At 58.2% G+C, this 57,671-nt stretch carries 47 protein-coding genes (2 of these 47 cut by a window edge); 22 read left to right on the top strand and 25 right to left on the bottom strand.

Features of this window, described 5'->3' with window-relative positions; all coding sequences use genetic code 11:
* The 4 genes from BW956_RS14425 to BW956_RS14410 form a co-directional block, all read left to right on the top strand.
* Positions 1 to 34: the 3' end of a coniferyl aldehyde dehydrogenase gene (locus tag BW956_RS14425; protein ID WP_076463479.1), read on the top strand. Its footprint begins 1,397 nt before the window's first position; only the last 34 of its 1,431 coding nucleotides appear in the window; the start codon falls outside the window, past its left edge; the stop codon is at positions 32 to 34.
* A 145-nt stretch (positions 35 to 179) separates the two neighbouring features.
* The gene (locus BW956_RS14420) at positions 180 to 1,343 is read left to right on the top strand and encodes a glycerol dehydrogenase (RefSeq protein WP_076463477.1); all 1,164 of its coding nucleotides are present in this window, start codon (positions 180 to 182) and stop codon (positions 1,341 to 1,343) included.
* A gap of 130 nt (positions 1,344 to 1,473) precedes the next feature.
* On the top strand, positions 1,474 to 2,061 hold the full coding sequence (locus BW956_RS14415; RefSeq protein ID WP_076463474.1) for a HupE/UreJ family protein: 588 nt from the start codon (positions 1,474 to 1,476) through the stop codon (positions 2,059 to 2,061).
* Positions 2,061 to 2,660, top strand: coding sequence for a HupE/UreJ family protein (locus tag BW956_RS14410; RefSeq protein WP_076463471.1), 600 nt, complete (start codon positions 2,061 to 2,063; stop codon positions 2,658 to 2,660). The genes BW956_RS14415 and BW956_RS14410 overlap by 1 nt, the downstream gene beginning before the upstream one ends.
* 66 nt (positions 2,661 to 2,726) lie before the next feature.
* Here BW956_RS14410 and ilvD read toward each other — a convergent pair whose 3' ends face one another.
* The 11 genes from ilvD to BW956_RS14355 all read right to left on the bottom strand — a co-directional run bounded on the left by ilvD (position 2,727) and on the right by BW956_RS14355 (position 17,409).
* Positions 2,727 to 4,583, bottom strand: coding sequence for a dihydroxy-acid dehydratase (ilvD, locus tag BW956_RS14405; protein ID WP_076463469.1), 1,857 nt, complete (start codon positions 4,581 to 4,583; stop codon positions 2,727 to 2,729).
* A gap of 7 nt (positions 4,584 to 4,590) precedes the next feature.
* On the bottom strand, positions 4,591 to 5,382 hold the full coding sequence (locus BW956_RS14400; protein ID WP_076463467.1) for a 2-keto-4-pentenoate hydratase: 792 nt from the start codon (positions 5,380 to 5,382) through the stop codon (positions 4,591 to 4,593).
* A gap of 65 nt (positions 5,383 to 5,447) precedes the next feature.
* A complete protein-coding gene (locus tag BW956_RS14395; protein ID WP_076463464.1) occupies positions 5,448 to 6,989 on the bottom strand; it encodes a GMC family oxidoreductase N-terminal domain-containing protein in 1,542 nt (513 codons plus the stop codon).
* A gap of 1 nt (position 6,990) precedes the next feature.
* A complete protein-coding gene (locus BW956_RS14390) occupies positions 6,991 to 7,563 on the bottom strand; it encodes a gluconate 2-dehydrogenase subunit 3 family protein (protein WP_076463461.1) in 573 nt (190 codons plus the stop codon).
* A gap of 329 nt (positions 7,564 to 7,892) precedes the next feature.
* Positions 7,893 to 9,266, bottom strand: a complete 1,374-nt coding sequence (locus BW956_RS14385) for an FAD-binding oxidoreductase (RefSeq protein ID WP_139327198.1) — start codon at positions 9,264 to 9,266, stop codon at positions 7,893 to 7,895.
* A 267-nt stretch (positions 9,267 to 9,533) separates the two neighbouring features.
* Positions 9,534 to 10,604: an AraC family transcriptional regulator gene (locus BW956_RS14380; protein ID WP_076463458.1), complete on the bottom strand. Its 1,071-nt coding sequence runs from the start codon at positions 10,602 to 10,604 to the stop codon at positions 9,534 to 9,536.
* A gap of 183 nt (positions 10,605 to 10,787) precedes the next feature.
* On the bottom strand, positions 10,788 to 11,867 hold the full coding sequence (locus tag BW956_RS14375; RefSeq protein ID WP_139327197.1) for an AraC family transcriptional regulator: 1,080 nt from the start codon (positions 11,865 to 11,867) through the stop codon (positions 10,788 to 10,790).
* 2 nt (positions 11,868 to 11,869) lie between these two features.
* Positions 11,870 to 12,841 (bottom strand): HupE/UreJ family protein, encoded by a 972-nt coding sequence (locus BW956_RS14370; protein WP_076463452.1) that lies wholly within the window; start codon positions 12,839 to 12,841, stop codon positions 11,870 to 11,872.
* A complete protein-coding gene (locus BW956_RS14365; protein WP_076463449.1) occupies positions 12,822 to 13,685 on the bottom strand; it encodes a peptidyl-prolyl cis-trans isomerase in 864 nt (287 codons plus the stop codon). The genes BW956_RS14370 and BW956_RS14365 overlap by 20 nt, the downstream gene beginning before the upstream one ends.
* Positions 13,686 to 13,687: 2 nt before the next feature.
* Positions 13,688 to 15,574 carry a DUF3604 domain-containing protein gene (locus tag BW956_RS14360; protein ID WP_083703086.1) on the bottom strand — a complete coding sequence of 629 codons (1,887 nt, stop codon included), beginning with the start codon at positions 15,572 to 15,574 and terminating at the stop codon, positions 13,688 to 13,690.
* 29 nt (positions 15,575 to 15,603) lie between these two features.
* Complete coding sequence (locus tag BW956_RS14355; protein ID WP_076463443.1) at positions 15,604 to 17,409, bottom strand: DUF3604 domain-containing protein; 1,806 nt, start codon at positions 17,407 to 17,409, stop codon at positions 15,604 to 15,606.
* Between the two features lie 206 nt (positions 17,410 to 17,615).
* Here BW956_RS14355 and BW956_RS14350 point away from each other — a divergent pair, with 206 nt between their 5' ends.
* Entirely contained in the window at positions 17,616 to 18,308 is a 693-nt protein-coding gene (locus BW956_RS14350; protein WP_139327196.1) for a Crp/Fnr family transcriptional regulator, read from the top strand.
* Positions 18,309 to 18,396: 88 nt separating this feature from the next.
* Here BW956_RS14350 and BW956_RS14345 read toward each other — a convergent pair whose 3' ends face one another.
* From BW956_RS14345 to BW956_RS14320, 6 genes are all read right to left on the bottom strand, one after another.
* Positions 18,397 to 21,906 carry an indolepyruvate ferredoxin oxidoreductase family protein gene (locus tag BW956_RS14345; protein WP_076463437.1) on the bottom strand — a complete coding sequence of 1,170 codons (3,510 nt, stop codon included), beginning with the start codon at positions 21,904 to 21,906 and terminating at the stop codon, positions 18,397 to 18,399.
* Positions 21,907 to 22,167: 261 nt separating this feature from the next.
* A complete protein-coding gene (locus BW956_RS14340; RefSeq protein ID WP_076463434.1) occupies positions 22,168 to 23,010 on the bottom strand; it encodes a universal stress protein in 843 nt (280 codons plus the stop codon).
* Positions 23,003 to 25,435 (bottom strand): efflux RND transporter permease subunit, encoded by a 2,433-nt coding sequence (locus BW956_RS14335; RefSeq protein WP_083703085.1) that lies wholly within the window; start codon positions 25,433 to 25,435, stop codon positions 23,003 to 23,005. The genes BW956_RS14340 and BW956_RS14335 overlap by 8 nt, the downstream gene beginning before the upstream one ends.
* On the bottom strand, positions 25,435 to 26,589 hold the full coding sequence (locus BW956_RS14330; protein ID WP_076463431.1) for a WD40/YVTN/BNR-like repeat-containing protein: 1,155 nt from the start codon (positions 26,587 to 26,589) through the stop codon (positions 25,435 to 25,437). Before BW956_RS14330 ends, BW956_RS14335 begins: the two co-directional genes overlap by 1 nt.
* A gap of 167 nt (positions 26,590 to 26,756) precedes the next feature.
* Positions 26,757 to 28,118 carry a DUF1329 domain-containing protein gene (locus BW956_RS14325; RefSeq protein ID WP_076463428.1) on the bottom strand — a complete coding sequence of 454 codons (1,362 nt, stop codon included), beginning with the start codon at positions 28,116 to 28,118 and terminating at the stop codon, positions 26,757 to 26,759.
* Between the two features lie 48 nt (positions 28,119 to 28,166).
* On the bottom strand, positions 28,167 to 29,801 hold the full coding sequence (locus tag BW956_RS14320) for a DUF1302 domain-containing protein (protein WP_076463425.1): 1,635 nt from the start codon (positions 29,799 to 29,801) through the stop codon (positions 28,167 to 28,169).
* 620 nt (positions 29,802 to 30,421) lie between these two features.
* Between BW956_RS14320 and BW956_RS14315 the strand changes: the two genes are divergently transcribed.
* The 3 genes from BW956_RS14315 to BW956_RS14305 all read left to right on the top strand — a co-directional run bounded on the left by BW956_RS14315 (position 30,422) and on the right by BW956_RS14305 (position 32,523).
* Positions 30,422 to 31,042 (top strand): TetR/AcrR family transcriptional regulator, encoded by a 621-nt coding sequence (locus BW956_RS14315; protein ID WP_076463423.1) that lies wholly within the window; start codon positions 30,422 to 30,424, stop codon positions 31,040 to 31,042.
* Between the two features lie 155 nt (positions 31,043 to 31,197).
* Entirely contained in the window at positions 31,198 to 31,737 is a 540-nt protein-coding gene (locus BW956_RS14310) for a DUF2889 domain-containing protein (RefSeq protein WP_076463420.1), read from the top strand.
* A gap of 33 nt (positions 31,738 to 31,770) precedes the next feature.
* Positions 31,771 to 32,523, top strand: a complete 753-nt coding sequence (locus BW956_RS14305) for an enoyl-CoA hydratase-related protein (protein WP_076463417.1) — start codon at positions 31,771 to 31,773, stop codon at positions 32,521 to 32,523.
* Positions 32,524 to 32,554: 31 nt separating this feature from the next.
* Here the strand turns inward: BW956_RS14305 and BW956_RS14300 are convergent, their stop codons facing one another.
* Complete coding sequence (locus BW956_RS14300; RefSeq protein ID WP_076463414.1) at positions 32,555 to 33,559, bottom strand: AraC family transcriptional regulator; 1,005 nt, start codon at positions 33,557 to 33,559, stop codon at positions 32,555 to 32,557.
* Positions 33,560 to 33,794: 235 nt separating this feature from the next.
* On the opposite strand from BW956_RS14300, the gene BW956_RS14295 reads away from it, so the two are divergent.
* From BW956_RS14295 to BW956_RS14270, 6 genes are all read left to right on the top strand, one after another.
* On the top strand, positions 33,795 to 34,979 hold the full coding sequence (locus BW956_RS14295) for an acetyl-CoA C-acyltransferase family protein (protein ID WP_076463411.1): 1,185 nt from the start codon (positions 33,795 to 33,797) through the stop codon (positions 34,977 to 34,979).
* A gap of 187 nt (positions 34,980 to 35,166) precedes the next feature.
* Positions 35,167 to 37,293 (top strand): fatty acid oxidation complex subunit alpha FadB, encoded by a 2,127-nt coding sequence (gene fadB, locus BW956_RS14290; protein WP_076463409.1) that lies wholly within the window; start codon positions 35,167 to 35,169, stop codon positions 37,291 to 37,293.
* Positions 37,294 to 37,383: 90 nt separating this feature from the next.
* On the top strand, positions 37,384 to 39,162 hold the full coding sequence (locus BW956_RS14285; RefSeq protein ID WP_076463403.1) for an acyl-CoA dehydrogenase family protein: 1,779 nt from the start codon (positions 37,384 to 37,386) through the stop codon (positions 39,160 to 39,162).
* 136 nt (positions 39,163 to 39,298) lie between these two features.
* Entirely contained in the window at positions 39,299 to 40,048 is a 750-nt protein-coding gene (locus tag BW956_RS14280; protein ID WP_076463401.1) for an electron transfer flavoprotein subunit beta/FixA family protein, read from the top strand.
* A 12-nt stretch (positions 40,049 to 40,060) separates the two neighbouring features.
* Entirely contained in the window at positions 40,061 to 40,990 is a 930-nt protein-coding gene (locus tag BW956_RS14275) for an electron transfer flavoprotein subunit alpha/FixB family protein (protein WP_076463398.1), read from the top strand.
* 118 nt (positions 40,991 to 41,108) lie between these two features.
* Complete coding sequence (locus tag BW956_RS14270) at positions 41,109 to 42,755, top strand: electron transfer flavoprotein-ubiquinone oxidoreductase (RefSeq protein ID WP_076463396.1); 1,647 nt, start codon at positions 41,109 to 41,111, stop codon at positions 42,753 to 42,755.
* Between the two features lie 184 nt (positions 42,756 to 42,939).
* Here the strand turns inward: BW956_RS14270 and BW956_RS14265 are convergent, their stop codons facing one another.
* The gene (locus BW956_RS14265) at positions 42,940 to 43,743 is read right to left on the bottom strand and encodes a YbaY family lipoprotein (protein ID WP_076463393.1); all 804 of its coding nucleotides are present in this window, start codon (positions 43,741 to 43,743) and stop codon (positions 42,940 to 42,942) included.
* Between the two features lie 73 nt (positions 43,744 to 43,816).
* Here BW956_RS14265 and BW956_RS14260 point away from each other — a divergent pair, with 73 nt between their 5' ends.
* Both BW956_RS14260 and BW956_RS14255 read left to right on the top strand, forming a co-directional pair.
* Entirely contained in the window at positions 43,817 to 44,764 is a 948-nt protein-coding gene (locus tag BW956_RS14260; protein ID WP_010322646.1) for a diacylglycerol/lipid kinase family protein, read from the top strand.
* Positions 44,755 to 45,552: a metallophosphoesterase family protein gene (locus tag BW956_RS14255; RefSeq protein WP_076463391.1), complete on the top strand. Its 798-nt coding sequence runs from the start codon at positions 44,755 to 44,757 to the stop codon at positions 45,550 to 45,552. Before BW956_RS14260 ends, BW956_RS14255 begins: the two co-directional genes overlap by 10 nt.
* On the opposite strand, the gene BW956_RS14250 is transcribed toward BW956_RS14255, so the two are convergent.
* From BW956_RS14250 to BW956_RS14225, 6 genes are read right to left on the bottom strand one after another with little or no spacing between them, the layout of a single operon-like run.
* On the bottom strand, positions 45,531 to 47,066 hold the full coding sequence (locus BW956_RS14250) for an MFS transporter (RefSeq protein ID WP_076463388.1): 1,536 nt from the start codon (positions 47,064 to 47,066) through the stop codon (positions 45,531 to 45,533). The genes BW956_RS14255 and BW956_RS14250 overlap by 22 nt on opposite strands.
* Before the next feature lie 29 nt (positions 47,067 to 47,095).
* The gene (locus BW956_RS14245) at positions 47,096 to 47,797 is read right to left on the bottom strand and encodes an ABC transporter ATP-binding protein (RefSeq protein ID WP_010322643.1); all 702 of its coding nucleotides are present in this window, start codon (positions 47,795 to 47,797) and stop codon (positions 47,096 to 47,098) included.
* Positions 47,797 to 48,564, bottom strand: coding sequence for a high-affinity branched-chain amino acid ABC transporter ATP-binding protein LivG (gene livG, locus BW956_RS14240; RefSeq protein WP_076463386.1), 768 nt, complete (start codon positions 48,562 to 48,564; stop codon positions 47,797 to 47,799). Before livG ends, BW956_RS14245 begins: the two co-directional genes overlap by 1 nt.
* Positions 48,561 to 49,817 carry a high-affinity branched-chain amino acid ABC transporter permease LivM gene (locus BW956_RS14235; RefSeq protein ID WP_076463384.1) on the bottom strand — a complete coding sequence of 419 codons (1,257 nt, stop codon included), beginning with the start codon at positions 49,815 to 49,817 and terminating at the stop codon, positions 48,561 to 48,563. Before BW956_RS14235 ends, livG begins: the two co-directional genes overlap by 4 nt.
* A 12-nt stretch (positions 49,818 to 49,829) precedes the next feature.
* Entirely contained in the window at positions 49,830 to 50,756 is a 927-nt protein-coding gene (livH, locus tag BW956_RS14230; RefSeq protein WP_010322640.1) for a high-affinity branched-chain amino acid ABC transporter permease LivH, read from the bottom strand.
* 57 nt (positions 50,757 to 50,813) lie between these two features.
* Positions 50,814 to 51,935 (bottom strand): branched-chain amino acid ABC transporter substrate-binding protein, encoded by a 1,122-nt coding sequence (locus BW956_RS14225; protein WP_010322639.1) that lies wholly within the window; start codon positions 51,933 to 51,935, stop codon positions 50,814 to 50,816.
* A gap of 176 nt (positions 51,936 to 52,111) precedes the next feature.
* Between BW956_RS14225 and BW956_RS14220 the strand changes: the two genes are divergently transcribed.
* The 6 genes from BW956_RS14220 to nifJ form a co-directional block, all read left to right on the top strand.
* Positions 52,112 to 52,666: a hypothetical protein gene (locus BW956_RS14220; RefSeq protein ID WP_010322638.1), complete on the top strand. Its 555-nt coding sequence runs from the start codon at positions 52,112 to 52,114 to the stop codon at positions 52,664 to 52,666.
* A 35-nt stretch (positions 52,667 to 52,701) separates the two neighbouring features.
* Positions 52,702 to 53,052 (top strand): putative quinol monooxygenase, encoded by a 351-nt coding sequence (locus tag BW956_RS14215; protein WP_010322637.1) that lies wholly within the window; start codon positions 52,702 to 52,704, stop codon positions 53,050 to 53,052.
* 143 nt (positions 53,053 to 53,195) lie between these two features.
* A complete protein-coding gene (locus BW956_RS14210) occupies positions 53,196 to 53,618 on the top strand; it encodes a hypothetical protein (protein WP_076463383.1) in 423 nt (140 codons plus the stop codon).
* A gap of 19 nt (positions 53,619 to 53,637) precedes the next feature.
* Complete coding sequence (locus tag BW956_RS14205; RefSeq protein ID WP_076463381.1) at positions 53,638 to 54,027, top strand: hypothetical protein; 390 nt, start codon at positions 53,638 to 53,640, stop codon at positions 54,025 to 54,027.
* A gap of 68 nt (positions 54,028 to 54,095) precedes the next feature.
* Positions 54,096 to 54,686: a CBS domain-containing protein gene (locus tag BW956_RS14200; protein WP_076463379.1), complete on the top strand. Its 591-nt coding sequence runs from the start codon at positions 54,096 to 54,098 to the stop codon at positions 54,684 to 54,686.
* 126 nt (positions 54,687 to 54,812) lie between these two features.
* Positions 54,813 to 57,671, top strand: partial view of a pyruvate:ferredoxin (flavodoxin) oxidoreductase gene (gene nifJ / locus BW956_RS14195; protein WP_076463377.1) — the 5' portion only. The gene runs 756 nt beyond the window's last position; the window shows 2,859 of its 3,615 coding nt (coding positions 1-2,859); it begins with the start codon at positions 54,813 to 54,815; the stop codon falls past the right edge of the window.

The raw sequence follows: 57,671 nt of genomic DNA, 5'->3' as shown, positions 1-57,671 counted from the left end.
GATGATGAAGCTGATGCTGAAATTCCGTCTCTGATCCGATGACGGACAGTCAGTCGCATTTCTGCCACTGACTTTATCCGGCAGATCCGCATCCCTGCGGGCTGCCGCTATCCAGATGATCTTTTCGGCTGGTCACTACCGCTATTCCTGGACCAGCCGAACCTGCCAGGAGTGATCCCATGTCAGATCAGCAGACGCCAGCGGTGCTGCCGCGCGCCTTTCGCACCACTCCGCGTTACATCCAGGCTGCCGGCCTGGTTGATAATGCGGCTGAGCCCTTGGCTCAAATGCAGATCAAGCGTTGCGCCATTTTGTGTACGCCCCGAAGCCAGCGAGGTGAAGCCAAGCGACTGATCGCGTCTCTCGACCGTGCGGGCATTGAAGCCTATGTCACCACTTTCGGTGGCGAGTGTTCCTTTGAGGAAATTGATGCCCGTGTGGCCGAACTGAATGAGCAGGGCCGCTTTGATGCCTTGATCGCACTGGGTGGCGGCAAACCCCTGGACGCAGGCAAGAGCATTTCGTCGCGCCTGGAGGTGCCGGTGGTGATCATGCCGACTCTGGCGTCAAACGATGCTCCCTGCTCAGCTATTTCCGTGATTTACACACCTGAAGGTGCGACCGAGACCTTCGAGGTGATGAAAGATAATCCGGCTCTGGTCATGGTGGACACCGAGATAGCAGCCAAGGCGCCGCCCCGTTACCTGGTGGCCGGCATGGCCGATGCCATGGCGACCTGGTATGAAGCCCGCGCCTGCCAGAAGAACCCGATGGGCGTATCACCCTATGGCACACGTCCCACCCTGGCGGGTATGGCGTTGTCAGAAAGCTGTGCCGATATTCTCTATGCACAGGGGGCTGCTGCCTTGGCGGCTGTTAAAGACCAGCAGGTGAACGAGGCGGTTGAGGATATCGTTGAAGCCAACACGCTGCTCAGTGGCGCCGGTTTTGAATGCACCGGCGTGGCCGGTGCCCATGCGCTGGCTCAGGCGCTGACGCTGCTGCCGCATGTGGACCACAACTACCTGCATGGTGAAATGGTCGCCATCGGCATTCTGGCCCAGCTGATGCTGGAGAATGATCAGGCAGAAGCCGAGCGTTGTGCGCGCTTCTTTGCCGAGGTGGGCCTGCCGGTGAGCTTTGCCCAGATCGGCTTTTCACTGGAGGATGAAGCTTCGGTCGCGACCGCCATCGAAGGTACCCTGGGCTTCCCGTTTATCGCCAACATGCAGGAAGAGGTATCGGATGCCAGCCTGCGCAAGGCGTTTGCCGAGGTTGAGCAACTGGGCAGCACTTTGATCAGCGAGTTGGGCGATCAGCCCTACCGTGATCTGCATGGTTGATGCCGCAGTCAGAACGAACTAAAACTGATTTTTATACACAGGCTCGGTGGTATATCGAGCCTTCTTCTATGGGGTTGCTGGCGCTTGCATCCGGCAGCTGTCTGGCCCCTGGCGAATAAGGATATTGGCAATGAAATCCCTTTCTACACTTATGCTGGCGACCGCGTTTATGGCCCTGGCCGGTCCTGCCTATGCACACTCTGAAGCTGGGCTTGCAGGTGGCTTTCTCAGTGGCTTGATGCATCCGGTCTTCGGTTGGGATCATGTGGCTGCCATGGTGGCGGTCGGCCTATGGGGCGCGTTTCTGGGCAGTCCGTCGATCTGGTTGTTACCGATTGTCTTTCCGCTGGTGATGGCGATGGGCGGTGCATTGGGCGTACTGGGTGTGCCTCTTCCTGCGGTGGAAACCGGCATTGCACTCTCGGCACTGGTGCTGGGTGCCATGGTGGCCCTGGCCGTTCGGCCTCCCATCGTTGTGGCTGCGGTGATTGTGGGGGCCTTTGCCATTTTTCATGGTCATGCCCATGGCACCGAACTGCCGCACTCTGCAAACGCGCTGACTTATAGCATCGGCTTTGTGCTCTCCACCGGTCTGTTGCACCTGTCCGGCATTTTGTTCGGCTTGTTGATCCGCATCCCTGGAGGCAAGCTGGCGGTACAGACCGGCGGTGGCCTTATTGCGCTGTCCGGTGTCGGTTTCCTGACCGGCATGCTCTGATGCCCCTAAGGCTACTTGCGACTGCAGCGACTCTGTTGCTGGCGCCAGGGACGGCGCAGGCACACAGCGCCATCCAGGGAATAGGGACCTTCTACAACGGCATTTTGCACCCTCTGGTCGTACCGGCACATTTGCTGTTGCTGTTGGCGCTGGGCCTGTTGTTGGCCCAGCAAGGTAGCCGTGACAGTCAGAAGGGGCTGCTGGCGGCCGTTGTAGCGGTTTGGGTCGGCCTGATGCTGTCGCACCTCGCCAAAGCGGATTATCTGACCCCCTTTATTCTCTCCGCGGCTGCTTTGGCTGCCGTACTGGTGGCCATCAGTCGCCCTTTGCCGTTGCCTGTGACCCTGCTGTTTGCCCTTGGTAGTGCCCTGCTGGTGGGTCTGGATTCAGGACAGGATGAACTACAGGGGCGTGAGCAACTCACCATGATGTTCGGCACCGGTGTAGGGGTTACGCTTTTACTGCTCTACTCCACTGCGCTTGGCCATTTGTTCAGCAAGAGGGCCTGGCAACGTATCGGGGTGAGGGTGGTCGGCTCCTGGATTGCGGCCAGTTCACTTATGGTACTGGCGTTGTCCTTGGCTACGTCCACAGTTTGAATACCCCGTAACGCAAAACCGGCCCAGTTGGGCCGGTTGGTCAGTGTATGACGCCTGTTCAGGGCGTTAGAAATTCTCCAGAATTTCCCGGTTACGCACACCACCCTTGTCGGCGCTGGTTGCCAGCATGCCAAAGGCTTTCAGTGACAGGCTGACCTTGCGTGCTCGTGGTGCGCAAGGCTTCCAGGCCTTGAGTCCGCGTGCTTCCATCTGCTGACGTCGCTCAGCCAATACCTCATCGGATACATCCACCCGAATACTGCGGTTGGGAATATCCAGCTTGATGATATCGCCATCTTCGACCAAACCAATCGCACCGCCATTGGCGGCTTCCGGTGAGGTGTGGCCGATCGATAGACCGGAGGTCGCGCCGGAGAAGCGGCCGTCGGTGAGCAGGGCACAGGAGTCAGCCAGACCCTTGGCCTTGATCAGGCTGGTGGGCAGCAACATCTCCTGCATGCCGGGGCCGCCTTTGGGGCCTTCATAGCGAATAATGACACAGGTGCCGGGCTGGATCTCGTCGGCTTTGAGTGCATCCAGTGCCTTGTCCTGGTCGTCAAACACGCGTGCCACGCCTTCGAACTCAAGCATATGCGGCAGTACGCTGGCGGTTTTCACGATACAGCCGTCCTCTGCCAGATTGCCGAAGAGTACGGCCAGGCCGCCTTCCGTGCTGTAGGCATTATCGAGACTGCGTACACAGCCGTTCTCGCGATCACGGTCCAGGCTGTCCCAGCGACAATCCTGACTGAAGGCTTCAGTGGTACGGATACCGGCAGGACCGGCACGGAAAAACTCTTCTACCGCAGCATCTTCGGTGCGGCAGATGTCCCACTGATCCAGAGCGTCGCCAAGGGTGGCGCTGTGTACGGTGCTGACTTGGGTGTTGAGCAGCTTGGCTCGGTCCAGTTCACCCAGAATGGCAAACACGCCGCCGGCGCGATGTACGTCTTCCATGTAGTACTGGTTGGTGGCCGGAGACACCTTGCACAGATGCGGGACTTCTCGGGACAGGCGGTCGATATCGGCCATGGTGAAGTCGATCTCACCTTCCTGCGCGGCTGCCAGCAGGTGCAGGATGGTGTTGGTGGAGCCGCCCATGGCGATATCCATGGTCATGGCGTTGTGGAAAGCATCACGGTTGGCGATATTGCGCGGCAATACGCTCTCATCGCCCTGCTCATAATGACGTCGGGTGATCTCGACGATACGCCGGCTGGCGTCCAGGAACAGCTCACGACGGTCAGCATGGGTCGCCAGCATACTGCCGTTACCGGGCAGGGCAAGACCCAGGGCTTCGTTAAGGCAGTTCATGGAGTTGGCTGTGAACATGCCGGAGCAGGAACCGCAGGTGGGGCAGGCGCTCTGCTCGACTTTGAGCGCCTCGTCCGGGTCAGTGGCGGGGTTAACACCCGCAACGTAGGCATCGACCGGGTCGATACGCAGTACCTGTTCTTTCAACTGAACGCGCCCGGCTTCCATGGGGCCGCCGGAGACAAAGATCGTGGGGATGTTGAGACGCATGGCAGCCATCAGCATTCCCGGTGTGATCTTGTCGCAGTTGGAGATACAGATCAGTGCGTCGGCACAGTGACCGTTAACCATGTATTCCACGGAATCGGCGATAATATCGCGGCTGGGCAGCGAGTAGAGCATGCCGTCGTGGCCCTGGGCGATACCATCATCGATGGCGATGGTGTTGAATTCCTTGGCGATGCCACCGGCTTTCTCGATCTCGCGGCATACCATCTGGCCGATATCCTTCAGGTGGACGTGGCCGGGCACGAACTGGGTGAAGGAGTTTGCGACCGCGATGATCGGCTTGCCGAAATCCTCATCGCACACGCCCGTAGCGCGCCAGAGCGCACGCGCACCCGCGGCCTGGCGACCTTCTGTGGTGGTCTTGGAGCGATAATTAGACATGCCTACCTCACTTGAAGCTCAGGTTTACGTCACCCAGGCCCTTATCGAAACGGGCTGTAACGCTGTCACCGGCCTGAACGGGCTGGGCGCGGACACAGGAGCCAGAGAAAATCACATCGCCCGGCTCAAAGGCCACGCCAAATTCAGACAGTTTGTTCACCAGCCAAACCACTGCGGTCACCGGGTTACCCAGCACGGCGGCTGAGCTGCCGGATTCACGGGTTTCACCGTTGATGATCAGTTCAGCGTTGATATCGCGTACGTCGATGTCCTCCAGGCGCACGGGATTGCCGCCCAGAGCAACCTTGCCGATGGCCGCCAGGTCCGGGATGGTGTCGCGCACGTTAATGCCCGGTGCCGGGGCGACGCGAAAATCGACGATTTCAATCGAGGGCAGGATAAAGTCGGTTGCCTGGATTACTTCGGCGGCGTTGACGAAGGGCCCCTGCAGGCGCTTTTTCATTACAAACGCCAGTTCAATCTCAACCATGGGCGTGGCGAAGTCTTCGCGCGGAAGCTCAGCACTCTCGTCAACGAACATGTCATCCAGGATGGAGCTGTAATCCGGCTCGGTGGCGCCGATCATGTCTTGCATTGCTTTGGAGGTCAGGCCGATTTTATAGCCTTTAACCTTGCGGCCTTGATCTACGAATTTGCTGACGACTTTTTCCTGGATGCGATAAGCATCTTCCATCTCCAGTTCGGGATGGGATTTGGTCAGCAGGGGCAGCTGTTCCTTGGTGGCGAAGCAGGAAAAGATCTGTTCGGCAATGGATTCGCGGGTGGTATCGTTCAGCATCTGTCTATCCTTTTTATTTTGTGGCGGAGCCTTGTCGGCGCTCCCGTTATGCAGCTGTTAAGCGCTCAGGCGCCCTGGGCCAGTTTGTGCATGGCGCGGTCGGCCATCACCATGATGGGGACCATGGTGTGGGTGGAGGCGGTCGTCGGCATGACGGAACCATCGACCACGAAGATATTGTCCAGGTTGTGCAGCTGCAGGTTCTGGTCCACAACGCCCACGTCGGCGTTGAGTCCAATACGGCAGCTACCCTGAACATGGGCCGAGGTCAGAGCGACCATGCCCGGCTCCAGGGGAAATTCATCAATGCGGGAAAGCTGGTCAGGACTGGTGATCGGCCCGAACACCGGGCTGTTGCAGTTGATCTCGCGGGCACCGGCTTCAAACAGGAATTCGGCAGCGGTCTTGTAGCCGCGCTTGAAGCGCTGCTTCCACTCTTCGGTCAGCTTGTACTGGATCTTGGGTTTAACCTTGCCGTCCGGTCCCCATTCCCAGTCCAGGGTGCCGCTGGGCTGGTCAGGCACCAGCAGTGCAGAAAAGTGGGTGTTGGGGTACTCCGCCATCAAACGCTTGTGGTCGTGGCCGATGGTGTTACCAAAGTGGGAGAAGATCCCGACCATGCCGCCAACACCTTCCATGCGGAAGCCGCCCAGGCCATGCTCGGCATGGTTGTCGTCAAACTCACTCATGTAGATGGACTGAGGTGCGCCGCGCCAGGAGGTCATTTTCTGGCTGTCCGGCATTACGGCGGAGAGGCCGATCTGCGGCTGCAGGGAGATGTTTTTGCCCAGTTGCGGCAGGCCCTTGTCAAAGCCGGAACGCTTCAGAATTGCCGGTGTATGCACGGTACCTGCGGCCATGATGATACGTTCGCAATCGATCTCGACAGGGTGACGTGCCTTGCGACTGCCACGGGCAACTACTGTCGCGTGCACACGATATTTGCCGCCGAACAGGCGCTCGATACGGTCGACACGGACATCGGTATAGATGCGGGCACCTAGCTCAGAGGCTTTGGGCAAGTAGGTCAGGTTAGTGCCCTGCTTGGCATCATAGGCGCAACCCTGGAAGCAGTAGCCGCTGCCGACGCAGTTCTTGCGGTTGGATTCGAATACGCCCGCCTTGTAACCCAGACGATTCGCAGTCTCCAACAACAGCTTATTATTCGCATTCAGGATCTGGTCTTCCAGACGGTGTACATTGAGCATTTTGTACACTCGCTTATAGGAGGCGGCCAGGTTGTCTTCGGTGAGTTCGCTCAAGCCGAATTTCTGTTGCCAGTGGTGCAGTACTTCAGCTTCGATGGGCGTTGCATCGGCCGTATTGATAACGGTGGAGCCGCCAAAGGTTGAGCCCTGCCAGACATAGATCATGCCATCGGTGGTGGTCTGCTGGCCTTTGCTGCGGTACAGCGCTGGCATCATGTCTTCTTCGCGCTGGTTAAAGTCCTTGGCCTGAAAGTAGCCACCTTCTTCCAGCACCACGGTTTCAAGACCGGCTGCAGCCATGTGGTAAGCCGCGACACCGCCGCCGGCACCTGAGCCAACGACCACCGAGTGGGTTTTCAGCTTCAGCGGTGCAAAAATTTCGTGACCTTGAATAATCATGTTAAGCCTCCACCTGGGGGTATACCGGTCGACCACGTTTTACCAGCGGGCCGTCATAGCCAACGCCCGGCCAGGCGTGCTCATGGGTGTAGAAATAGAAGGTGCACAGCCCGCGCAGGGCGGCGTAGACAGCCGTAGCGTCACCACCGGTATCCCTCAGGGCCAGCAACAGCCCTTCACGCTGCGGGGCGGGCAAGGCGGAAAAGGTGCCTTCCATCTTGGCCAGTGCCGGTGCCTTGTGTTCGAGGAACATCAGAGCGCCTCGAAGGCCTTGCAGCATGGGCGCGTCATCAGGGTCCAGGTAGCTGTCGATGCGTGTCGCCAGGTCGATATCCAGTGCGCCCAGATTGAAAGCGCCTCCGCGTGGCACAACGGTATCGCCCACCACTGTCAGAATGCGGTATTCCTCCTGACTGAGGACACTCAGAGAGGACAGTGCGCTGGCACTGTCGGCGGTTTTGGCAATGGCCTGAGTAGTCATGGCGGGTGCAGCGGCGATAGCACCCAGCGCCAGCAGGGAGCGGCGCAGGAACAGTCGGCGCGTTGCCGACGGCAGGTTGGTCTTGTTACCCATTTTGCTTAGCCTTGTTTTAATTATGGTCTAAGGGCAGTGTCGTCTGGGCAGCCGGGTTGAGGCTGCCGGTACGCTGTTATGTGCTAGAGGCTTGCCTCTTCCGCGGCGGTCTGCCGAGCCGGGGAGCATTAAGCGGAGCAAGTCATACTCTGATTGACATGCTAAGTGCGGGAGGGGTGGCTATCTTGACAATAGGTGTCTCGGCATTGACACAAGACGACAAAGCGCGGGGCGGGTAGTTGCTTGTGTAAATGGCCCGCCTGAAACCTGAAACGGGCAGCCGAAGCTGCCCGTTGTCGGGGATGTGTCAGGTGTCAGTGCGAGCTGAATCAGTCGAAAATCTTGCCTCGGTTCAGCAGCTGTTTGGGGTCCAGTGCCAGCTTGAGTGTTTTCATCAGACTGAGCTCGTTCTCGGAGCGGCTGTACTGCAGATAGGGTTTCTTTTCGTGCCCGATCCCGTGCTCCGCCGAGATTGAGCCGCCAAGCGGAGACAGACCGCGATACACCACTTCATCCAGCCGTTTTTTATCCTCCATGGGCACCTGGCCAATAATGACATGCAGGTTGCCATCACCCAGATGACCAAAGACCACCAGGCGGCAATCGGGAAAGTGCTGGTCCAGATCCTGGCGCAGGGTGTCGAGATAGCCCTGCATGGCGGGAATAGGCAGGCTGATATCAAATCCGTGGATCGGGTTCAGGCTGAGTAGTGCTTCGATATCATCACGAATGGCCCAGACTTTTTCGCGTTCGCTGACGGACTGGGTCAGCACGGCATCGCTGATCAGTTCCTGCTCCAGTGCTTCGCCCAACAGCACTTCCAGGCGCTCCTGCTCGGCTTCATCACTGTTGCCCTGGGTTTCCAGAATGACATAAAAGGGCGAGCTGGCTGGCAGTGGTGCCTTGTGACGTTCAAAACTGGTCACCAGTGAGTAGAAATCGTTCCACATCACCTCAAAGGAACTCAGACCGCCACTCAGCGCACCTTCTGCCAGGCTCAACAGACGAGTCAGGTGGTTGAAGTCTTCCACGGCGACCAGAGCAGTGGCTTCACCACGGGGTTTGGGACGTAGCCTTACCACTGCTTTGGTGACGATACCCAAAGTGCCCTCACTGCCGATAAACAGCTGGCGCAGGTCATAGCCGGTGTTGTTCTTGATTACCTTGGACAGGGACGACACCACCGTTCCATCGGCCAGCACGACTTCAAGCCCCAGAATTGAGTCACGGGTCATGCCGTAGCGCAGGACACGGTTGCCGCCGGCGTTGGTGGCAATATTGCCGCCGATGGTCGCACTGCCACGGGCCCCCAGATCCACCGGGTAGAACAGGTCGATGCCCTCGGCGGCTTCTTGCAGAGACTGCAGTGTTACACCGGCTTCGGCGGTGAGAGTGCGGTTCTCTGCATCGATTTCGATGATGTTACGCATGCGTTCAAGCGAGACAACCACGTCCTCTGGGCTACTGATGGCGCCTCCGACCAGGCCGGTCATGCCGCCATGGGTGGTGACGGTCTGGTCATTCTGGTGACACAGCTTCATGACGGCTGACAGTTCTTCAGTTGTGGCGGGGCGAACAATGGCTTTTGCCTGGCACTGGGGAGCACCCATCCAGCCATCCAGACGTTGACTGACGTCTTCGCCGGTGAGAATGCCTTTTGGGCCTACAATGTCTGTCAGTGCTTCCTGAATATTTACCGTCATGATGATTGTCCGCTCTTATTATTGATGGCATCACCTGCGAAATGGGGAAGTGATGCGGTGCTTGGATAGCATCAATCTAGAGACTTACTTCGGTAAGGGCTTGATAATCGGCGACAGCAAATTGACTTTGGATGACGGTTTGCCAATGAGTATGAAGGAAAACCGTTAAGGCTCAGTAAGCGCAGCCAGGATACTCAGAGTGGATAGCCCCGCACGGCACCCGGTGTCATACCTGGGCCGTGCAGAAAGGGAAAGGTGGGTGTGGTTTTAAACGTGCATGGCCAGAGCGTGTGAAGGCAGAGCACCTCCGGTCCAGCTCAGGTTCTGTTCCAGACCGGTTTCGCGCCAGCGCTGGGGTGGCACACCCGACCAGCGCTTGAAGGCACGGGAGAAGGCGCTCAGTTCCGAGTAGCCCAGGTTAAGGGCAACATCGGTGATGGACTGGTTTTGTTCCAGTGCCGTACGGGCGATCTCAAAGCGCACATCATCCAGCAGTGTGCGGAACTCGGTGCCGGCCTGACGCAGCTCCCGTTGCAGGGTACGTACATTCATCCCCAGCATGGGTGCGATGGTGGTGAGGCTGGCCTCGCCGGTTGGAATCAATTCATGGATCAGCTTGGACACCTTGTGTGGCAGAGGCTGTTCATGACCACGGGATTCCCGTGCCAGGAAGGCTTCCAGGTAGTCTTTTACTTCCTCTGATGCTGCGCTTGGCTTGCGTTCCAGCATGCGTGCCGGAAATACCAGTGCATCCTGCTCCTGGCTGAAGCAGATATTGGCTCTGGTAAAGGCACGATATTGCTCTGGCTCGGCCAGTGGGGCGTGGCGGAAGTGGATGCTGGTTTCCTGAGCAAGCTCGGGCACCAGCTCACTCAAAATGTTGTAGCCCAGGGTAAGGCTCATCTCCAGCAGCTGCTCCTGGCTGATCGATGGGTCGATCATGATATCCAGTGACAGGTGGACATCCTTGCCGTGCGGCACAACATTCATATTCACGCCAGAGGCATGGAAGTGGAAGTACTTCTGGATAATATCGAGACTGTCCCCGAGAGTCGTGCTCTGGGAGGCAAGCAGTCCCAGAGGGCCCAGCGTTTTCAGGCCCTGATAGGTGGACATTTGCATGCCAAACATCGGGTCATTGGCTACGTCGGCCGTATGGTTCAGAACATGGGCCAGACTGTCGTAGTGGATCATCAAGTCCGGGATTCGCAGCACAGTACTGGACAGGCCTTCGGCCGCAAGCATTTCAATCGGGTTTACGTGCAGTCGGTGGCACAACGATTGGAAGCCCATGAGCGCACTGCTCTTCACCTTGGGCGAGGCTTTAACATTGCTCATTATGATACCGTTTATTTATTGTTATCTTTGTGGTGTCAAGATTAGAGCAACGCCGCGAATTGTCAAATAATCGGAAAATTCGGTCAAGTTGGCGTAAAGCCCGTTATAACAAGGCCTTGCGAATATTTGTTGCAAAATTAAGCGTAATCATGACGTAAAATGTCAACCTGGTGTCATGAAAGATCAAAGGCTGTTGGCTTCAAGATCTGGACCTGACGAGCCCGCATGTTCAACCCGCCAGTGCTGCGGCGAGAGCCCGCTCCAGCGCTTGAATGCACGCGAGAAGGCACTGAGTTCGGAGTAGCCAAGCTGCAGCGCAACATCCGTCAGGGCCGTATCAGACTGGCGCAGGGCATCCTGTGCCAATTTAAACCGCACCTCTTCCATCAGGGATCTGAAATCAGTATCGATACGTTTCAGCTGGCGTTGCAAGCTGCGGGTATGGATGCCCATGAGTTTGGCAACGGTATCCGCATTCGCTTCCCCTGTTGGGATCAGCTCCTGAATCAAGCGGATGACCTGGTGTTTCAGGGGGCGGCTGTGATTCTGGCCTGCCCGGTTCATGAAGGACTCGAAGTAGAGACGGACACGATCGGGGGCAGGGGATGGCGCCTGACTCAGGAATTGCGCCGGAAAGCTGACCGAGTTCTCATCCGCATTGAACACCGGCTCCAGCCCAAGCACACTCACATAGCTTTCCAGGGGGGCCTGAGGGGCATGTTTCAAGCGCACACTGCTGAGGTTCATACCGGCAGGCGCCAGGGTCATCAAGACACTGGCCATGCGGCCGATGCCGACCTCCATCAGCTGTGTCATATCGATGTCGCAGCCCAGATCCACATCGTACACCAGGCGTGCGAACCGGCCTTCCACCACCAGGTCCAGGTGAATGCCCTGGGCATAAAAATGCAGGTATTTTTGCACCACCCTGAGAGCATCCTCCAGGGTTTCACACTGGCATGCCATCAGTCCCAATGGCCCCAGTGCTTCAATGCCATGGCGCAGTGACAGGGTCATCGCAAACAGCGGGTATTCCGACTCGGCGGCGGCGTGGTCGAGGATACGCACAAAGCTGACATAGGGAATCTGCAGATCCTGTGAGCGGATGACGGCCGGTGGCAGGTTTTCCCGTGCCAGCAGTTGCATGGGGTTTAGGCGATGGCGGCGACAGTGTTCGGTGAACCCCAGCAGAATACTACTGCGGGCCTGAAGGTTCGGTGTGTTGGTACTGGTCATGGCGTTTTTTGCGTCAGGTGAAGTCACATTCAGAATCCCGCGATGCGTTCCAGGGTCCAGAACGCGGCGAGTGAGCCGGTACTGAAAATCAATATCCGCTGCAGTTGCTGCAGCGGGAAACCCTGCCACTGCCGCAGCAGTGCCAGCTGTGCCACGACCAGCAGTACGAACAGGATCTGGCCGATCTCGACGCCGATATTGAAAAACAGTAGTGCGGTGGTCAGCTCGGCCTGGGGCAGGCCGATATCCTGCAACACGGCGGCAAAGCCGAAGCCGTGGATCAATCCGAACAGGGTGGAAACGGTTACCGGATAGTGCCAGGCCAGGGTGTCCCGGCGTCCACGCAGAATTTCGGCGGCCAGAAACAGGATGCTCAGCGCAATCACGGCCTCCACGGGGGCAATGGGCACCTGAATCACGCCCAGAGTGGTCAGAACCAGTGTCAGTGAGTGGGACAGGGTGAAGCCGGATATGGTGATCAGGGTGCGTTTGAGGGTGCCGGTGATCAGCAGCAGGCAGACCAGAAACAGGAGGTGATCCCAGCCAACCAGAATGTGTTCGACTCCCATGCGGGTGTATTCGTGGATGATTGCAGTCGTATCGGGCTCAACCGGCACCTGCCAGTACTGCTCGCTGGGGGACAGGAGTGTCTGATATTGCGCTCCCGACAACAGACTAAGCCGAATCAGTGTGCTAATGGACGGGTTATGGCTGGGGTAGTTGATCTCCAGAGCCTGGCCATTTAGAGGCTGGGCACAATTGAGCTGCACTACCTGACCAAAAGTCTGATGGCGGCAGTTGTCAGGCACCCTCATATAGGGTCGGTTACCGGCCTCCACCGACGGCGGTACCTGCATTTTCAGCAGGTATTGGTGGTTAGGCTGGGCATCAGTCGCAGTTTCGTTGATTTGGATAAACAGCGGCCGGGCATCGTGTGCTTCAGCCAGGCCGGGCAGCATCAGCAGCAGGGCGAGCAGGAGCCTAGAGACGGTATTCAACATCGTACTGCTCCACGATCTGTTGAATGGCCAGCTCTTGCGTTTCCACTTCCTGCCAGCGCCGGTAATCCTGCTCAACTCTGGGGCGGATATCGGCCAGTGCCGGTACTCCTCCCGCACGGGACTGGCTCAGCATTATCAGGTGCTGGCCGTGGCTGGAAGCAAAGGGTCCTTGCCAGTGCTGATTGTCCGGTTGCAGTTGCGCCAGCTGTTGTTGGAAGCGGTCACCAAAGTGACTGGCAACAAAATCATCCGTGCGCTCCACATAGTTGCGATGGTAGAGGAAGCGATCACCAAAGCGGGTGGCATCGGCGAACGCAGTCTGCTCATCGTTGAGTTGCTGTTTGAGCGCAAGTGCCCGGCTGTAGGCGTCCTCGCCGTCGCGGACGAACACATGGGTGAAGGTATAGGAGGGCGCTTCGTAATAATCCTGGCGGTGCTGCTCAAAATAGCGTTCCACCGCATCACTCTCCACGTTGACTACCTGCTCGGCGACCCCCTGGGCGATAAACTCCAGCTTCTGCACCGAGCGGCGACGGATGATGTAGTCGTTCTCGGTCATGCCCAGAGACTGGGCTTCCCGGTACAGGGCTTCTTCACGCACGAAGTCCCGCACCAGTTGATCCCGCTCCTCAGCAGGCATGGTATCCAGGCGTGCATTGGCGGCCTCGGCATCAAATGCCTTGGAGCGATACTGGATAAACGTCAGCAGCGCATCCCGATCCACTACGATGGTGTGCGGGGCCTGAGCAGTATCCGCAGCCCCGCTCCATTCATAGGCCCCGAACAGGGCTGCGCCCACCAGGGTGAAGTGCAGCAGGGGGTCCTTTAACAGCTTGGCGATCATGCTCAGCTCTCCGTCACCGGGGTGTACCAGATGGGGGAGGTGTAGGCACGCTCCTGAATGCTGTCCGGCTTATCGGTATTCAGCTCGGTTTCGAAATAATGCTCGTCGTAGACGTTCCAGCGCGGTGTGGGAATCTGCAGGACACGCACGTAGTAGAAGGCCCGCTCTGCCGGATCGAAGTCCGGATCGGTCCAGACGCTGGCCAGTTCGGCAGCGCCGATGCTGTTGCTCCAGGTCGCGCTATCCACATCCACGGTGTTGCCTACTGCGGGCAGCTTGCCATTGGCTTCTGGCTGACGCGCATCACTCCAGGCGATGTCGTAGACTTTTTCCTGCAGACTGCCGTCCGTATCGTGCCAGCCCTTGATGATCTGAATACGATCCAGATTTGCCCCCTCAGGGTCACGGCTGGCCGCTACCATGAAGGAGGGAGCCTTGCCTGCGGGAGCCTGAGTCAGATCTGCGCCCATGGGGACGCCCTTGCTGTAGCCACGATCCACGAAATCGGCATGGTTGACTTCATCTGCCGCAAAATCCCAGCCGCCAAAGAAACGTACGGTCATGCGTGGGCCTGTGGTGGCATAGGTTTCACGGCGCTTGATGGCGTCAAAGAGGGCATCACGGGTGTTTTCGGTAGCCCATACAGCGGCATAGCCGGATGCAACAGACTCATCAATGGTCAAGCCGTACACCTTGCCCTGTTTGCCCTCGGTATAGCCCTGAATTTCAGCGCGTTTGGCACTGGGTTCAAACAGGGTGAACTTCCCCCAAAAGTTGTTTTCTTCAACAGCGGACAGGCTGGTATGGGCGTCAGAGCTGCCAATCATGCCGTATTTAAACGGGTTAACCCCCAATTTGGCTTCCTGCTCCAGTCCCAGTTTCAGGGCGGAACGGGCGTATTCGTAGGGCAGCATTTCTTCTGTTTTGAGCTCGGTTGCCGTCAAGTTGCCCTTGTCCCAGGTTTCGAAATCCGCAAACTCATCATCCGGTGACAGCTTGGAGTGTGTTTCGCCATCCCCCTTGATCTGGGTAACTTCCATCACCGGCTCCCAGCGACTGCGGGTTTCAGCATATGCCCGTGTCAGGGGCTCTCCGTCTCGATCGGTCAGTGAAAACATCAGGCCGTTACTGACATTACCGTTATGAGGAATAGCCAGAGCCCGACCGCCCGTCATGTCTTCATACTTCTGCAGGTGTTCCCAGAGTGCTTCAGGGTCTTCGCTGTCGAATGCGGAGAAGGGCAGCAGCTGTCCCGCTTTGCTGGCATCATCGGCAAACATGACCACTCGATGCAGGTTGTTACCGCCGGGCATGGTGGTCCATTCATAGCCGATGAACGCGGTGAACTTACCCGGCTCGTTGTAGCGGTCGGCAGCAGCGGTAATATCGGACCAGGCGGTGCGTTCAACGGTTGAATTGACCAGCCGTTTCTGGTTTGTCGCCAGGTCCATATTCATTTCGAGCAACGCTTTGAGCTGCTCGTCAGCCCCACCGTTGAGAAGCTGGGCCCAGCGTGCGCCGACGGGGTCATCGAGCAGATCTTGGTTTTTTGCGTTAATCATGGGCACCAGGCCCAGATATTCGGCATGGTCGGACACCATCAGGAAGTCCAGCGGGCGGTTCAGCTTGGCGATCATGCCGTTATGGGCGCGCACTTCTTCGCCTCTTGCGAAGCGGTAGGCATCCTCGGGCGGCAGACCCTTGTTGCCCATCATGGCGGCATCAAACGAGTAGGACGTGTGCAGGTGGGTATCGCCCCAGTACACCTGTTGCGGGTAGTCCTTGCCCGCCATCGGTGAATACGAACGTGGATCAGCCGTTCCCTCCGCCATAGGGGCGGAGGAGAACAGGGCAGCAGATATCAGGACCGAGAGAGTTGTTTTTTTCATAATGATCTCGTGTTACCAGTGCTGGAAAATCAGGGCGTGTACCAAATGGGTGAGGAATAGGCGCGCTCCTGAATCACGGCCGGGAAGTTGACCTCATCGTGCGGGCGTCCCAAAGCGACGGCATCCAGCATGGTGTGACGGGCCGTCGGGATCTGAAGTACGCGCAGGTAGTAGAAAGCACGCTGATTGGCATCGAAATCCGGGTCCTGCCATACGGTGACCAGTTCGGCGTCGCCGATGCTGTTTTGGTAGTGGCCGGTTTCCAGATCCACGGTGTTACCCACAGGCCGGGTGTCTTTGCCCCTATCCTTGCGGCCCTCGGAAAGAGCAACGTTGTAGACTTTCTCGTGGCTTTTGCCATCGGCATCCAGCCAGCCTTTCACTACTTGTATCCGGTCCAGGTTGGCACCCTCGGGATCTTTTACCGCCTGAATCAGGAAGCTCGGTGCTTTGCCCTCTTCCGCTTTGGTCAGGTCTCCGCCCATAGGGACTCCCTTGCGGTAGCCGACCTCCGCCAGGTCGTTTTGCTGCGCATCGGCGGCATCAAAGTCAAAGCCGCCAAACAGGCGAACCTGCATGCGCGGGCCGGTCGTGGCGTAAACCTCCTTGCGCTTGAAGGCGGCAAAGATATCTTCGCGCGTGTTGTTTTCAGCCCAGACGGCGACCATGCCGGCTGCGGACATGCTCCAGCCATCCGCGTGAGGGGTGGTTTCCTGATCCATGTTTTCCGGAATGGAGTCGAGGCCGAATTTGCCCCAGAAGTTGGGTTCGCTGGCGGTGCTCAGGCCGGTATGGGAGTCGGTGGAGCCGATCATGCCAAACTTGAAGGGATTGGCGCCGGTTTGCTGTTCGATTTCCAGGCCGCGTTTGAGGCCGCTGCGGGCATAGTTGCTGACCTGATCGGATTGCGCGTCTGCCTCGCTATTGAACGCCATTACATGTTCGAAGGTTTCAAAATCGGCGAACTCATCGTCGGGGGAAAGCTCCGGATGCGTCTCGGAGTCGCCCTTGATCTGGGTAACTTCGGCTACCGGTTCCCAGCGCATGCGGGTACGGGCGTAGCTGGCGCTGATCGGGTGGCCATTACTGTCGACATCATTGAACATCAGGCCGTTGCTGATGTTGGCGTTATGGGGGATGGCCACAAAGTCTGCCCCAGTCTCGCTGGAGGTTTGGTCCAGCCAGGCCCAAAAGTCTTCGGGGCGGTCGCTGTCTGCCGATGAATAGGGCAGGAATTGCTTGGCGGTTTCGCCGCCCTTATCGGTGAATACCACGCGGTGAAGGTTGGCACCGCCCGGCATGGAGGACCACTCCCAGCCGATAAAGGTGGTGAAGGTTCCCGGCTCGTTATTGGTTTCGGCAGCGTCGATGATTTTGTCCCAGATCGGCTGGCGAATGGCCTGAGTCAGCAGCTCTTCGTAGGGCGCACCTTTTACAATAGAGCCTGCCGCGTTGTAATACACCGCCTTGGAGCCTTTCTCATCCCACATCTGCACCAGCTGTTTGCCAATGTCGGATTTTTCCAGCAATGGACTTTTGTCCCGCACCAGCTGCATCAACCCCATGTATTCGGCATGGTCAGCCACCACCAGAAAATCCAGCGGGCGTTCGAGCTGCACTCGAACCCGGCTGTAAGGGTGAATCACCGGCTGGCCCTTGGCGAAGCGGTAGGCAGTATCGGGGTCGGCGGTCTCATCGCCCATGGCAAAGGCGTCGCCGGAGTAGGATGTGTGCAGGTGAGTATCACCCCAGTAAACCTGGGTGGGGGTGGCGCTGGCATTAAAGGCGGAACAGCTGGCAGCCGCCATCAGGCTGGCGAGCAGTTGCTTCTTCATTTAAACGACCTCTTGTGGTGCTGCAGGCGCACCTGTTTTTATTTTCCTACAGCGTAAAAAATCCAGGTCGCGGGTGTTTGATACTTTGCGCAGTCGGCTTGACTTGTTATGACAGGCTGCAAAAGAAATTGGTGACTGCCCGGAGCAGCAGGCACAAAGGCAAATGCAGTACACTTGTGGCCAAGGTCGAGCACTTGGGAGAATTGATGAGCGATACACGCGGATCCAACAACTGGCTACTGCTGTTGCCGGAAACTGTGCAAAAGGATGTCAAAGCCCGGATGGTGCGGCGTCACTTTGCGGATGGTGAGGCCATCTATCGCTACGGTGAGCAGGGCACGACCCAGTACCAGGTTGTTTCAGGGGCGGTACGGGTGCGCTCATTGTCCGATAACGGCAAGGAGGTCACCTACGTTATCTATGGCCCTGGCGAGTGCATCGGCTACCTGTCCGCGATTGATGGTGATGTGCGGCCCCAGGATGCGGTAGCCATGGGAGATGTGGAGCTGGGCTGCCTGACCTTAAACCACTTTGAACAGTTGCGAGAGCGCTATCGTGACATCGACCGGGCCATGACACTGCATCTGTCCCGTCGTATGCGTGAGCTGTTCAAGTCCTACGAAGTGGGCAAGTTCTTTGGTCTCGATCGTCGCCTGGCACACCAGATCGATTTTCTGCTTGAGGTTGCCGAGCATGCCACCAATGGCGAGGGCTGCAACGAGCTGGAGCTGACCCAGGAGTTACTGGCTTCGTCGGTAAGTGCATCACGGCAGGCGATCAACAAGATTCTCAAGGCCTGGGCCGATGCGGGCGTGGTGGAGTATAGCTATGGTCGCATACGCATTCTGGATCGTGCTGCGCTGAAAGCCCTTTCGGAAGGCGAAGCCGATTCCGGCTGAGTATTGCAGGGTGTCTGACGCGGCCAAATAAAACGCAAAAAGGCCTGTCGGTAATGCCAACAGGCCCTTTTCGGTTTCTGTCCCGGCCTCAGGTCGCTTCGTAGAACAGCGGCTGCTTGTCGGTGGCGATACGGTTGTGAGCCTGAGCAAAAGACTCCAGCAACTGTTGCTGCTGAATTTCGGCTTTCTTCACCGCCGCTTCCTTGACGTGACCGTAGCCGCGAATCTCCGTCGGCAGTTGCGCGATCTGCACTGCGATCTCGTGATTGACCTCATCCAGTTGCTCCAGCAGTTTCAGAATGGTGTCACGGTAATCGACGATCATCTGGCGCTCTTTCTTGCGCTCGGCGGTGTAGCCGAAGGGGTCGAAAGCGGTGCCGCGCAGGCCTTTCATCTTGGCCATCAGCCCGAATGCCTTGAATACCCAGGGACCAAATTCCTGCTTGCGCAGGTGGCCGGTCTGGGGATCACGCTTGTTCAGAATCGGCGGTGCCAGGTTGAAGCGCAGTTTGAAGTCGCCTTCGAACTGCTGGTTCAGGCGCTTGAGGAACTTGCCGTCGGTATACAGACGGGCGACCTCGTACTCATCCTTGTACGCCATCAGCTTGAAGTAGTTGCGCATCACAGCATCGCTCAATGCGGTCTGCCCCGGCACTTTCTGCTGTTCCATTTCACGTACGCGGTTGACCAGTTCCAGGTAACGATCGGCATAGGCCTTGTCCTGATAGGCGGTCAGGTGTTCGAGTCGGCGTTCAAGTGCCTGCTCCGGGGTTTCGGCAACGTCCGGCTTGCTGGCCTGCAGCTGGTCCTCGATCAACGGCTGAATGCGTGACATGTCATGAGCAGCGACACGGCCCAGACGGAAGGCATTCTGGTTGAATTCGACGGAGACCTTATTGATCTCTATCGCTTTCAGAATCGCTGTTTCGCTCAGCGGCAACCAGCCTTTCTGGAAGGCATAGCCCACCATGAACATGTTGGATGCAATGCTGTTGCCGGTCAGGGCGTTGGCGATCTTGGTGGCGTCGATGCTGGCCAGGTTGTCACCCAGGGTTTTCTGCAGACCACCCAGCAGAGGGGCGGTGGGCAGCTCGAAGTCACGCATCAGCTGCAACACTGAGGTCGCGACAGGGTCGCTGTTGACTACGCACTTGGTGTGGTTGGCACGTACCGACTTCATGGAGCTTTCGCTGGCGGTCACCACCAGGTCACAGCCGATGATCAGGTCGGAATCTGCCGGGCCGATGGGCAGGCTGGTGATATCGCTCTGCTTGTGACCGATACGCAGGTGGCTCTGTACCGCACCGCCTTTCTGCGCGAAACCGGTCATGTCGTAGATGGAGATCGCCTTGTCTTCCAGGTGGGCAGCCATGCCCAGTACCGCGCCGATGGTCACCACGCCGGTGCCGCCAATACCGTTGATCATCACGGCATAGCAGCTTTCAAACTGTGGCAGTGTCGGCTGCGGCAGATCGCGGAACAGGTCGTTGCCCAGGTTAGCGGTCTCAGCCTTGCGCAGCTTGCCACCGAGAACAGTCACAAAGGATGGGCAGAAGCCATCCACACAGCGGTAGTCCTTGTTACAGGTAGACTGGTCAATCACACGCTTGTTGCCGAACTCGGTCTTGCGTGTTTGCAGGCTGACGCAGTTGGCCTGTACGGAACAATCACCACAGGCCTCGCAGACCTGGTCGTTGATGAACATGCGCTTGTCCGGATCCGGGAACTGGCCACGCTTGCGACGGCGACGTTTCTCGGCGGCGCAGGTCTGGTCGTGGATCAGTACGGTGACGCCCTTGATTTCGCGCAGTTCGCGCTGCAGACGATCAAGCTCGCGGCGGTGGTAAATCTGCACACCCTTGGCGAAGGCTGGCTGACGGTGGTACTTGTCAGGATCATCGGTGGTCACCACCACGCGCTTGGCGCCCAGAGCAGTTACCTGTTCGCTGATCTGCTGCGGTGTCAGCTGTCCCTCTGCAGGCTGGCCACCGGTCATGGCCACGGCATCGTTGTAGAGAATCTTGTAGGTGATATTGGCCTTTTGTACGCAAGCAGCATGGATAGCGAGCAGGCCAGAGTGGGTATAGGTGCCGTCACCCAGGTTCTGGAACTTGTGCGGTGTATCGACAAAGTGGGACAGGCCGACCCAGTTGTGACCCTCACCGCCCATTTGGGTGGGGAAGGAGGTGTTGCGGTTCATGAAACCGGCCATGGCGTGGCAGCCGATACCGCCCATGGCCTGGGAGCCTTCCGGCACCTTGGTGGAGCTGTTGTGCGGACAGCCGGAGCAGAAGTAGGGAATACGTACCAGCTGCGGGATGATGGCGCCGCAGGCGCCGGTGATGGACGTAAGGTAGTCGTCACAGGCGTTACTGATGGCGTCATCGAGCAGGCCGTTGGCGGACAGACGGTCGCGCAGCAGGGCAACCACTTCATGCGGGTGCAGGCCACCATAGGTTTTCTGAATCTGCAGGCCGTGCTCGTCTTTCTTGCCGATCAGGCGCGGGCGCTTGTCGTCGGGCCAGTTGAACAGCTGGTCGGCGATCTGCGGCTCCATGATCGACATTTTTTCTTCGATGATCAGCAGCTCGTCATGGCCTTCGGCAAACTCGGCCATGCCCTGATCTTCCAGCGGCCAGGTCATGGCCACCTTGTAGATGCTGATGCCGAGGGACTTGGCCTTGGTGTCATCAATGCCCATCAGCTGGAAGGCGCGCATGACGTCCTGATATACCTTGCCGGCACAGACAATACCCAGCTTGCGCTGGGGCGCGGCCAGGGTGATGCGGTCCAGTTTGTTCAGACGGGCAAAGGCCTTGATCAACGGAATGCGGCCACTGTAGGCCATGCGTTCGGCTGTGGCTGCCGGGCCCAGGCCACCGCTGGGCGGCACAAAGTGGGCTTCGGGCGGAATTTCCAGTCCTTCCGGGTTTTGCGTAATGGAGGTTGCCGGATCCAGCTCCACGGTAGCCGTGCCTTCGATAGTCTCGTTGACTACCTTTAGGGTGACCCAGGCACCGGAGTAACGGGAGAGTGACCAGCCGATCAGGCCATAGTCGATCACTTCCTGAATATTGGACGGATACAGAATCGGGGAGCCGTGGGCCAGCATCTCCGGTTCGGAGTAGTGGGCAATGGTAGAGGACTTGGCTACATGGTCATCACCGGCAATCAGCAGTACGCCACCGTGATGGGAGGCACCGAAGAAGCTGCCGTGCTTGATGGCATCGCCTGAGCGGAATACACCGGGACCCTTGCCGTACCAGATGGAAAAGACGCCATCGAACTTTTTCTCTGCTTCGGATTCGATCTGCTGGGTGCCCCAGACCGAGGTAACGGCCAGGTCTTCATTGACGCCGGGCTGGAACACGATGTCATGGGCGTCCAGCAACTTCTTGTTGCGGCTCAGTTCCATGTCGTAGGTGCCGATCGGCGAACCACGATAACCGGTAATGTAGCCGGCGGTGTTGAGGCCGGCAGCCTTGTCGCGCTGCTTTTGCAACAGCGGCAGGCGCACCAGAGCCTGGTTGCCGGTCATGTAGACGGTACCGGACTCCTTGGTGTACTTGTCGTCCAGAGAAACCTGTTTCAGCGTCATGGTCTGTACTCACATATTGTATTTCTTGTAATCCTGCAGGCCGTGGGGGCATATCAGGCTGTGGTTGCCGGCTGACGACCGGCCTTTTGCATCGCGTTCATGCTGTGCACTGCTGCAGTTGCTTAGTGCCATAGTGCGGCTGGCTGGCGCCGAGGACTGTCAAGCAGATTACAATTGGGCAAATTTTCCTGTGCCCCTGCCATCCATGAGGAATTGGGGCGCATGCACTTTAATCAGGTGCCTGCGCCCGGAGGGGGGAGCTTAGGCGGTGGTTCCGTCCTGGCGAGGCGGCGGAATGACCAGTACGTCGATATCGACGCGCTCCAGCAGCTGTTCGGCAGTATTGCCCAGCAGTACGCCTCTGAGCCCCGTACGTGCCACCGTACCCAGCACCAGCAGGCGCGCATCCAGAGTCTTGGCCCGATCTGCAATCAACAGCTCGGCAGGGCCTGCATCCACATGCACCCGCTCCGCCGCGATACCATACTGGTTGGCGAGGCTGACACAGGCATCTCGATACGCCTGTTGCTGTTCGCCATCCTGATCATCCAGTCCCGGGTTTTGCATCGGCGCCGGGCAGGCGCTGAACAGGTGCAGAGGGCGCTGCAAGGTGTCTGACAACTCGGTTGCCTGTTCCAGTATGCGCTGGTTCAGGCGCTGGTGTTCCGGGTCGGACGGGGCGGCTTCGACAGCGGCCAGAATGGGCGCGTCCGCTGTCAGGTTATTGGGGCGTGTCATCAGCACCGGCGTGTTCTGGGCCCGCAGCAGTTTCCAGTCCAGCGGGGTGAACAGGGAGTCGCTCAGGCTGCCCTTGTGCGGCTCCTTGAGCGTCAGGTCAAAGCTCTGCTTATGTTGGCACAGCAACAGGGCACGCAGCAGATCGGTTTCCGGGCTGATTTCCAGACGAATGTTGAGCCTCTGTTGCTGTAGCTGCTGCAGCTGCTGGTCGAGTAGCGTACGAAACTCGCCGCCCGACGTACGCTGCAGCAGCAGTGCCGTGATCTCCACATCCTGATGGCCGGCAATGCGTACTGCCTTGTTGAGAGCAACCTGGTCGGCTTGAGTGGGGTTCAGGACCACCAGCAGTTTCTTGAACTCACGCATGGGACACCTTCGCTTCCTTGTTGGCCTGAGTTTCGGCTGTATCGAACTGTTTGATCGCCTGAGGCTCGGATTCGCTGGAGACCGGCTGGCGTTTGATCAGGAAGCTGGCCAGCGCCGGCAGGAATACCAGTGCACCGACCATGTTCCACACGAACATGAAGGTGAGCAGGATGCCCATGTCAGCCTGGAACTTGATCGGCGACCAGAACCAGGTGCCCACACCGATACCCAGGGTCAGGCCGGTGAATGCGACCGCCTTGCCGGTGGTTTTCAGCGTGTTGAAGTAGGCATCACGCAGGTTCATGCCGGATTTCAGGTAGGTTTCCAGCTTGCTGTAGATGTAGATGCCGTAGTCGACACCGATGCCGACGCCCAGCGCGATAACCGGCAGGGTGGCCACTTTGACACCAATACCCAGGCGCGCCATCAGGGCCTGACACAGCAGCGAGGTCAGTGCCAGCGGCAGCAGGATACAGGCCACCGTGCGGATGGAGCGGAAGGTGATCAGGCAGAGGAAGCCGACAACCGAGTACACCCAGATCAGCATTTCGTACTGCGCCTTCTCGATGACGATGTTGGTGGCGGCTTCAATACCGGCATTACCGGCGGCCATCTTGATGGTCAGTGCATCGTTGTTGTATTTCGCGGCAAAGGCTTCGGTTTCGTCCACGACGGCGGCCAGGGTTTCGGCTTTGTGATCGTTCAGGTAAACGAATACCGGCATCAGACTGCAGTCAGCGTTGAAGCTGCCACGAGGCGCGGTAATAGACGCCTGGTTCAGCAGGGCCTGGTTGCGGTTCAGTGCGCTCCATTTGACGTTGCCTTCGTTGTAACCGGTCATCGCCTGTTTGGCCACGTTCACCATGGAGCTGGCAGACTGCACACCCGGCAACTGCTTCAGGCGCCACTGCAACTGATCCACCACATCAAGGGTGTGGTAGTTGGAGCACTGGTCCTTGGCGGTCTGCACCATGATCACGAAGATATCCGTGCTGGTGGAGTAGTTCTCGTTGATGAAGGCGTTATCCAGGTTGTAGCGGGAGTCGGGGCGCAGTTCCGGTGCACCGGCATCCAGGTCACCCACTTTCAGGTCCTGGCTCTGATAGACGCCCAGGCCGACCAGAGCGAAGGCAAACAGGATGACCAGCGTCGCCTGCGGGCGCTGGGTGAAGCTGGACAGCAGGTTCCAGATCGGATGCTTGCCGTGTTCCTCTACATGCTGCTGTTTCTTGACCGATTTCTGGCTGACACCGGCGTAGGACATCAGGATCGGCAATAGAATCAGGTTAGTCAGAATGATGACGGCGACGCCGATACTGGCGGCAGCAGCCAGATCCTTGATGACGGCGATATCAATCACCATCAGGGTGGCAAAGCCCACGCCATCACTGATCAGTGCGATGATGCCGGGGATGTACAAGGCGCGGAAAGCCAGGCGCGCGGCCAGCTCCTTGTTGGCACCCTTGGCACTTTCATGGCCGATGGCATTGATGATCTGCACACCGTGGCTGACACCAATGGCAAATACCAGGAAGGGCACCAGCATGGAGTAGGGGTCAAGGCCGTAGCCCAGGGTTTTCAGCAGGCCGAGCTGCCAGATCACGGCAATCACGGAGCATAGCAGCGGCACGATGGAGCTGCGCAGGCAGCGGGAATACAGAAGCAGCAGTACGAAGGTGATTGCCAATGCGATGGCAAAGAAGACAGCAACCTGGCTGGCGCCGTCGATCAGGTCACCCACCACCTTGGCAAAACCGGTGATATGGATTTTGACGCTGTCGCTTTCGTACTTGTCGCGGATCAGCTCTTCCAGCTGGCTGGAAAACTGCTGGTAGTCGATGGGCTCACCGGTGTCCGGGTTAAAGTCCAGCAGCGGGGCATAGATGATTGCCGATTTGAAATCGTTGGCGACCAGGGAGCCGATGCGACCGGATTTAAGGATGTTGGTTTTCAGTTTTTCCAGTTCTTGCGGCGAGCCGTCATAGGTGTCGGCGATCACCGGACCACCGGTCAGGCCCTGCTCGGTTACCTCGGACCAGCGCACGCCTGATGCCCAGATCGACATCAGGCTGGCACGGTTGACCCCGGGCACATAGAAGACTTCGTCGTGGACCTGCTGCAGGGTTTCCTGGAAATCCTTGTCGAAGATATCGCCCTGGGTATGTTCCACCGAGATACGGATGGCATTGCCCAGACCGGCCAGGTCGTCCTTGTGCTCCAGGTAGTTGGCAATATAGGGGTGAGACGCCGGAATCATCTTCTCGAAGCTGGCTTCGGGTTTGATGCTGCTGGCCTGGTAGCCGAAGAACAGCGTTGCCGCCAGCATCAGCAGAATCACCAGTGGACGGTGATGGAAGAAGATCCGCTCAATCACGGATTCAGTGCCGGACGCACAGGCTGAGGTGTTTTTTTGTGTCGTTTTCATTATTCCTTACCTCCGCTCAGGGACGCGGCGTGTACGCCGTGGGCACCCGAGATCAACAGGCCTTTTTCGGGGCTGGTGAGAACCTTGCTCTGTGGCAGGCGGGCCGGATTACGGTTGCTCTCGATCACCTTGCCTTGTGCATCCAGGTGCAGTGACATGCCGGCCGCGCCGACCAGAACGGCAGAGCCGTCATCCAGCAGGGTGCCGCTGAAGAAGGTTGAATCCACACCGGTATCGATCGGCTGCCAGCGGTTGCCCCAATCATTGGACTGGAAGGCATTACCGCGCAGACCAAAGGCGATGATGCGCCCCTGATCATTACCGATGATGCCGAAGAATGAACCGTCGTAAGGGCTGTCCAGGGATTCCCAGTTCTGGCCCCAGTCAGATGAGCGAAACAGGTTGCCGGCTTCTGCCGCGATGTAGAGCTGGTCACCGATCTGAGTGATCGCGTTCAGATGAAACAGGCTCGGGTTGTCCATGCGGTCGAACCAGGCCGACCAGGTTTCACCGCCGTCGGTGGTGCGCAGAATCAGGCCAAAGGCACCCACGACAATGCCTTCATTGCGGTCCTTGAACCAGACGTCCAGGAAGGGGCGGCTGGCGCCTTCTTCGGAGAAGGCTTCAGCATCTTCGGCCATGTAGATACGGTCTTCGAGTTCGTACTCCAGCTCCTCGCGCTCATCCTCGGGTGCGGACGCAATGGCGGCTTCCAGTTCGGCCAGCTGTGCTTCGGCATGGGCCTGCATCAATGCATTGGCCCGGTTACCGTCCATCACCTTGCGCCAGCTCTGACCACCATCCTCGGTCTTGAGCACCACGCCATCGTGGCCCACGGTCCAGCCGAAGCTGTCGTCAATGAAAAAGGTGTTGGTCAGGGTGACACGCACGGGCGCGGGGGCCTGCTGCCAGGTGCTGGCTTCATCATTCGACACCAGAATATGACCGCGCTCGCCAACGGCCACCAGGCTGCTGCCGACACGCTCCATATCCAGCACCAGGCTCTGAGCTGCCAGCGGCGACATCAGTGCCGGTTCTTCCAGCGCATCGCCCGCCAGCGCGGTGGTGGAGAGTGCCAGGCCGACCAGCATGCACAGGCTGGACCGCACACTGGGCGGTTGGACTAGGGTTTGAGGCAAACTGAGCTGTTTCATAGGATTATTCTTTTTAAGTGGGTGGAGCGAGTTGTGCCCGGTCCTGACAGGTGGGGCAATACCGGTGTTTCCCTTTCGGCGCTATTACGGCAACAGGCTCGGCAGGAACATGCTTCCGGAATAGCGTGGAAATGAGACCGGCAGTGTCTGCCGGTCTCGATGTGCTGTTATCGACGGGACAGCTGACGCACCTTCTGCGGGGTGTAGAAGCTGTCTTCCTTGGTTGCATCCGTGCTGTAAGGAATCAGGTCGTACTCCTGCATGGCGTAGTCACCGGACTGAAGGTCATAGTTGGTGAGCGCGCGTGCGATGGGGTTGTCTTCGTTGTACAGCGTGACGAAGTGGGAGTGGCCAAAGCGCCACAGCTCACCACGGCCGTCGTACATGTCGGCCATCAGGGCAAACCAGGAGTCTTCATCCAGGTAGAAACGACGCTTGCCATAGATATGACGGCTGTCTTCACGCAGCGTTGCTTCCACAACCCAGACGCGGTGTTTCTCCCAGCGCTCCAGATCCGGGTTGGTGTGCTCGGCCTGGGCGATTTCATCCATCGGTGTGCCGTTGCTGTGTGCACTCAGGAACTTGTAGGAGTTATATGGCACCAGCATCTCTTTTTTGCCAACCAGCTCCCAGTTGAAGCGCTCCGGGGAACCGTTGAACATGAAGGCCTGGTCATAGGTGGTCAGGCCGTTGGAACCGGGATCCGGCGTATCAAAGGCGATGGTCGGTGCGCGACGTACTCGGCGCTGACCAGGAATGTACTGCCAGGCCTGGCGCGGTTCCTTGTTGGCGTTGACCGGGTCGCGTACCAGCGTCATTTCACCCTTGCGGCGTGTTGGCAGTGAGTACTGCAGCAGCAGGTGAATGATGTTGCCATTGAAGGTTTCGAGGCTGCCGTCCTTGTAGTTGTACGGGTAAGTCTCGATCAGCTGGCCGGCCGTGATGGTACGTGAGCCGTTGGCATATACCGTGTGGCTCTCATAGCTTGCATCCTTGCCTTCACCGTAATAACGCAGGGTGTGGTTCCAGATCGCTTCCTTGCCGTTTTGCGGAATGGCGAAAGGTACGCCGCCATAGGCGTTGACCACGCCATTGCCATCCGGTGTCAGCTCGGCATTCAGCGCGTTGGTGTGGATGTTTTTCGCCACCCACTCGGGGACCGGTACCGTACGATGTGTCGGGTAGACGTTCATCTTGAAGGTCGGCTTTTTCTCGAACAGCGCTTTCTGACCATCAGACAGAACGTCGGCATACTCCATGTAGTTCTCTGAGGTGATGGTGTACAGCGGTTTCTCATCGGCAAAGGGGTCCACCAGGTGCTCGCCCTCGGTGTAGCCTGCCGGTGGGGTGGTCAGGCCGCCGGTCCACTCGGGAATGTCGCTGCCGTTACCGGCGCGCTCGGCGCCCATCGGAGTCAGCTCCTTACCCAGTTTGGCGGCTTCTTCAGGGCTGACCGCAGCCAGCGCGGAGCCGGCGTTGAGAGCAACCGCCGCAATGCTGGCGGCGAGCAGAGTACGTTTCAGGTTCATAATGCGTCTCCTCGGACCGCAGTCCGATTTTTATTATTGGTTTAAGACTTAGAAGGTGTATTTGTAGTAAGCCGCTACGTAATCACGGTCCGCGTTCAGGTGACCAAAGGCCAGGCCGCCGCGATCATCGATGATGTCGTCGGTATCGGTCAGGTACCACACATAGCTGGCGCCGAACTTGTGGCGGCCCAGGTAGGTGAAGTCGGACTTCAGTGCAAACTGTTCAGTGCCCTCGGCAAAGGAGAACTCCATTGATGAACGGCCATTGAAGTCGTTGCGGTAGGTACCGGTCAGTTTCATGTCCAGACCACCGGTGATGTTCATGTAATTGGCGCTCAGGCTGACAACGGCGCTGGAGGCGCTGCGGTCTTTAACCAGACTGTCGATGCCACCCGGATAGTCGAAGTCGATAATACGGTTGTGTGCGATTTCACCGGTAAACGTCAGGGTGTCGGCCAGCGGGTTCTGCGGGAAGATATAGATACCGGATACCTGTGCCTGAATGGCTTCTGCCGGGGCGTAGGCAAAGCCGGCGGTGTTGTTGTGGCGTACCGGGATGCCGTCACGGTAGGACAGTTCACCGCTGACATTCATGTCACCGAACACGGTACCGAAGCTTACGCCGTAGAGGTCGATATCTTCATAGTAGTTCTGGTTCAGGTTGACCGAGCCACCGTCGTTGGGGTTGGAGAGGAATTCCAGCGCCGGAGTGAAGTCGTTGTAGTTGATGTAGTAGAAACCGAACTCGGTGCTGTTCAGGTTTTCTGCCAGGTAACGAATGGCAATACCGTACTGGCCTTCATCCGGCTTATCCCGGCTGACGACCAGCTCATTGCCACCAACACCCGGAATCACGTTGGTTTCCATGGGGTCACCTACGGAGCCCTGGCCCAGACCATCGAGGATATTGAAATAGGTGCCCGGTGCGTCAATGCGGGTGTTTTCCCAGTCATACTGGTAGTAAGCACCGATGGACAACAGGTCCGTCACGGCCATTTCACCGTAGACCTGGCCGATCGGCATGAAAATATCTTTCAATGCAGTGCCCGGTGCGTTGGCTTTGGTGGCATCCAGCGGACCCATGGCGGTGGAGATACCCCCCTGGATAAACAGGCTTTCACCCCAGTTGACCACCTGTTCACCCACACGCAGGCTCAGGTACTGGTCGCCCATGGCGAAACCGTGGTACCAGAACAGATCCTGCAGTTCGAGTCGGGACTTGTGATCGTCCAGGCCATCCTTCTGGAAGGACTTGGGCTGACCGGTCCAGGTGTTGGTGCCGATCAGGTCATCATCATCGTAGACTTCGTCATACCAGCCACGGGCGCGGGCAAAGACACCACCGTCACCGTAGTTGAGATCCAGATCGGTACTGAAGTTGACCTGGTTCTGGGTCATGTCACCCTTGTCGAAGTTGCGGTTACCGTCGTCAGTCAGGAAGCCCAGGTTGCTGGCCGGGAACGCCAGTACGTTGGGGTCATGGCTTTCGCGGCGCCACTGGGCGCTGTAGCCGACAGTGGTATCCACATCCAGTGTCATGCCGTTGTCCAGATCAAAACTCAGCGCCTGAGCCTGGCCGGCCAGAGCCGCCAAAGCGCCGGCAACGGTCGCCTGCGCAATCACCTTGCTCAGCGTGCTGCGTTTGAATTTGCCCTGTCGTAGTACAGCGTGAGGGGTTCTCATTGTTGTTTCCTCGCGTGTTGTTTTTATAAGTAACGGTGCTTGAGAACAGGCGTGGTGGGGGATGCCTGAGGGTTCACTACTAGTGGTGAGGCGGCAGCCGGCTCAGGGGAAGAGCGCAGTGCTTCCTCGGTTGGGAAAACGGCGAAAGTCGAGACTTCCGGTGTGGTCGGTATGGCAGCGTTCATTCTGTGGTCACATCTTATTATTGTTTGTTTGCCTCAGCGGGGGCGCAACGGCTTATACTGCCGGGTTTTCCCTCTGCTGAGTCGGAGCCTTGCGCCAAATGAAATGGCTAACTCCTGCAATTAGGTTCGACTCTACTGGCTTGCAACCTTTGGTGGCTTGATAGTTTGCGAACCTGTCTTGACATATTGCGCAATGCCGACCTTCGTTTAACGCTTCAGATGCGAGATATTTGTGTTTCCTTGAAGCGTCACCTCAGGCATTTATACACTCAAGTCTAGTATGGCTTTTGTGGTCGGGCGGGGCGTTCCGGGCAGATTTCAGGGCGCGGCAGGTTGTAGTGCCGGGAGCGAGCAAAGTGCGGCAAATTCGGAGCTTTATATTGACGATGTCAAGTTTGTTTGGACAGCGTCAAGTCTTGGGGTAGACTGCCAGCCATGAATCAGACCAAGACCTCTTATCATCACGGCGACCTGCGCAGCAGCCTGCTGGATGTGGCCACCCAGTTGATTGCCGAAGGTGGTGTCGATGCGCTCAGCATGCGCAAACTGGCGGACCGTGTCGGTGTGTCCCGTACCGCGCCCTACCACCACTTTACGGACAAGCATGCCCTGTTGTCGGCACTGGCCGAAGAGGGCTTCAAGGCCTATGAGCACTCGCTGCGCGAGACCATGGCCGGGGTCAGCGACCCGGATGAGTGGTTACCCTGTTTTGCCCACTGGTATCTGAGTTTTGCCCAGGCCAACCCGGAACTCTACAACCTCATGTTCGGCCAGAACGTGTGGAAAGCCGGTGAGCCGACCGAGCAGCTCAAGGGACAGGCACACGGCTGCTTCCGTCGTTATGTGGAGATGGTCAGTGATTGGCAGCAACGTGGGTTGATTGCCAACGACATGGACCCGCTGCGTTTTGCCCAGGTGAGCTGGAGCACCCTGCACGGCATGTCCCGTCTGCTGCTGGATGGTATCTATGTGGATATCAAGCACCTGGATGAGGTCGTGGATCTGGCGATCAGCATGTTCCGTGCTGCCGGTATTAAGCCACAATCAACAGACTGATCAGTCCCTTTACTTTCCCGATTGATATGAATTGAACGCCTCTGGCGCAGGCCAGTGGAAATATCGACTTGCAGCTTTTAACTTGACAGCGTCAGGATTGGTTTTTATGTTGGCGTCAGTCCCACCGTTCAATAACCCCAACGCGAGGAGTGAATATGACACAGATGCACAAACGCAAGTTACTGCATACGCGCCAGGTTCAGTGCAGGGGCTATGAGTTGGACGGTGGGTTGTGGCAGGTGGAAGGGCGCATGTGTGACCTGAAAAGCTTTGCCATGGCGAACGCGGACCGGGGTGGTCGTATTGAAGTGGGCGAGCCACTGCATGATATGGGGCTGACACTCACGTTCGACTGTGATCTGGTCATTCGTCAGGTAGAGGCGTTCATGGATGCGGCTCCCTTCAATCGCTGTGCGCAGATCACCGATGCGTTCAAGGTGTTGGAGGGCGTGCAATTGGTGTCCGGCTTTCGCGCGCGGGCACATGAATTGCTGGGCGGGGTGAAGGGCTGCACTCATCTACTGGAGCTGCTTGGCCCCATTGCCACCACCGCCTATCAAACCCTGTGGCAGTCGGAAAATGGCTATAGCGGTGACGACCCCAGGGTGATCCAGAAGCTGGCCGATAACTGCCATACCCTGGCCCGTGATGGCGAGGTCATGGCGCCCTTTCTGGCCGAGCACAGCCAACCATAACAATAATGAGCACAACCAACGGGAGTTCAGTATATGAGTGACGCGATTCTCAGCCGTATCGAAGAGGGAGTGCTCTATCTGAGCATCAACCGTGCCGATAAAAAAAATGCCCTGACACTGGCCATGTATCAGACACTGTGCGATCAGCTGGTAGCGGCTGACGAAAACCCCGAGGTGGCGGTTATTCATCTCACCGGCAGTGGCGACAGTTTCTGTGCCGGTAATGATATTGCCGATTTTGTCGAAGCAAGCCGTGCCGGTAATACCAAAACGCCGGCGCTGGATTTTCTGTTGCAGCTGAATGCCCAGCGCAAGCCGGTTGTGGTTGCGGTGAACGGCATTGCCGTGGGGATCGGCGTAACCCTGTTGTTGCACTGTGATTTTGTCTATGCCGCCAAAGGTTCCATGTTCCGCATGCCCTTTGTCGACCTGGGGCTGGTACCCGAAGGTGGCAGTAGCGTTGTCATCCCTCAGCTGGTGGGCCACCGTAAGGCTGCTGAACTCTTGCTGGCCTGTGATGCCTTTGATGCAGATGCAGCAGAAGGATACGGGATCGTGAACAAGGCGGTTGCACCGGATCAGCTGCTGGCCACCAGTACCGATATGGCCAAACGTCTGGCTGCCAAGCCGCCTTTGGCGCTGTTGCAGGCCAAGGCGATGCTCAAGGCCAATGTGGGACAGCCGCTGGAGCAGGTGATCCCGGCGGAAGTGGAGTTGTTCATGCAGCACCTGGTCTCTGAAGAAGCCTCGCGCACGCTGGCTGCACTCTTTGGCGGCAAGTCATAACGCCGCCTCTGTTCGATATCTGATGCGGCGATCAGTGCTGGCGGAACGCCTTGGGCGTGACGCCGGTCCACTGTTTGAAGGCCCGTGTAAAAGCCGCTGGCTCTGAAAATCCCAGCTTGCGCGAGATTTCCGAGACTGGCAGTGAGGGCCGGCTTAAGAAATGAATGGCGGTATCACGCCGCACACCATCTTTCAGTTCCTGGAAGGTGGTGCCCTCCTCGGTCAGCTTGCGCCTCAGGGTGCGGGTGGTCACATGCAGATCATCGGCGATGCTTTCCATGCTGGTATTGAGCAGACCGTTTTCCTGTTCCAGATGGTCCAGCACCCGGCGGGTGTATGCCGGGTAGTAAGCCTGGCGCATAAACCAGTCCAGAGGCACGCGACGCAGATAGGCACGCAGGGACTTGGGCGTCTGCACCACCGGCGCGCTCAGAATGTCGGCATCAAACACCAGGCAGGTCTCCGGCTGGTCAAAATAGGCCGGGCAGGGAAACAGTAGCCGGTATTCCCCCTTGTGATCAGGTGCGGCGTGGGCGAGGTGGATCGCCTTCAGCGGGATGCGCTGTCCGATCAGCCAACTGGGGAAACGGTGCCAGATCAGCAGCAGGAATTCGCACAGAGAGTGCGAGGGGTCCAGTTCCGGTTTGGTCAAGCGCATGGAGAAGCGGACTTCATTGCCCTCAATACTCAGGTTGAGAGTCAGCGCGTCCGCCAGCAGATTGTAGAAATGGCTGATGTGATGATACACCGCTCTCAGGTTCTGACAGTGCACCGCCTGCTTGGACATCAGCGTGAACACCCCATGACGGGATGGCTGGCTGCCCATACCCAGAAACTCATCGTCACTGGCCTGCCAGAACGCTCGCATCAGGCGGGCAAACTGGTTGGGTGTGATCCTCAGTTGTTCGCTTTCCAGAATTACCCGGTTAAGCCCTGCCTCTTCCATCAACTGTTCCTGATCCATCCCCAGCCGGCCGGCCGAGGCCAGAATGCTGCGTGCGTAATGGGACGAGATGGAGTGATGCTCAATACTCATGCGATGACTCTTGTTGTTTGCCTTTAGTCGAATGCCGGAGGCGGGCATGGCGCCCATTGTAAAACCCGTGTCCGAAAAAGTTAATTATCAGGCTGGAATTGTCATTGTTGAAAAAGAGCCTTGAACCGAAACTAGATTCACACGAGCACAGGGCTGAATTAGCTGCCCGGAATGCTCATACCAAAACAATAACTGGTACCGAATCTGGCCATAGTGCCTGGAAAGGAGAAAACCGATGCAGAAACGTGAAGTGGTTGTCGTCAGTGGTGTTCGCACAGCAATTGGTGGCTACGGTGGCAGCCTGAAAGGTCACGCTCCCCACGTACTGGCTTCCATGGTAACCGAAGAAGCGATCAAACGCGCCGGTATTTCTCCTGAAAAGGTTGGCCAGAGTGTGTTCGGTAACGTGCTGCCGACAGAACCCCGCGATGCCTATCTGGCCCGTGTAGCAGCCGTCAATGCAGGCGTGCCCGAGTCGACGCCGGCCATGGGTGTTAACCGTCTGTGCGGCAGTGGCCTGCAGGCAATTCTGACCGCTGCACAGCAGGTTGAACTGGGGATCTCCGAAGCGGTTATTGCCGGTGGTGCCGAGTCCATGAGCCGTGCGCCTTACCAGCTGCCGGCTGCGCGTTTCGGTCAGCGCATGGGTGACGGTGTCATGGTTGATCCGGTTGTGGGTGCGCTGCACTGCCCGTTCAACCAGATCCACATGGGTGTGACTGCCGAGAACGTTGCCGAGAAGTATGGCATCTCTCGCGAGCAGCAGGATGAACTGGCCACCCTGAGCCACAACCGTGCCCAGAATGCGATTGAGCAGGGCTACTTCAAGGACCAGATCCTGCCGATCGAGATCAAGGGCCGCAAAGGGCCGGTTGCCTTCGATACTGATGAGCATGTCCGTTTCGACTGCACTCAGGACGATCTGGCCAAACTGAAGCCGGTATTCAAGAAAGACGGCTCCGTGACCGCGGGTAACGCTTCCGGCATGAACGACGCGGCAGCGGCCATCGTGATGATGGACCGTGAAGCGGCTGAAGCCCAGGGCGTGAAAGCCATGGCGCGTCTGGTGGACTACTCCGTGGTTGGCGTTGATCCGAAGATCATGGGCATTGGCCCGGTACCGGCGATTCAGGAGATTCTGGAGCGCAACAACCTGAATGCCAAGGATATCGATGTATACGAAGTGAACGAGGCATTCGCGTCTCAGGCACTGGCAGTCTGCCAGCAGCTGGACCTGCCGCGTGAGCGTGTTAACCCGAATGGCAGCGGTATTTCTCTGGGTCATCCGATCGGCGCGACCGGTGCGGTGATCACAGTGAAAGCCTTGTATGAACTGGAACGAGTCAATGGCCGTTATGCCATGGTCAGCCTGTGTATCGGCGGTGGCCAGGGGATTGCTGCACTGTTTGAGCGTGTTTAATCGGAACGATTGAATACATGGGGAGTAAATCGTGATGTCTGCTCTATTTGACCAGGGATGGTCCCTTTTTTACTCCCTTTACACCTGAAAGATTTTGGATTGTCTGCACCGAAGCTAGGAAGTGCCTTTAACTGGGCCAGCAATGGCCCATCTTTTTTCGCTGCGGGCAGGATTGAGGAATAAGCACATGTATAACGGTCAGGCTGTAAGCCTTAAAGCACTCGAATCCGGTCTGGTTGAGCTGGTACTGGATCTGCAGGGTGAATCCGTCAATAAACTGAATGCACTGACCCTCAACGAGCTGGGCGAAGTCGTTAAACAGCTGTCTGAGGATGCCTCTGTAACCGGTTTGCTGATCAGCAGCGCCAAGCCAGCGTTTATTGTGGGTGCTGATATCACTGAATTCCTGGGTATGTTCTCCCTTCCGGATGCTGAACTGCACCAGTCTATCTCCAAGACCCACGACCTTTTCTCCCGTCTGGAAGCCTTGCCGTTCCCGACAGTTGCCGCCATCAATGGCATGGCGCTGGGCGGTGGTTTTGAACTGGCCCTGAGCACCGATTTCCGCGTGCTGGCCAGCGATGCCCGTGTAGGGCTGCCGGAGGTGGGTCTGGGTATCTGCCCGGGCTGGGGCGGCACTGTGCGCCTGAGCCGTCTGATCGATACCGCCAGCGCTACGCAGTGGATGCTGTCCGGCAAGCCGCAGAAAGCCAAAGCCGCGCTGGAACTGGGTGCGGTTGATCGCGTTGTGGACTCAACCGAGTTGCGCACCGAAGCACTGAACCTGCTGCAGTCTGCCGTTAATGGCGATGTGGACCATCTGGCCAATCGTCAGCGCAAGCAGCAGGCACTGGAAAACGGTGCTGAAGTTGAAGCCGCTGCCGAGCAGATGGCGAAGAAGCTGGATCCGAACTACCCGGCTCCGCTGCAGATTCTGAAGCTGGTCAGCACGCATGCGACCCTGCCGTTTGACGATGCCCTGAAAGCCGAAGTGGATGCGTTTGTTGCCCTGGCAAAAACCGATGCGGCTGCCAGCCTGATCGGCCTGTTCATGAACGATCAGCTGCTGAAGAAGAAAGCGCGCGGCTGGACCAAGCAGGCAGCGCCGGTGAAGAAAAGCGCGGTGTTGGGTGCCGGCATCATGGGCGGCGGTGTTGCCTATCAGTCCGCTTCTACCGGCACGCCGATCCTGATGAAGGATATCCGGGACGAAGCCCTGGGTCTGGGTATCAATACCGCTACCGGCCTGCTCAACAAGCAGATCGAAAAGGGACGTCTTGATGAGGCAGGCAAGGAAAAAGTCCTGAGCGCCATTGAGCCGACGCTGGAATACACCGGCTTCGATACTGTGGATATCGTCGTTGAGGCTGTAGTCGAGAACCCGAACGTCAAAGCTGCAGTACTGGCCGACGTGGAAAAGGCGGTTCCGGCCAATGCGGTCCTGACGTCCAATACTTCCACTATTTCCATCGATCAGCTGGCCAAGAGCGTGTCCCGTCCGGATCAGTTCTGTGGCATGCACTTCTTCAACCCGGTACACCTGATGCCGCTGGTTGAAGTGATTCGTGGCAGCCAGACCAGTGACGAAACCATTGCGCGCACCGTCGCCTATGCTGCAGCCATGGGGAAAACTCCCATCGTCGTGAACGACTGCCCGGGCTTCCTGGTGAACCGAATTCTGTTCCCGTACTTCAACGCCTTTAACCGCCTGCTGGTGGATGGCGTGGACTTCGAGCGCATCGACCGCGTGATGGAAGGTTTCGGCTGGCCGATGGGCCCGGCGTACCTGGCCGACGTGGTCGGTATCGACACCTTGGTTCATGCTGATCATGTGATGCAGGAAGGCTTCCCGGGTCGTATGGGCCATGACGCCGATGTAGTCGCTGAAGCCCTGCTGGATGCCCAGCATCTGGGTCAGAAAAATGGCAAGGGCTTCTATGAATACGGCAAGGATGAAAACGGCCGTCGATTCAAGAAAGCCTCTGCGGTGGCTCAGGAACTGATCGACGCCCGCATCAAGGAAAAGGTTGAACTGAGCGATCAGGACATTATTGATCGCATGATGATCCCGATGTGCCTGGAAGCCGCACTTTGCCTGGAAGATGGCATCGTCGAGACGCCGGCTGAAGCGGATATGGGTCTGATTCTGGGGCTGGGCTTCCCGCGCTTCCGCGGTGGTGCTCTGCGCTATATCGACACCCTGGGTCTTGAAGAGTTTGCCCGTCGTGCCGAAGCGCACCAGGCCAATGGCCCGCTGTACCAGCTGACCGAAGGCTTCAAGGCGCGTCTGGCTGAAGGCCGTACCTACTACTGATAACAACTGGCCCCGCCTGCTACAGCGGGCGGGGCGGCAATAACAAGACAGGCCTGCAGCCAGGTTGCTGCAAGCCGGGAGCAGAAGATTATGAGCGAATACAAACACCCTCTTACCGATGCTGAATTTGCCCTCAACGAAGTGGTGGGCTTCGATGCCCTGTGCGCCGAAAACGGCTTTGACGATATCAACTCTGAACTGGCCTCGGTCATTCTGACCGAAGCGGGCAAGTTCGGTACGGGCGTGCTGTCTCCGCTGAACGTGATCGGCGATACCCAGGGCGTCAAATTGACCGAAAAAGGCGTTGAAGAAACGGCGGGCTTCAAGGATGCCTACCAGCAGTTCGCCGAAGGTGGCTGGAACTCTCTGATCGCTGACGAAGCCTACGAAGGCCAGGGCCTGCCGAACGTACTGGGCACCGCTGTTAACGAAATCTGGCAGTCTGCCAACATGGCATTTGCTCTTTGCCCGCTGCTGACTCAGGGCGCGGTTGAGGCTATCGCCCATCATGGCAGCGACGAGCTGAAACAGACCTACCTGCCGAAAATGATTTCCGGCGAGTGGACCGGCACCATGAACCTGACCGAGCCGGATGCGGGTACCGATCTGGCGGCGATCAAGACCAAAGCCGTGCCGAACGGCGATCACTACCTGATTACCGGTCAGAAGATCTTTATCACCTGGGGCGACCACCAGATGACCGACAACACCATCCACCTGGTGCTGGCGCGTCTGCCGGATGCACCGGCGGGTGTTAAGGGGATCTCCCTGTTTGTCGTACCCAAGTTCCTGCTGGATGAAAACGGCAATCCGGGTGCCCGCAACGATGCTCACTGTGTATCTGTTGAGCATAAGCTGGGTATCCACGCCAGCCCGACCTGTGTCATGAGCTACGGCGACAACGAAGGCGCAGTTGGTTACCTGGTGGGTGAGGCTCACAAGGGCCTGGCTTACATGTTCACCATGATGAACTGCGCCCGTCAGGCGGTAGGCCTGCAGGGTGTGGCGATTGCCGAGCGTTCCTACCAGCAGGCGCTGGAATACGCCAAGGATCGTCTCCAGGGTACCAAGAAAGATGGTAGTCGTTTCTCCATCATCAAATTCCCGGATGTGCGTCGCATGCTGATGCAGATGAAATCCGGTACCGAAGCCATGCGTGCGTTGGCGCTGGTGGGCGGTGCGGCGGTTGACCGTGCAGCACGTGCCACTGATGAAGCTGTTCAGCGTAAAGAGCAGGCACGTCTGGAACTGCTGACGCCGATCGTTAAAGGCTGGATCACCGAGCTGGCACAGGAGCTGACCTATCTGGGTACCCAGGTCAACGGCGGCATGGGTTTCATCGAGGAAACCGGTTCTGCCCAGCACTACCGTGATGCCCGTATCCTGACCATCTATGAAGGCACCACCGGTATCCAGGCGCTGGATCTGGTTGGCCGCAAGACGCTGCTGAACAAGGGCGAAGCCCTGGCCGATCTGCTGGCAGAGATCGAAGAGACCGTGGTGGCACTGGAAGGCGAAGCCGCCTTTGCCGAGCAGGGCAAGGCACTGCGCGAAGCACTGAACGCCGGTCAGGAAGCGCGCACCTGGTTGCTGGAAAATGCCGAGCAAGATCCGGCTGCTGCGGGCGCCGTCAGCGTCCACTTCATGATGCTGTTCGGCTTCCTGTGCGGTGGCTGGCTGATGGGCAAATCGGCCCTGCGTGCCCAGGCGCTGCTGGATGCCGGTAACGGTGATCCCGAGTACCTGAAAGGCAAGCTGGTAACGGCGCAGTTCTACTCCGAGCACCTGCTGCCGCGCACCAAGGCGAGCCTGGACACCATTCGCAAGGGCAGTGCCAGCATCATGGCACTGAGCGAAGATCAGTTCTGATTCCCCTGAGGTATGGCCGGATGGGGATGTCCCGTCCGGTTGCCTGACCCGAGGTTGCCGTTGCTGCGGCAGGCTCAATAACAAGAAAGACAATCCCGGGCCGGTGTGATGGCCCGAGGTCTGAGTGAGGTAGAGCATGAAAGCACTTGTCGCTGTTAAGCGCGTCATCGACTACAACGTCAAGGTACGCGTCAAGTCGGACAACACCGATGTGGATCTGGCCAACGTCAAAATGGCCTTGAACCCCTTCTGTGAAATCGCGGTAGAAGAAGCCGTGCGCCTGAAGGAAGCGGGCACAGTCTCTGAAGTCGTGGTGGTGTCCATTGGTCCCAAGGCCTGTCAGGAACAGATCCGTACCGCACTGGCGCTGGGTGCAGACCGTGGTATCCAGATCGAAACTGACGAGATGCCGGAATCGCTGGGCGTTGCCAAACTGCTGGCCAAAGTGGTTGAAGAGGAAAAGCCCGAGCTGGTGATTCTGGGCAAACAGTCCATCGACTCCGACAATAACCAGACCGGCCAGATGCTGGGTGCATTGCTGGATATGCCTCAGGGTACCTTCGCCTCTGAAGTGAAGGTTGAAGGCGACAAGGTCAACGTAACCCGTGAAGTGGATGGAGGTCTGCAGACCGTTGCCCTGAACCTGCCGGCGATCGTGACCACCGACCTGCGTCTGAACGAGCCGCGCTATGCGTCTCTGCCGAACATCATGAAAGCGAAGAAGAAGCCGCTGGATGTGAAGACCCCCGCTGATCTGGGCGTTGAGCTCAAGGCGCACACCCGTTTGCTGAAAGTGGCTCCGCCGGCCGAGCGCCAGGCAGGTATCCGCGTCAGCAGCGTGGATGAGCTGGTCGACAAACTGAAAAATGAAGCCAAAGTAATTTAAGGGGGTGATCTGATGGCTATTCTGGTAATTGCAGAACATGACAACAGCACCCTGAAGGGTGCCACACTGAACGCCGTAACCGCGGCTTCCCAGGTCGGCGGTGAGCTGCACCTGCTGGTCGCCGGCGAAGGCTGCGGTGCTGCCGCTGAAGCAGCCGCTCAGGTTGCAGGCGTCAGCAAGGTGCTGGTAGCGGACAATGCTGCCTACGCGCACCAGCTGGCCGAGAACCTGTCTAAATTGGTCGCTGAACTGGGTAAAGACTACAGCCACGTGATCGCCCCAGCGACCACTACCGGCAAAAACGTAATGCCGCGCGTCGCGGCACTGCTGGACGTAGCGCAACTGTCCGACATTACCGCAGTCGAGTCCGACAACACCTTCCAGCGTCCGATCTACGCCGGTAACGCCATCGCCACCGTCGAGTCGCTGGACCCGATCAAGGTGATCACCGTGCGTGGTACCGCGTTTGATGCGGCCGCTGAAACCGGTGGCAGTGCCAGCGTGGAAGCCGTTGCTGCTGTTCACGATGCAGGCATCTCTGCCTTCGTCGGTGAAGAAGTGGCTCAGTCTGACCGTCCTGAACTGACCTCTGCCAAGGTGGTGGTATCCGGTGGTCGCGGTATGGGTAACGGCGAGAACTTCGCCATCCTGGAGAAACTGGCCGACAAGCTGGGTGCAGCGGTGGGTGCCTCCCGTGCAGCGGTTGACGCAGGTTTCGTACCCAACGACATGCAGGTCGGCCAGACCGGCAAGATCGTCGCGCCTGAGCTGTACATTGCGGTGGGTATCTCCGGTGCCATCCAGCACCTGGCCGGTATGAAAGATTCCAAGGTGATCGTGGCGATCAACAAGGATGAAGAAGCGCCGATCTTCCAGGTGGCTGACTACAGCCTGGTGGCTGACCTCTTCGAGGCGGTGCCGGAGCTTGATGCCAAGCTGTAAGGGCCCGGTGTCCTTGTGATCCGATCAATGCCCTGTACTTAACCAAGCACAGGGCATTTTTTCCCAATCTTATTTGTGACAAACCGGGTGCGGCTTCAGGCGCCTGGAGGGGTACGTTATGCGTGAATCGATGGAATTCGATGTCGTCATCGTCGGAGCCGGGCCTGCGGGCCTGTCCACCGCCTGCCGTTTAATGCAGCAGGCACAGGAAAATGAGCAGGAACTGACGGTCTGTGTGGTCGAAAAGGGCTCTGAAGTCGGTGCTCATATTCTGTCCGGTGCGGTGGTTGAGACCCGTGCGCTGGATGAGCTGTTCCCGGATTGGAAAGAGAAGGGCGCTCCTCTGAATACGGCGGTCACCGAAGATGAGGTGTACCTGCTCAAGGATCCCAAACAGGGAACCAAGGTGCCGAACGCGTTCGTGCCCAAAACCATGCACAACCAGGGCAACTACATCGTCAGTCTGGGTAACCTGTGCCGCTGGCTGGCAGAACAGGCTGAAGAACTGGGCGTTGAAGTTTTCCCCGGCTTCGCTGCCTCCGAGGTCCTGTTTAACGAGGATGGCAGTGTTAAAGGCATCGCCACCGGTGATATGGGCGTGACCGCCGAAGGCGAGCAGGGCCCCAACTACATGCCGGGGATGGAGCTGCACGCCAAGTACACCATCTTCTCCGAAGGCTGCCGTGGCCATCTGGGCAAGCAGCTGATCAGCCAGTTCAGTCTGTATAAGGGCAGTGATGCCCAGCATTACGGCCTGGGCATCAAGGAGCTCTGGGATATCCCGGCGGAGCAGCATAAGCCTGGCCTGGTGGTGCACGGCTCCGGCTGGCCGCTGGACAAGGAAACCAGCGGTGGTTTCTTCCTCTACCACACCGATAACAATCAGGTGGTGGTCGGTCTGATCATTGATCTGAACTACAAGAACCCGCACCTGAGTCCGTTCGATGAGTTCCAGCGCCTCAAACACCATCCGGTGCTGTCGCGTCATCTCAAGGGCGGCAAGCGTGTGTCCTATGGCGCCCGTGCCATTACCAAGGGCGGTTACAACTCACTGCCGAAGATGACGTTCCCGGGCGGTCTGCTGCTGGGCTGTGATGCCGGCACATTGAACTTCAGCAAGATCAAGGGCACCCACACGGCGATGAAGTCGGGGATGCTGGCGGCTGAGGCGTTGTTCGAAGCGCTGAGCAATGGCGACGAGGGTGGCAAGGAGCTGGAGCGCTTTAACGAGTTGTTCAAGGATTCCTGGCTGTACGATGAGCTGTACCGCTCGCGCAACTTCGGTCCGGCCATGCACAAGTTCGGTCAGCTGGCCGGCGGTGCCTTCAACTACATCGACCAGAACTGGTTCGGTGGCCGTATTCCGGTGACCCTGCATGACAATCATCCTGATCATGCACAGCTGGCACCGGCGGATCATTATGAGCCGATCAAATATCCCAAACCGGATGGCGAGCTGAGTTTCGACAAGCTGTCCTCGGTGTTCCTGTCCAACACCAACCACGAGGAAGACCAGCCCTGTCACCTGAAGCTTGCGGATGCGGATATTCCGCTCAAGCAGAACCTGAAGCTGTTTGCGGAGCCGGCGCAGCGTTACTGCCCGGCTGGGGTGTATGAAATTGTGGAAGATGAAGCGGGACAGCGGTTCCAGATCAATGGTCAGAACTGCCTGCACTGCAAGACCTGTGACATCAAGGACCCGGCCCAGAACATCACCTGGGTTACGCCGGAAGGCATGGGTGGGCCCAACTATCCCAATATGTAAAGTGCCCAATAGGTAAAAAAGCTCAACATCCAAACCTCTCCGACGGCGGCAAGCCTGCCGCTGTCGGCTTTATGTGCCAGCCGACTCACACCTCACTCAAGAGCGTCTCACCCACGTTTTGTACTCGAGTCGTGCTGGCGCGCCATCCCTGGCTGCGCCCGCAGTGATATATCGGCAGAGCTGTTTACTGCAAATAAACGGCCTTGAAACGGGCTTCTTCACCGCTTTCGGTATTTTTCAGAATCAGCAGATCACCCTGAACCGACCAGCTCAACTCACCCTTCAGCAGTTGCAGGAACGACTGTTCATAGGCGGGAGCCGGTACGCAGGCGCGCAGTGTGCCTGCAACTGGGCCCAGTTCAAGACGGTTTTCCTTCTGGGTGTACTGGCCCATGAACTGATTACAGCCTGAGAAACCCTGCAAACGCTGGTTGTTCTTGAAAATCAGGTGGGCTTCACGTTGCTCCGGGCTGGCCGCAACCGGCATGTTACCCAGACGTACCAGTTTCCAGTAGGTGTTGACCAGGCTGGCATTCGGCGTCTGCTGTTGCTGAGGCGCACGAGCCACTTTTTTCATGATCAGCTTATAGGGCTGCAGTTGTTCAGGATCGACCGGGTAGGCAGTGTCGGTGGTGAAAATCAGTTGCTCGCCCTGACGAATGCTGGCGCGCAGGTTGTAACGGTGCCCCGGCTGGAACTGGTCATCATCCAGGCTGAACTCGAACGCGTAGGGCGGTGTGCCCGGGTTCTCGCTGCGGCTTTGCGCCAGCAGTTCAGCCGGTGCATCGGCACGTGAAACGTCTTCCAGGCGAACTTCCAGAACACTGTTGGGGGGCAGCATGATGCGCTCACGGTAGAAGGCTTCGCCGGATACGGTTACATCGGCTGCAGGGGTGCTATCCATAAGATTATCCAGGGAAGAACAGCCGGACAGCAGAACCGTAGCCGCCAGCATTGAGGTCAGGTAACCTGAGTGAGAACGAAACATGTGGGGGTCTCCTTGCCTTGTATCTGCTCTGTGACCCGAGGCCAGTGTTCGGGTTCCGTTGAGGAAGAGGGAAATGCACAAGGATCAGTATACACGACATTTTCTCGTCGCCATTAACCCGGGCGCGGGGGACCAGGCGGACGAAGCGCTTAAAGCCGAGTTACGCACACGCATACCCGAGCAGCAGCTGGATAAGCTGGTGATGCTCAAGCACAGCAAGTACGGGCTGGAGCCACAGCTGCTCAAACTGGCCAAGACCTGCACCGAAACGGGCGCCGTGCTCGTGGTTGCCGGTGGTGATGGCACCCTGAATGCCGCGCTTAAAGTGCTGATGAAACAGCCTGTGACGCTGGGCGTGATTCCACGCGGCACCTTCAACTTCTTTGCCCGTGACCGTGGCATTCCCGAACAGACCCAGGCTGCCATCGATGTGCTCTTGCAGGGGGCTGAACGCCAGTTTCCACTGGCCAGCGTCAACGGTTATCCGTTTTGTGTCAGCGCCAGCCTTGGCGTGTATCCCAAGATTATTGCTGCCCGTGAACAGGTCAGTGCCATTACCGGCCGTAACCGCCTGGTATCGCTGTTGAGTGGTGTCTGGGTGTTTCTCACGCGGGCGCGCGGCAGGCGCCTGGTGTTGGCGCATGATGGTGCGCGCCATACCGAAACCGCCCCCATGCTGCTGGCCAGCGTCAGCCCCAGTCAGCTGGGCAACTTTGACTTGCCCGAAATCGACCAGATTCGTAAGGGCGGCATGCTGGTATTCGTCATGCGCTCTGACTCCTTGTTGTCCCTGCTGAGTTATCTCTGGGCCAGCATCAGGGGGCAGCTGCGCAAGCTGGAAAAGCTGGATTACTTTATTACCCGCGGCCTGCAGGTTTCGACGCGGCGGCAAAAGGTGACGCTGGCCATTGATGGTGAGTTGCACCGCCTGTCGACGCCTCTCAAATTCTCCATGCAACCGAATGCCTACCGCTGCCTGGTGCCGGCCGAGACGGAATCCGGGGAGGAGACGTGCGCATAGTTCAACTCTCCGACCTGCACTTCGGCACCGAGACGCCCGCTGTTCTAGAGGCGTTGTTGGCGGCCTGCGCGCAAATAGAGCCCGTCCTGGTGCTGCTCAGTGGTGATCTGACCCAGCGGGCCCGGCGTCATGAGTTTGATGCCTGCAGGCAGCTGATACAGCAGCTGGCGCCGGCACAGGTGCTGGCGGTGCCGGGCAACCATGATCTGCCGCTGTTTAATGTCTGGCATCGCTTTCGCGCGCCCTACGCCGGTTTTCGACGCGTGTTTGGCTGGCAGCTGGAACCGGTATTTGAAACGCCGGAGCTGCTGGTGGTCGGAGTGAATACCACCGACCCCAGGCGACATGTGGATGGCCATTTCGATACCCACTCGGTCGAACAGGTAGCCGGGAAGCTGCAGTCCAGTTCTGCAAAGCTGAAGCTGGTGGTGGGGCATCATCCGGTGGATGCCGTGCTGGCATCGGATGAACAGAACATAGCCGGCGGCGCGCGTGCGGCCATGCAGCGCTGGTGCGAGGCGGGCATGCAGCTGTATCTGGCCGGGCATATCCATTACCCGTTCTTTGCGCCGCTCAGCCGGCGTTACCCGGATCTTCCTGATCAGGCCTGGACGGTGCAGGCGGGTACTGCCATTTCAACCCGCACCCGTGATGGCAAACCCAACTCGTTTAACCTGATCGATGCTGACCTGGAGATGCGGGTGCTGAGCCTGACACGCTGGGATTTCAACGCCGAGAGTGGCCGGTTTGATCCGGCCGAACAGGTTCAGTTGCCCTTGGGTGTTTGATCGGTCGGGTCAGAGGGTTTCGGCTCTTCCTGTTTTTCCTGCGGTAAATCCGGTTGTTGATCAGACTCTGCTGCGTCGTTATTCACAGCGCTGTCTGACTCGGCTTCGCTATTCTCTGATGCCTCAGTGGTTGTCTGCACCTCACCTGCCTCAGGCATCAGTTCCCCCTCATTGCCCGGCTCAAATGCGGGCTTTGCCTCAGTGTCCGGCATCAGCTCGCCTTCATCGCCCGGCTCGGCTCCTTCTTCACTTGTCGGGAAAAGGTCGGTCAGCGGGGTCTCGACAAAACCGTCATGACGCGGGTCGATATCCGGAATGACCGGAGACTCCGGAATAGAGGGGATGTAGTGCTCCTGAGCCGCCACGGGCATGGGCGCAACCTGCCGACGACGATACAGGGTGAAGCCGGCCAAAAGCGCCAGTACCAGTGCCTGCAGCTGGAACAGGGATGCGGGACCCAGCAGCTCCATCAGGGATGAGCTGAGCAACGGGCCTGCCACGCTGCCCAGACCGTAGCTCAGCAGCAGGCCGGAACTGGCGGCCATGATCTGGGAGCTGTCCATCATGTCATTGGTGATGGCGACTGCGATGGAATATACCGTCGAAGCCAGGCCCATATAGAGACAGAGCACCACCAGGCGCGGCACAAAATCAAAGTCCACCAGGAACATGTTGCCCAGGCTGGCGATACCGGCCAACACGGCAATGGTCATCAGGACCGAGCTGCGGTGGAAACGATCACAGATCCAGCCTATGGGCCAGGCAAACAGCATGGCGGTGAAAATGGCGCCGAACATGTAATAGGAAATCTGTGCCGTTTCCAGGCCGGTTTGGCTGGCAAAGAGAGGCACCAGCGAGAAAAATGACCCCAGCAGAATGCCACTGCCAAAGGCGGCGGTAACGCCGATGGGCGCAAGCCGGACCAATGTCAGCAGCGACATCCTTTGCGTTGACTCGCTGATCTCCGGTGACTGCATGCGTGACAGCGACAGGGGAATGATGGCGGCGACAATGAACAGTGCCGCCAGAGAAAACAGGGCGTAATGGATCGGGTTGCCCAGGCCTACCAGTAGCTGACCGCTGGCCGAAGCCAGGTAGGCTGCAATCTGGTACACCGAAAAAATCTTGGAGCGGTTAGCGTTGGTGGCGACCGCGCTGAACCAGCTTTCGATGGTGACAAACAGGGCGGCAATGCTTAGCCCGCCCAGGCCACGCAGAATACCCCAGTGCCAGACGTTGTACGTCATGGGGTATATCAGGGAGGCCATGGCCGCCAGAGCGGCGAACACGGCAAAGGCGCGGATGTGGCCGACCCGTCTGACGACGCGGTCGGCATAGAGTGAACCAACGGCAAAGCCTGCCGAGTAGCACACCATCACCACACCGATGATGGAGGGCTCTATACCCAGCAGGCTGAAGCGCAGACCAAGCAGGGTGATGAGGAAGGAGTTGCCGACAATCAGCAACGCCAGGCTGACAAAAAGTGACAGCAGCGAGATGACCAGCAGGTGCATGTGGGGGCCCTTCCGTCAAACAACCATTACTATCCGCCCAGGTAGGCTTTGCGCACGCTGTCGTCATTGAGCAGGGCATCGCCCGTGCCACTCATGACGATACGGCCGTTCTCCAGCACATAACCACGGTCGGCAATCTTCAGTGCCTGGTGAGCATTCTGCTCGACCAGGAAGATGGTCACACCTTCCTCACGCAGCTTTTCGATGATCTCGAAAATCTGCTGGATGATGATCGGTGCCAACCCCAGTGAAGGCTCGTCCAGCAACAACAGGCGCGGCTTGCTCATTAACGCCCGGCCAATGGCCAGCATCTGCTGCTCACCGCCGGACATGGTGCCGCCGCGCTGGCTGTAGCGCTCTTTCAAACGGGGAAAGAGCTCCAGCACGTGCTCCAGCTGCTCTTCGGACTCTTCCTTGCCACGGAAGAAGCTGCCCATGAACAGGTTTTCTTCCACCGTCATGGCCGAGAAGATGCGGCGCCCTTCCGGTACTACCGCAAGCCCCTGACGCATGATGTCGGAGGTGTTCAAGTGCTGGATCTGCTGGCCGTCGAACTCGATATGGCCACCGTGGGCACGGGGATCACCGCAGATGGTCATCATCAGGGTGGTCTTGCCTGCACCGTTGGCGCCGATCAGGGTGAGAATCTCACCCTGGTTCACTTCCAGCGAGACGTTATGCAGCGCCTGAATTTTGCCGTAGAAGGTTGAAACGTTATCCAGTCGTAGCATCAGCTTTCCCCCAGGTAGGCTTTGATCACGTCGGGGTTCTCGCGGATCTCCGCCGGGGTGCCATCGGCCAGCGGGGCGCCCTGGTTGATCACGGTGATGTGATCGGAGATCCCCATCACCAGTCCCATATCGTGCTCGATCAAAAGGACGGAGATGTCCTGCTCATCACGCAGGCGCATGATCAGCTGGTCCAGCTCCGAGGTTTCCTTGGGGTTAAGGCCGGCTGCCGGCTCGTCCAGCATCAGCAGACCGGGTTCGGTCACCATGCAGCGGGCAATCTCCAGACGGCGTTGCTGGCCGTAGGAGAGGTTGCCGGCTTCACGGTTGGCAAACTCCAGCAGGTTGACCTGGCGCAGCCAGTGCTCGGCCCGATCCATCGCTTCACGTTCACGGCGACGGTAGGACGGCGTTTTTACCAACCCGGCAAAGTAGTTGGTATTGAGGTGGCGGTGCTGCGCCACCAGCAGATTTTCAATCACCGTCATTGTGGAAAACAGGCGCACGTGCTGGAAGGTACGCACCAGACCCTGCAGGGAGATGTGGTTACTGCTCATCCCCTGAATGGCCTTGCCGCGGTAGCGTACATCACCGCCCGTGGGCTTGTAGAAGCCGCTGATGCAGTTGAACACGGTGGTTTTACCGGCCCCGTTGGGGCCGATTACGGAATGGATCTGACGTGGCTTCACCTGCAGGCTGACGTTATCCACCGCCAGCAGCCCGCCGAAGCGCATCATCAGACCCGAGACGTCTAACAGATTCTCGCTCATGAGGTTTTCAGCTCCAGGTGGGGACGTTTCATCGGCAGCAGACCCTGCGGGCGCCACAGCATCATCAGGACCATCACGCCGCCGAACATCAGCATGCGGTACTCCTGAAACTCACGGGCCAGTTCCGGCAGGATGGTCATGGCGATGGCCGCCAGAATGACACCGAACTGAGACCCCATGCCACCCAGCACCACGATGGCCAGAATGATGGCCGACTCGATGAAGGTGAAGGACTCGGGGCTGATGAAGCCCTGACGTGCGGCGAAGAAACAGCCAGCAAAACCGGCAAAGGAGGCACCCATGGTGAAGGCCGACAGCTTGATCACGGTGGGGTTGAGCCCCAGTGAGCGGCAGGCGATGTCATCTTCACGCAGGGCTTCCCAGGCGCGGCCGATCGGCATGCGCTGAACCCGGTTGATCACATAGATGGTCAACAACACCAGCAACACGGCCACCAGGTAGAGGAAGATCACCTTGTGGCTGCTGTCATAGTCGATGCCGAAAAACTCATGGAACGTCTGGCTGCCTTCACTGGCGCGACGGCTGAACTCCAGCCCGAACAGGCTGGGCTTGTCGATACCGCCAATACCATTGGGGCCGCCGGTGACGCTGGTCCAGTTGTTAAGAAGGATACGGATGATCTCGCCAAAACCGAGGGTCACGATGGCCAGGTAGTCACCGCGCAGACGCAGGACCGGGAAGCCCAGTATGCAGCCGAAGGTCGCGGCCAGCAGGCCGGCAATCGGCAGACAGGCCCAGAACGACAGCCCGAAGTACTCCGACAGCAAGGCGTAGGTGTAGGCCCCCACGGCATAGAAGGCCACGTAGCCAAGGTCGAGCAGGCCGGCAAAGCCCACCACGATATTCAGGCCCAGACCCAGCATTACATAGATCAGTGTGAGCGTAGCCAGGTCGACCGCGCCACGTGAAACCATGAATGGCCAAACAAACAGACCCACAATGATCAGTGAAAACAGCCAGGGCTTGAGCCGGTTACGCATCTGTTCACCGGGCAGCAGGCCGGTGGCATCAGCCGAAGGTATGCGCTGCTTGAGCCGACTGATCGGCCCCTGGAACAGCTGGAACAGAAATACCACAACCACCGCAAAGGCGATCCAGCCCCAGGTACTGGCATCGGCGCCGACCACGGTCAGCGTCGGTCCTTCCTGTTCCAGGCGAACACCAATCACCAGACAGGTCAGCAGGAAGGTTACGCCCGCGGCAAACAGCGCGGGAAAGAGTGCACGTTGCATCATCGACTCCTTTTACACCTTCTCCACTTCCGGCTTGCCAAGCAGACCGGTCGGGCGGAACAACAGAATCAGAACCAGCAGGCTGAACGCCACCACGTCCTTGTATTCGGACGGGAAGAACGCAGCCGTTAACGCCTCGGTTACCCCCAGAATCAAGCCACCCAGCATGGCGCCGGGAATCGAGCCGATGCCGCCAAGCACCGCAGCGGTGAAGGCTTTGAGGCCGGCCATAAAGCCGATGTAGGGGTTGATGGTGCCGTAATACAGACCCAGCAGCAGGCCGGCCACAGCCGCCAATGCCGCACCGATGATAAAGGTCAGGGCGATGATACGGTTGGTGTCGATGCCGAGCAGGTTGGTCATGCCCCGGTCCTGCGCACAGGCGCGACAGGCACGCCCCAGACGGGAGCGGGAGATGAACAGCGCCAGCGCCGTCATGGAAATAAAGGTCACGACCCAGATAATCAGCTGCATCCAGGAGATGCTGACTTCAAACACTGCAGGATCACCGAACTCGATACCGCCGCTGATCAGCGCCGGCATGGCCAGGTCACGGGAACCCTGGGCCAGACGGATATAGTTCTGCAGGAATATGGACATGCCGATAGCAGTAATCAGCGGAATCAGACGGGGGCCACCACGTAACGGCCGGTATGCGACGCGCTCGATGGCGTAACCATAGGTCGACGAAATTATGACCGCGGTCATCAGGGCCAATAGCAGGATAATCGGCAGCGAGCCGACACCCATCGTCAGCAAGCCAATGATGGTAATGAATGCGGTATAGGTACCGATCATGTACACCTCGCCGTGGGCGAAGTTGATCATGCCGATAATGCCATACACCATCGTGTAGCCGATGGCGATCAAGGCGTAAGTAGAGCCGATGGTCAGTCCGTTGATCAGCTGTTGAAGTACATAGAGACTTGTTTCAGTCATCACTCGCCCTCAAACAGAGGGCCCTCCCTTGTGGGGAGGGCCCTTTGGATGCAGTGTTTACTTGCTGACAGGAGTTTTGCTGCCGTCAGCGTGGAGGGTGTAGATCTCGAACGTCGGTTCGGTCAGGTCGCCTTTGGCATCGAAACCGATTTCACCGATGGTGGTGTCGAAACGGTTGGCACGCAGGTGCTCAGCCAGTTCGAACGGATCGGTTTTACCGGTTGCATCCATCGCCTCGGTCATCACCTGGATGGCAGAGTAGGCCGGGAATACGAACGGGCCGGACGGGTCTTCATTACGCTCTTTGAAAGCTTCTACCAGGGCGGCGTTTTCCGGGCTCTGGTCAAAGCTCTTCGGTGCGGTTGCCAGAACACCTTCCATGGCATCGCCAGCGATGGCTGCCAGGTCGGAGTTCACGACACCCTCAGGTCCCATGAAGGCAGCATCGAAGCCTTTTTCGCGAGACTGACGCAGGATCAGGCCCAGCTCCGGGTGGTAGCCACCGTAATAGACGAAGTCGATGTTGTTACGCTTGAGCTTGGCGATCAGGGCCGAGAAGTCCTTGTCACCCGGCGTCACACCTTCAAACATCACGGATTCGATACCGGCATCGCCCAGGATCTCTTTTACCGTGGTTGCCAGGCCTTCACCGTACTGCTGCTTGTCATGGATAACGGCCAGGCGCTGCGGCTTGATCTTGTCCTTGATGTAGTCAGCGGCCAGGGTGCCCTGCAGGCTGTCCAGACCGATGGTACGGAAGATCAGCTCATAGCCTTTCTCGGTGATGCTGGGAGAGGTGGAAGCGGCGGTGATCATCATCACGCCTTCTTCTTCGTAGATGTCCGAGGCAGGCTCGGTGGAGCTGGAGCACAGGTGACCGATGACATGGCGGATATCGTCATTGACGATACGGTTGGCGACAGCCACTGCCTGTTTGGGGTCACAGGCATCATCGTAAATAACGCCTTCCAGGGTCATGCCGTTTACGCCGCCGGCTTCGTTGATCTTGTCGATGGCCATCATGGCACCGATTTTCTGCATGTCACCATACTGGGCTACCGGGCCCGTTACGGGACCGGCAATGCCGATCTTCAATGTATCTGCATGTGCCGCGGTGATAGCGGCCATCAAAGTACCGGCTGCAACCAGAGTTTTGCCGAAGGTAGCTTTCTTCGTCATACAGTCCCCCTCATGGGTTAAGCTGAGCTCAGCAACACGGGGTGCGCTGATTATTATGATTTTTGTTAACGTCCAGTGAATATTACACAGTTAATATGGCACTGCGTAGATGCCTGAGCGAGTAAAATAGGCATCTGTTAGACTCCCAGATCAATGAAACTCCCTGGAGCCCCCTCATGCGTACCCTCAAGTACTCACTTGTCCTGCTTTGGATGCTGGCCAGCCCGCTGCAGGCGGCCGGTTTGAGCACAACGGCCATTGAAGCCTATCTGGAGACTCTGCCACAGGTCAGAGCGCTGGCGGAACAGCTGGAAGCCAAGGGACAGGGCGACTTCCTCAAGCGTGAAATCATGCCCGGCACTGAACATTTCGACCCGCATCAGCGCGGCGTGCGTGCACTGGAACAACAGGCGCCGGATGCCCATGCCGAGCTGGGCCGTATCGTGACCGCCAGCGGTTTCACCAGTGCCGGTAACTGGGCACAAACCGGTGACCGCGTTGTCCTGGCTTATGGCGCCGTCAAAGTGGAAGCGGAGAGCCCGGAAATACTGGCGCTGGCTCAGTCCGGTGCCAGCCTTGATCCGGCCATGCTGCAGATGCTGAGCCCGGAAATGCGAGTACAAATGCAGCAGGCCATGACCATGGCCAAAGCGATCGCCCAGGTGCCTGCCGCTGACAAGCAGATGATTCGTCCCTATATCGCCCGCCTGGATCAGGCGTTCGAGCAATAACCCCGGGTTTTAACCCTCTTTAACAAGGAGCCCCTATGTCCTCTCTGGTCTATTGCACTGCCCAGTTCAAACCCAAACCCGGCAAAGAGCGCGAGCTTTTCCGCGTCCTCCAGTCACTGGAACCCAATGCCCACCGTGAAGATGGCTGTGTGCAGTACACCGTGACCCGCCATATCAGCAGCCCCTTTGCCGAGGGCACCAGCTTCCCGATCGTGTTCCAGGAGATCTGGAGCGACATGGAAAGCTTTGAAGCACACTGTCAGCGCAAGGAAATCGTCGACTTTTTTGAGCGCTATTGCCAGGCAGATGATGGCCTTGCTGAAGACTGGAACGTCTGTGTTTACACGGATGAGCCGGAAGAGTTTGACGCTCCCCAGCTTGGGTAGGGCTGCACCATTGTAGTGCCTGTTGCTGGTGCTTGCGGCAGGTCAATTGCGCTGGAACGGTTTTTGGCCTGCGTTGGTTCGTTTCTTGCAAGGTTGTGGTGGAAAGCCATAAGGAACCCCAAGACGGATCAATGGAGGCCGCTATGGAAACTGGCTCTGCAGGTTTTGACGCCCTGAAAAAGGCACTCTTTACCCGCCTGGATGCGGGTACCACCGGAACGCTGTTTGTGGCGACGGACGACAACCACGCCGCCCAGATTGTGCTGTTCAAGGGGCAGTTGCTGGGGCTTGCCTACGCGGGCACGAGCAATGCGGATGCGCTGTCCGCATTAATGCATCTGAAGACCCTGCGTTTTTCCTTTACCCCGGAGCTGGTTTACCCGCTGGCAGATACCCTGTTGCCGGATCAGTCGCAGCGGCTGTTGCAAGGCATCGGTTACCGTCCCCAGCCGAAACAGATCGAGGCGCAACCTCAGCCTGCTCCCGAGCCTGAACCCGCTGAAGCGGCGCCGCGCTCGAAAACGCTCAGAGTCTATCGTGGGCAGGTGATCTCCGGTTCCCTTTAATCTCGGCACGATAAGGTCTATGCTGAGAATCAGAGCGCTCATACAGCGCAACGAGGTTCCGGCAGTGCATTCAGGCTTCATTACATATCTGCGCCAGCGGCTGCATCTTGAGCAGCAGGCGGAGAACTATGCCTTGCAGCTGGTACTGACCTGCCTGTTGGCCTGGGCGCTGCTCTGGACAGTTGCGCCAGCACAGGCTGAAGTCACCACTTCCTTCGTATCCAGCCATCTGTCCTGTGACCTGGGACAATCTGACGCTTCCCTGGACCCACCTGACTGCACCAAGCACTACGCTCTGGCTGTTGAACAGCAAAAACAGCGTGTGCTGGCGACGGCATGGTTGCCGCTTTTCTCTCCCGATTCTGCTTACTCCACTCCACAGGCGCGCGCACCGCCGGCATTGGTCTGACTGTTTAAAACATTTCAGAACATTTGCTGTAGCCATCATTCACGCCTGCGGGCGTGTGGAGTATTACCATGCACAAGTATCACGAACTCAAAACCGTTAGCCTTGAGACCTTCAAAAGCCTGTCCGGCAGTGAAAGTGCCGAGGGCATTGATCTCAACTCACCAGCCGAAACGGTCATGACCGACTTCCGCCATGTTCGCCCCCTGACCATGAGCCTCAATGAGAGCGTCAACGATGCTACCCAGGCCATGCGCAAGGTTCATGTGCGTTCTGTGATTGTCACCGACAGCAGTGACCACTTCCGTGGCATTCTGACGGTCATTGATCTGGAAAGCCGCAAGGTGCTGAGTCAGGCCACCAGTCTGGGGCTCAAGCGTGAGGACCTTAGCATCAAGGATGTAATGATCCCGCGTGATAAGCTGCGCGGTGTGCCGCTGGCCGTATTGCAGCAGGGCAGTATCGGCGACCTGTTGAAAACCCTGCAGAACGAGGGCAGTCAGCACATGCTGGTGGTCAACCCGGATAACGAAGAGATCTGCGGCATCATCTCGGCCAGCGAAATCGCGCGCAAACTTCAGGTACCGGTGGAAATCAATCTTCAGGCTACCAGCTTCCGTGAACTGGTGGACAACCTGTTTGGCCGCGGTGAGGTCGCCTGATAATCGCCGAAAACACCCGCCAATAGTTATTGGCGGGTGCCGGGTAAGGGGGTTGGCACAGATCAACTCCGTACCCGGGTATCTTTGCCATACTGATGCAAAACCCTGCTGCAATAGGAGGTGAGCATGGTCAGGCCGGAAATACGGATGATGGACGGCAACGAGGCCGCCGCCCGCGTCGCCCACCAGCTCAATGATGTCATTGCCATTTATCCCATCACCCCGGCTTCGGTGATGGGCGAGCTTGCCGACAGCTGGAGCAACCGTCGGCAACCCAACCTCTGGGGCACTGTTCCCCAGGTTATCGAACTGCAAAGTGAAGCGGGTGCTGCCGGTGCCGTTCATGGTGCCTTGCAGGCCGGTGCCAAAACCACCACCTTCACCGCCTCACAGGGGCTGCTGCTGAAGATCCCCAACATGTTCAAGATTGCCGGTGAGCTGACGCCCACGGTATTCCATGTGGCAGCGCGCTCGGTGGCAACCCATGCACTTTCCATTTTCTGCGATCACAGCGATGTGATGGCCGCGCGGTCTACCGGTTTCGCGATGCTCGCCTCCAGCAATGCGCAGGAAGTGATGGATCTGGCCTGTATTGCCGAGATGGCGACGCTGGAAGGACGGGTGCCGGTGCTGCATTTCTTTGACGGCTTTCGCACCAGTCATGAGATCAGTCGCGTCGAGGTGCTGACAACCGAGCAGCTGCAACAGCTAATTGATCCCACCCTGCTGAAAATCAATCGTGACCGAGGATTGTCGCCGGTGCATCCGGTGGTACGCGGCACCTCACAAAATCCGGATCTGTTCTTCCAGTCCCGTGAAGCGGTTAACCCCTACTATGACGCCTTTCCGGTGATCATGCAGAACGCCATGAACCGTTTTGCTGCCGTCACCGGCCGGCAGTACCGCCTGTATGACTACCAGGGGGCAGAGGATGCCGAGCGTGTCATTCTGGTGATGGGATCTGCCGCACTCTGTGTACAGGAAACGGTTGAGCACCTTAACGCCGAGGGTGCGCGGGTCGGGGTGTTGAACGTGCACCTGTTCCGTCCCTTTGCGGCAGAAACCCTGCTGGCGGCACTGCCGCAAACAGTCAAGGCTCTGGCCGTACTGGACCGCACCAAAGAGCCCGGTGCCGATGGCGAACCCCTGTTCAAGGATATGGCTACGGCTGTCTTTGAGGCCTGCAGCGAAGGGCGCTGGCCAGGCGAGGGGTTGCCGCGCGTGCTGGGCGGGCGTTTTGGTCTGTCCTCGAAGGAGTTCACGCCGGGGATGGTGAAGGCCGTGTTTGATCATCTGCAACGGCCGGGCAGTGCACGCACTTTCACGGTTGGCATTGATGATGATGTGACGCGGTTGAGCCTGCGCTGGGACGACCATTTCCGCACCCAGGCTGCAGCCCGGCAAACCCAGGCGGTGTTTTATGGCCTGGGGGCTGATGGCACGGTCTCGGCCAACAAAAACAGCATCAAAATCATTGGCGCCGGTGAAGCGCGTTATGCCCAGGGCCATTTTGTCTATGACTCGAAGAAGTCAGGGGCTGTCACCGTATCGCATCTGCGTTTCGGCCCTGAGCCCATCCGCTCCAGTTACGAAATCCAGGCCGGGGAGGCGGACTTTGTCGGCTGCCATCAGCCGCAATTTTTGCAGCGCTATCCAATGCTGGACAAGGCCGCTCAGGGGGCAACCGTTCTGATCAACACTCACCTCAGTGGGGATGCCTTCTGGCACAGTTTGCCGGCGCCCGTTCAGCAGGCAATGATCGACAAGTCGCTTAAGGTCTGGCTGCTGGACGCTTACCAGGTTGCGGCTGATGCAGGGCTGGGCAAGCGCATCAATACCATCATGCAAACGGCCTTTTTCGCCCTCACGGATATTTTGCCTCACGAAGAAGCGATCACTCAGATCAAGGCTGCGGTGGAGTCAAGCTACGGGCGGCGCAGCCGGCGCATTGCGGATATGAACCTGGGCGCCATTGATAATGCCCTGACCCACCTGATTGAGTTTAAGGTACCTCAGGAATCTAACAGTCTTATTCCCCTGCATGAAGTTGACCCGGGGGATGCCAGCCCCTTCGTTAAACGGGTGACTGCAGAACTGATCGCAGGTCGCGGTAATCAGGTGCCCGTTAGTCGTGTACCCACCGATGGCACCTGGCCGGTGGGCACGGCCGCTTATGAAAAGCGTGATCTGGCGCGGGAGTTGCCCCAGTGGGAAGAGGATCTGTGCACGCACTGCGGCAAGTGTGTCTTTGTATGTCCGCACTCGGTGATCCGATCCAAGGCGTTCGATGCGGAGCAGATGCAACGGGCACCGGAAGGCTTCAAGGCGGTGCCGATCAAAGGCAAGAAGGACTTTCCTGACAACACCCTGATCAGCTACCAGATATCCCCCGATGACTGCACAGGCTGTACGCTCTGTGTGGAGATCTGTCCGATTCACGACAAATCCAACCAGAGCCGCAAGGCGCTGAATATGGTGCCCAAAGAGGAAATCGCCCAGCGAGAACGGGAAAATTGGGATTTCTTCAGTCAGCTACCCGAGTTTGATCGCACTGAGCTGAAGGTGAATACGCTCAAGGGCTCGATGCTGATGCAGCCACTGTTCGAGTTCAGTGGCGCCTGCTCCGGCTGTGGCGAAACACCCTATATCCGGTTGTTGAGTCAGCTGTTTGGCGACCGCATGCTCGTTGCCAATGCTACCGGCTGCTCCTCCATCTACGGCGGTAACCTGCCGACGACGCCCTGGACCCACAACGCTGAGGGCCGCGGCCCGGCCTGGAACAACTCCCTGTTTGAGGATAACGCCGAGTTCGGCCTGGGCATGCGGGCGGCACTGGATAAGCAGACCGAATATGCATTCGAGTTGCTGGATGGCCTGAGCGAGCAGCTGGATGCCGAGCTGGTGGCGGCAATCAAGCAGGCGGATGAAAGCGATGAGGTGGGTGTACAGGCGCAGCGTGAGCGAGTCGCACGCCTGCGCGGGCGT

This window comes from Marinobacterium stanieri, assembly GCF_900155945.1.
Classification (GTDB): domain Bacteria; phylum Pseudomonadota; class Gammaproteobacteria; order Pseudomonadales; family Balneatricaceae; genus Marinobacterium; species Marinobacterium stanieri.
Note: the sequence above shows the minus strand (reverse complement) of the source record. Positions and strands in the feature narration are given on the sequence as shown.

Bases quoted from the DNA above. Each gene is read 5' to 3' on its own strand.
- BW956_RS14420 (WP_076463477.1), top strand. From the start codon at position 180: ATGTCAGATCAGCAGACGCCAGCGGTGCTGCCGCGCGCCTTTCGCACC.
- BW956_RS14415 (WP_076463474.1), top strand. From the start codon at position 1,474: ATGAAATCCCTTTCTACACTTATGCTGGCGACCGCGTTTATGGCCCTG.
- BW956_RS14410 (WP_076463471.1), top strand. From the start codon at position 2,061: ATGCCCCTAAGGCTACTTGCGACTGCAGCGACTCTGTTGCTGGCGCCA.
- ilvD (WP_076463469.1), bottom strand. From the start codon at position 4,583: ATGTCTAATTATCGCTCCAAGACCACCACAGAAGGTCGCCAGGCCGCG.
- BW956_RS14400 (WP_076463467.1), bottom strand. From the start codon at position 5,382: ATGCTGAACGATACCACCCGCGAATCCATTGCCGAACAGATCTTTTCC.
- BW956_RS14395 (WP_076463464.1), bottom strand. From the start codon at position 6,989: ATGATTATTCAAGGTCACGAAATTTTTGCACCGCTGAAGCTGAAAACC.
- BW956_RS14390 (WP_076463461.1), bottom strand. From the start codon at position 7,563: ATGGGTAACAAGACCAACCTGCCGTCGGCAACGCGCCGACTGTTCCTG.
- BW956_RS14385 (WP_139327198.1), bottom strand. From the start codon at position 9,266: ATGACGGTAAATATTCAGGAAGCACTGACAGACATTGTAGGCCCAAAA.
- BW956_RS14380 (WP_076463458.1), bottom strand. From the start codon at position 10,604: ATGAGCAATGTTAAAGCCTCGCCCAAGGTGAAGAGCAGTGCGCTCATG.
- BW956_RS14370 (WP_076463452.1), bottom strand. From the start codon at position 12,841: ATGTTGAATACCGTCTCTAGGCTCCTGCTCGCCCTGCTGCTGATGCTG.
- BW956_RS14365 (WP_076463449.1), bottom strand. From the start codon at position 13,685: ATGATCGCCAAGCTGTTAAAGGACCCCCTGCTGCACTTCACCCTGGTG.
- BW956_RS14360 (WP_083703086.1), bottom strand. From the start codon at position 15,574: ATGAAAAAAACAACTCTCTCGGTCCTGATATCTGCTGCCCTGTTCTCC.
- BW956_RS14355 (WP_076463443.1), bottom strand. From the start codon at position 17,409: ATGAAGAAGCAACTGCTCGCCAGCCTGATGGCGGCTGCCAGCTGTTCC.
- BW956_RS14350 (WP_139327196.1), top strand. From the start codon at position 17,616: ATGAGCGATACACGCGGATCCAACAACTGGCTACTGCTGTTGCCGGAA.
- BW956_RS14345 (WP_076463437.1), bottom strand. From the start codon at position 21,906: ATGACGCTGAAACAGGTTTCTCTGGACGACAAGTACACCAAGGAGTCC.
- BW956_RS14340 (WP_076463434.1), bottom strand. From the start codon at position 23,010: ATGCGTGAGTTCAAGAAACTGCTGGTGGTCCTGAACCCCACTCAAGCC.
- BW956_RS14335 (WP_083703085.1), bottom strand. From the start codon at position 25,435: ATGAAAACGACACAAAAAAACACCTCAGCCTGTGCGTCCGGCACTGAA.
- BW956_RS14330 (WP_076463431.1), bottom strand. From the start codon at position 26,589: ATGAAACAGCTCAGTTTGCCTCAAACCCTAGTCCAACCGCCCAGTGTG.
- BW956_RS14325 (WP_076463428.1), bottom strand. From the start codon at position 28,118: ATGAACCTGAAACGTACTCTGCTCGCCGCCAGCATTGCGGCGGTTGCT.
- BW956_RS14320 (WP_076463425.1), bottom strand. From the start codon at position 29,801: ATGAGAACCCCTCACGCTGTACTACGACAGGGCAAATTCAAACGCAGC.
- BW956_RS14315 (WP_076463423.1), top strand. From the start codon at position 30,422: ATGAATCAGACCAAGACCTCTTATCATCACGGCGACCTGCGCAGCAGC.
- BW956_RS14310 (WP_076463420.1), top strand. From the start codon at position 31,198: ATGACACAGATGCACAAACGCAAGTTACTGCATACGCGCCAGGTTCAG.
- BW956_RS14305 (WP_076463417.1), top strand. From the start codon at position 31,771: ATGAGTGACGCGATTCTCAGCCGTATCGAAGAGGGAGTGCTCTATCTG.
- BW956_RS14300 (WP_076463414.1), bottom strand. From the start codon at position 33,559: ATGAGTATTGAGCATCACTCCATCTCGTCCCATTACGCACGCAGCATT.
- BW956_RS14295 (WP_076463411.1), top strand. From the start codon at position 33,795: ATGCAGAAACGTGAAGTGGTTGTCGTCAGTGGTGTTCGCACAGCAATT.
- fadB (WP_076463409.1), top strand. From the start codon at position 35,167: ATGTATAACGGTCAGGCTGTAAGCCTTAAAGCACTCGAATCCGGTCTG.
- BW956_RS14285 (WP_076463403.1), top strand. From the start codon at position 37,384: ATGAGCGAATACAAACACCCTCTTACCGATGCTGAATTTGCCCTCAAC.
- BW956_RS14280 (WP_076463401.1), top strand. From the start codon at position 39,299: ATGAAAGCACTTGTCGCTGTTAAGCGCGTCATCGACTACAACGTCAAG.
- BW956_RS14275 (WP_076463398.1), top strand. From the start codon at position 40,061: ATGGCTATTCTGGTAATTGCAGAACATGACAACAGCACCCTGAAGGGT.
- BW956_RS14270 (WP_076463396.1), top strand. From the start codon at position 41,109: ATGCGTGAATCGATGGAATTCGATGTCGTCATCGTCGGAGCCGGGCCT.
- BW956_RS14265 (WP_076463393.1), bottom strand. From the start codon at position 43,743: ATGTTTCGTTCTCACTCAGGTTACCTGACCTCAATGCTGGCGGCTACG.
- BW956_RS14260 (WP_010322646.1), top strand. From the start codon at position 43,817: ATGCACAAGGATCAGTATACACGACATTTTCTCGTCGCCATTAACCCG.
- BW956_RS14250 (WP_076463388.1), bottom strand. From the start codon at position 47,066: ATGCACCTGCTGGTCATCTCGCTGCTGTCACTTTTTGTCAGCCTGGCG.
- BW956_RS14245 (WP_010322643.1), bottom strand. From the start codon at position 47,797: ATGCTACGACTGGATAACGTTTCAACCTTCTACGGCAAAATTCAGGCG.
- livG (WP_076463386.1), bottom strand. From the start codon at position 48,564: ATGAGCGAGAATCTGTTAGACGTCTCGGGTCTGATGATGCGCTTCGGC.
- BW956_RS14235 (WP_076463384.1), bottom strand. From the start codon at position 49,817: ATGCAACGTGCACTCTTTCCCGCGCTGTTTGCCGCGGGCGTAACCTTC.
- livH (WP_010322640.1), bottom strand. From the start codon at position 50,756: ATGACTGAAACAAGTCTCTATGTACTTCAACAGCTGATCAACGGACTG.
- BW956_RS14225 (WP_010322639.1), bottom strand. From the start codon at position 51,935: ATGACGAAGAAAGCTACCTTCGGCAAAACTCTGGTTGCAGCCGGTACT.
- BW956_RS14220 (WP_010322638.1), top strand. From the start codon at position 52,112: ATGCGTACCCTCAAGTACTCACTTGTCCTGCTTTGGATGCTGGCCAGC.
- BW956_RS14215 (WP_010322637.1), top strand. From the start codon at position 52,702: ATGTCCTCTCTGGTCTATTGCACTGCCCAGTTCAAACCCAAACCCGGC.
- BW956_RS14210 (WP_076463383.1), top strand. From the start codon at position 53,196: ATGGAAACTGGCTCTGCAGGTTTTGACGCCCTGAAAAAGGCACTCTTT.
- BW956_RS14205 (WP_076463381.1), top strand. From the start codon at position 53,638: ATGCTGAGAATCAGAGCGCTCATACAGCGCAACGAGGTTCCGGCAGTG.
- BW956_RS14200 (WP_076463379.1), top strand. From the start codon at position 54,096: ATGCACAAGTATCACGAACTCAAAACCGTTAGCCTTGAGACCTTCAAA.